Annotated in this window: 54 protein-coding genes (2 of these 54 only partly in view); 18 read left to right on the top strand and 36 right to left on the bottom strand. The window is 67.0% G+C overall.

Annotation, left to right across the window (positions count from 1 at the left end):
- Positions 1-1951, bottom strand: partial view of a 4Fe-4S binding protein gene (locus E5S69_RS27355; RefSeq protein WP_423766669.1) — the 5' portion only. Its footprint begins 659 nt before the window's first position; the window shows 1951 of its 2610 coding nt (coding positions 1-1951); its start codon is at positions 1949-1951; its stop codon lies beyond the left edge, outside the window.
- A gap of 48 nt (positions 1952-1999) precedes the next feature.
- Complete coding sequence (gene nosZ / locus E5S69_RS27350) at positions 2000-3943, bottom strand: TAT-dependent nitrous-oxide reductase (RefSeq protein WP_171517588.1); 1944 nt, start codon at positions 3941-3943, stop codon at positions 2000-2002.
- Between the two features lie 307 nt (positions 3944-4250).
- Between nosZ and E5S69_RS27345 the strand changes: the two genes are divergently transcribed.
- On the top strand, positions 4251-5255 hold the full coding sequence (locus E5S69_RS27345) for an FAD:protein FMN transferase (protein ID WP_171517626.1): 1005 nt from the start codon (positions 4251-4253) through the stop codon (positions 5253-5255).
- A gap of 80 nt (positions 5256-5335) precedes the next feature.
- Here E5S69_RS27345 and E5S69_RS27340 read toward each other — a convergent pair whose 3' ends face one another.
- Together E5S69_RS27340 and E5S69_RS27335 are read right to left on the bottom strand one after the other, a co-directional pair.
- Positions 5336-5734, bottom strand: coding sequence for a c-type cytochrome (locus E5S69_RS27340; protein WP_171517587.1), 399 nt, complete (start codon positions 5732-5734; stop codon positions 5336-5338).
- 10 nt (positions 5735-5744) lie between these two features.
- On the bottom strand, positions 5745-6092 hold the full coding sequence (locus tag E5S69_RS27335) for a c-type cytochrome (protein WP_171517586.1): 348 nt from the start codon (positions 6090-6092) through the stop codon (positions 5745-5747).
- 542 nt (positions 6093-6634) lie between these two features.
- Between E5S69_RS27335 and E5S69_RS27330 the strand changes: the two genes are divergently transcribed.
- Genes E5S69_RS27330 through E5S69_RS27320 form a run of 3 tightly spaced genes read left to right on the top strand, consistent with a single transcriptional unit; the run spans position 6635 to position 9334 of the window.
- The gene (locus tag E5S69_RS27330) at positions 6635-7522 is read left to right on the top strand and encodes an AAA family ATPase (RefSeq protein ID WP_171517585.1); all 888 of its coding nucleotides are present in this window, start codon (positions 6635-6637) and stop codon (positions 7520-7522) included.
- A 14-nt stretch (positions 7523-7536) separates the two neighbouring features.
- Positions 7537-8130: a GNAT family N-acetyltransferase gene (locus tag E5S69_RS27325; protein WP_171517584.1), complete on the top strand. Its 594-nt coding sequence runs from the start codon at positions 7537-7539 to the stop codon at positions 8128-8130.
- A gap of 28 nt (positions 8131-8158) precedes the next feature.
- Positions 8159-9334, top strand: a complete 1176-nt coding sequence (locus E5S69_RS27320; RefSeq protein WP_171517583.1) for a vWA domain-containing protein — start codon at positions 8159-8161, stop codon at positions 9332-9334.
- A gap of 106 nt (positions 9335-9440) precedes the next feature.
- On the opposite strand, the gene E5S69_RS27315 is transcribed toward E5S69_RS27320, so the two are convergent.
- The gene (locus E5S69_RS27315; protein ID WP_171517582.1) at positions 9441-10349 is read right to left on the bottom strand and encodes a LysR substrate-binding domain-containing protein; all 909 of its coding nucleotides are present in this window, start codon (positions 10347-10349) and stop codon (positions 9441-9443) included.
- Positions 10350-10471: 122 nt separating this feature from the next.
- Here E5S69_RS27315 and E5S69_RS27310 point away from each other — a divergent pair, with 122 nt between their 5' ends.
- The 3 genes from E5S69_RS27310 (at position 10472) to E5S69_RS27300 (ending at position 13395) form a co-directional block, all read left to right on the top strand.
- Positions 10472-11458 (top strand): Bug family tripartite tricarboxylate transporter substrate binding protein, encoded by a 987-nt coding sequence (locus E5S69_RS27310; protein ID WP_171517581.1) that lies wholly within the window; start codon positions 10472-10474, stop codon positions 11456-11458.
- A 14-nt stretch (positions 11459-11472) separates the two neighbouring features.
- Entirely contained in the window at positions 11473-12360 is an 888-nt protein-coding gene (locus tag E5S69_RS27305) for an N-formylglutamate amidohydrolase (protein ID WP_171517580.1), read from the top strand.
- A 237-nt stretch (positions 12361-12597) separates the two neighbouring features.
- A complete protein-coding gene (locus E5S69_RS27300) occupies positions 12598-13395 on the top strand; it encodes a BspC domain-containing protein (RefSeq protein ID WP_423766668.1) in 798 nt (265 codons plus the stop codon).
- Between the two features lie 84 nt (positions 13396-13479).
- Here E5S69_RS27300 and E5S69_RS27295 read toward each other — a convergent pair whose 3' ends face one another.
- Positions 13480-14613, bottom strand: coding sequence for a M14 family metallopeptidase (locus E5S69_RS27295; protein ID WP_171517579.1), 1134 nt, complete (start codon positions 14611-14613; stop codon positions 13480-13482).
- Between the two features lie 38 nt (positions 14614-14651).
- A complete protein-coding gene (yaaA, locus tag E5S69_RS27290) occupies positions 14652-15437 on the bottom strand; it encodes a peroxide stress protein YaaA (RefSeq protein ID WP_171517578.1) in 786 nt (261 codons plus the stop codon).
- Positions 15438-15486: 49 nt separating this feature from the next.
- On the opposite strand from yaaA, the gene E5S69_RS27285 reads away from it, so the two are divergent.
- Both E5S69_RS27285 and E5S69_RS27280 read left to right on the top strand, forming a co-directional pair.
- Positions 15487-16026: a PIN domain-containing protein gene (locus tag E5S69_RS27285; RefSeq protein ID WP_171517577.1), complete on the top strand. Its 540-nt coding sequence runs from the start codon at positions 15487-15489 to the stop codon at positions 16024-16026.
- Positions 16027-16097: 71 nt separating this feature from the next.
- Entirely contained in the window at positions 16098-17270 is a 1173-nt protein-coding gene (locus E5S69_RS27280; RefSeq protein ID WP_171517576.1) for a pyridoxal phosphate-dependent aminotransferase, read from the top strand.
- 73 nt (positions 17271-17343) lie between these two features.
- Here the strand turns inward: E5S69_RS27280 and E5S69_RS27275 are convergent, their stop codons facing one another.
- Positions 17344-17985 (bottom strand): glutathione S-transferase, encoded by a 642-nt coding sequence (locus E5S69_RS27275; RefSeq protein WP_171517575.1) that lies wholly within the window; start codon positions 17983-17985, stop codon positions 17344-17346.
- A 187-nt stretch (positions 17986-18172) separates the two neighbouring features.
- On the opposite strand from E5S69_RS27275, the gene E5S69_RS27270 reads away from it, so the two are divergent.
- The 5 genes from E5S69_RS27270 to E5S69_RS27250 all read left to right on the top strand — a co-directional run bounded on the left by E5S69_RS27270 (position 18173) and on the right by E5S69_RS27250 (position 23330).
- The gene (locus E5S69_RS27270) at positions 18173-19696 is read left to right on the top strand and encodes a 3-hydroxyacyl-CoA dehydrogenase (protein ID WP_171517574.1); all 1524 of its coding nucleotides are present in this window, start codon (positions 18173-18175) and stop codon (positions 19694-19696) included.
- A gap of 51 nt (positions 19697-19747) precedes the next feature.
- Positions 19748-20527 (top strand): oxepin-CoA hydrolase, alternative type, encoded by a 780-nt coding sequence (locus E5S69_RS27265; protein ID WP_171517573.1) that lies wholly within the window; start codon positions 19748-19750, stop codon positions 20525-20527.
- Between the two features lie 67 nt (positions 20528-20594).
- A complete protein-coding gene (locus E5S69_RS27260; protein WP_171517572.1) occupies positions 20595-21323 on the top strand; it encodes a histidine phosphatase family protein in 729 nt (242 codons plus the stop codon).
- A 54-nt stretch (positions 21324-21377) separates the two neighbouring features.
- Positions 21378-22454 (top strand): phosphotransferase, encoded by a 1077-nt coding sequence (locus tag E5S69_RS27255; RefSeq protein WP_171517571.1) that lies wholly within the window; start codon positions 21378-21380, stop codon positions 22452-22454.
- Positions 22455-22580: 126 nt separating this feature from the next.
- Positions 22581-23330, top strand: a complete 750-nt coding sequence (locus E5S69_RS27250) for a hypothetical protein (protein WP_171517570.1) — start codon at positions 22581-22583, stop codon at positions 23328-23330.
- An 83-nt stretch (positions 23331-23413) separates the two neighbouring features.
- Here E5S69_RS27250 and ggt read toward each other — a convergent pair whose 3' ends face one another.
- The 3 genes from ggt to E5S69_RS27235 form a co-directional block, all read right to left on the bottom strand.
- Positions 23414-25294, bottom strand: a complete 1881-nt coding sequence (gene ggt, locus E5S69_RS27245) for a gamma-glutamyltransferase (protein ID WP_171517569.1) — start codon at positions 25292-25294, stop codon at positions 23414-23416.
- Between the two features lie 255 nt (positions 25295-25549).
- Positions 25550-26707 (bottom strand): CAP domain-containing protein, encoded by a 1158-nt coding sequence (locus E5S69_RS27240; protein WP_171517568.1) that lies wholly within the window; start codon positions 26705-26707, stop codon positions 25550-25552.
- Positions 26708-26963: 256 nt separating this feature from the next.
- Positions 26964-27902 (bottom strand): LysR family transcriptional regulator, encoded by a 939-nt coding sequence (locus E5S69_RS27235; protein ID WP_171517567.1) that lies wholly within the window; start codon positions 27900-27902, stop codon positions 26964-26966.
- A gap of 178 nt (positions 27903-28080) precedes the next feature.
- On the opposite strand from E5S69_RS27235, the gene E5S69_RS27230 reads away from it, so the two are divergent.
- Both E5S69_RS27230 and E5S69_RS27225 read left to right on the top strand, forming a co-directional pair.
- Positions 28081-29343: an acyl-CoA dehydrogenase family protein gene (locus E5S69_RS27230; RefSeq protein ID WP_171517566.1), complete on the top strand. Its 1263-nt coding sequence runs from the start codon at positions 28081-28083 to the stop codon at positions 29341-29343.
- 155 nt (positions 29344-29498) lie between these two features.
- Positions 29499-30191: a glutathione binding-like protein gene (locus E5S69_RS27225; RefSeq protein ID WP_171517565.1), complete on the top strand. Its 693-nt coding sequence runs from the start codon at positions 29499-29501 to the stop codon at positions 30189-30191.
- A 61-nt stretch (positions 30192-30252) separates the two neighbouring features.
- Here E5S69_RS27225 and E5S69_RS27220 read toward each other — a convergent pair whose 3' ends face one another.
- The gene (locus E5S69_RS27220; protein WP_171517564.1) at positions 30253-31086 is read right to left on the bottom strand and encodes a hypothetical protein; all 834 of its coding nucleotides are present in this window, start codon (positions 31084-31086) and stop codon (positions 30253-30255) included.
- Positions 31087-31382: 296 nt separating this feature from the next.
- On the opposite strand from E5S69_RS27220, the gene E5S69_RS27215 reads away from it, so the two are divergent.
- Entirely contained in the window at positions 31383-31802 is a 420-nt protein-coding gene (locus tag E5S69_RS27215; protein WP_236901445.1) for a helix-turn-helix domain-containing protein, read from the top strand.
- On the opposite strand, the gene ureG is transcribed toward E5S69_RS27215, so the two are convergent.
- The 13 genes from ureG to urtA all read right to left on the bottom strand — a co-directional run bounded on the left by ureG (position 31799) and on the right by urtA (position 43591).
- Positions 31799-32428: an urease accessory protein UreG gene (gene ureG, locus E5S69_RS27210; protein ID WP_171517562.1), complete on the bottom strand. Its 630-nt coding sequence runs from the start codon at positions 32426-32428 to the stop codon at positions 31799-31801. The genes E5S69_RS27215 and ureG overlap by 4 nt on opposite strands.
- A gap of 13 nt (positions 32429-32441) precedes the next feature.
- Complete coding sequence (locus E5S69_RS27205) at positions 32442-33134, bottom strand: urease accessory protein UreF (protein ID WP_171517561.1); 693 nt, start codon at positions 33132-33134, stop codon at positions 32442-32444.
- Positions 33135-33264: 130 nt separating this feature from the next.
- On the bottom strand, positions 33265-33858 hold the full coding sequence (gene ureE / locus E5S69_RS27200) for an urease accessory protein UreE (RefSeq protein WP_171517560.1): 594 nt from the start codon (positions 33856-33858) through the stop codon (positions 33265-33267).
- Positions 33859-33887: 29 nt separating this feature from the next.
- On the bottom strand, positions 33888-35606 hold the full coding sequence (ureC, locus tag E5S69_RS27195) for an urease subunit alpha (protein WP_336510618.1): 1719 nt from the start codon (positions 35604-35606) through the stop codon (positions 33888-33890).
- The gene (locus E5S69_RS27190) at positions 35603-35908 is read right to left on the bottom strand and encodes an urease subunit beta (protein ID WP_171517558.1); all 306 of its coding nucleotides are present in this window, start codon (positions 35906-35908) and stop codon (positions 35603-35605) included. Before E5S69_RS27190 ends, ureC begins: the two co-directional genes overlap by 4 nt.
- 11 nt (positions 35909-35919) lie before the next feature.
- A complete protein-coding gene (locus E5S69_RS27185) occupies positions 35920-36531 on the bottom strand; it encodes a HupE/UreJ family protein (protein ID WP_171517557.1) in 612 nt (203 codons plus the stop codon).
- Between the two features lie 49 nt (positions 36532-36580).
- Positions 36581-36883, bottom strand: coding sequence for an urease subunit gamma (locus E5S69_RS27180; RefSeq protein ID WP_171517556.1), 303 nt, complete (start codon positions 36881-36883; stop codon positions 36581-36583).
- 39 nt (positions 36884-36922) lie between these two features.
- Positions 36923-37795, bottom strand: a complete 873-nt coding sequence (locus E5S69_RS27175) for an urease accessory protein UreD (RefSeq protein ID WP_171517555.1) — start codon at positions 37793-37795, stop codon at positions 36923-36925.
- Between the two features lie 25 nt (positions 37796-37820).
- On the bottom strand, positions 37821-38513 hold the full coding sequence (gene urtE / locus E5S69_RS27170) for an urea ABC transporter ATP-binding subunit UrtE (protein WP_171517554.1): 693 nt from the start codon (positions 38511-38513) through the stop codon (positions 37821-37823).
- Between the two features lie 2 nt (positions 38514-38515).
- The gene (gene urtD, locus E5S69_RS27165; protein ID WP_171517553.1) at positions 38516-39364 is read right to left on the bottom strand and encodes an urea ABC transporter ATP-binding protein UrtD; all 849 of its coding nucleotides are present in this window, start codon (positions 39362-39364) and stop codon (positions 38516-38518) included.
- Positions 39361-40566 (bottom strand): urea ABC transporter permease subunit UrtC, encoded by a 1206-nt coding sequence (gene urtC, locus E5S69_RS27160; protein ID WP_171517624.1) that lies wholly within the window; start codon positions 40564-40566, stop codon positions 39361-39363. The genes urtD and urtC overlap by 4 nt, the downstream gene beginning before the upstream one ends.
- A complete protein-coding gene (urtB, locus tag E5S69_RS27155) occupies positions 40566-42188 on the bottom strand; it encodes an urea ABC transporter permease subunit UrtB (protein ID WP_236901449.1) in 1623 nt (540 codons plus the stop codon). The genes urtC and urtB overlap by 1 nt, the downstream gene beginning before the upstream one ends.
- A gap of 146 nt (positions 42189-42334) precedes the next feature.
- Positions 42335-43591: an urea ABC transporter substrate-binding protein gene (gene urtA, locus E5S69_RS27150; protein ID WP_171517551.1), complete on the bottom strand. Its 1257-nt coding sequence runs from the start codon at positions 43589-43591 to the stop codon at positions 42335-42337.
- A 450-nt stretch (positions 43592-44041) separates the two neighbouring features.
- Here urtA and E5S69_RS27145 point away from each other — a divergent pair, with 450 nt between their 5' ends.
- A complete protein-coding gene (locus E5S69_RS27145) occupies positions 44042-46096 on the top strand; it encodes a gamma-glutamyltransferase family protein (RefSeq protein WP_171517550.1) in 2055 nt (684 codons plus the stop codon).
- 78 nt (positions 46097-46174) lie between these two features.
- Here the strand turns inward: E5S69_RS27145 and cyoD are convergent, their stop codons facing one another.
- The 11 genes from cyoD to E5S69_RS27090 form a co-directional block, all read right to left on the bottom strand.
- Positions 46175-46543: a cytochrome o ubiquinol oxidase subunit IV gene (gene cyoD, locus E5S69_RS27140; RefSeq protein ID WP_171517549.1), complete on the bottom strand. Its 369-nt coding sequence runs from the start codon at positions 46541-46543 to the stop codon at positions 46175-46177.
- Positions 46543-47187, bottom strand: a complete 645-nt coding sequence (cyoC, locus tag E5S69_RS27135) for a cytochrome o ubiquinol oxidase subunit III (protein WP_171517548.1) — start codon at positions 47185-47187, stop codon at positions 46543-46545. Before cyoC ends, cyoD begins: the two co-directional genes overlap by 1 nt.
- A 5-nt stretch (positions 47188-47192) precedes the next feature.
- Positions 47193-49166, bottom strand: a complete 1974-nt coding sequence (gene cyoB, locus E5S69_RS27130; RefSeq protein ID WP_171517623.1) for a cytochrome o ubiquinol oxidase subunit I — start codon at positions 49164-49166, stop codon at positions 47193-47195.
- Positions 49167-49180: 14 nt separating this feature from the next.
- The gene (gene cyoA / locus E5S69_RS27125) at positions 49181-50143 is read right to left on the bottom strand and encodes a ubiquinol oxidase subunit II (protein ID WP_171517547.1); all 963 of its coding nucleotides are present in this window, start codon (positions 50141-50143) and stop codon (positions 49181-49183) included.
- Positions 50144-50742: 599 nt separating this feature from the next.
- A complete protein-coding gene (locus E5S69_RS27120; RefSeq protein WP_171517546.1) occupies positions 50743-51219 on the bottom strand; it encodes a MaoC family dehydratase in 477 nt (158 codons plus the stop codon).
- Between the two features lie 32 nt (positions 51220-51251).
- A complete protein-coding gene (locus tag E5S69_RS27115; protein ID WP_171517545.1) occupies positions 51252-51695 on the bottom strand; it encodes a MaoC family dehydratase in 444 nt (147 codons plus the stop codon).
- Positions 51696-51851: 156 nt separating this feature from the next.
- Entirely contained in the window at positions 51852-52970 is a 1119-nt protein-coding gene (locus tag E5S69_RS27110; protein WP_171517544.1) for an acyl-CoA dehydrogenase family protein, read from the bottom strand.
- A gap of 13 nt (positions 52971-52983) precedes the next feature.
- A complete protein-coding gene (locus E5S69_RS27105; protein ID WP_171517543.1) occupies positions 52984-54186 on the bottom strand; it encodes an acyl-CoA dehydrogenase family protein in 1203 nt (400 codons plus the stop codon).
- A 93-nt stretch (positions 54187-54279) separates the two neighbouring features.
- Positions 54280-54726: a DUF1178 family protein gene (locus E5S69_RS27100; protein ID WP_171517542.1), complete on the bottom strand. Its 447-nt coding sequence runs from the start codon at positions 54724-54726 to the stop codon at positions 54280-54282.
- Between the two features lie 109 nt (positions 54727-54835).
- Positions 54836-55480: an NUDIX domain-containing protein gene (locus E5S69_RS27095; protein WP_171517541.1), complete on the bottom strand. Its 645-nt coding sequence runs from the start codon at positions 55478-55480 to the stop codon at positions 54836-54838.
- A gap of 44 nt (positions 55481-55524) precedes the next feature.
- Positions 55525-55828, bottom strand: partial view of a DUF2818 family protein gene (locus E5S69_RS27090; RefSeq protein ID WP_171517540.1) — the 3' portion only. It continues 5 nt past the right edge of the window; 304 of the gene's 309 nt are visible here — the last part of the coding sequence; the start codon falls outside the window, past its right edge; the stop codon is at positions 55525-55527.

Below are 55828 nucleotides of genomic sequence, written 5' to 3'. Positions count from 1 at the left end.
CCTTGCAACGGTTGCAGTCAGGCTTGCGCCGCAGGCCAAACCAGCGGAACGTGCTCGGCATTGCCAGGGCCGCGCCGAGCGGGCACAGGTACTTGCAGTAAGGCCGCTCGATGAACAGCGACAGCCCCAGCAGCGCGCACGCGAACAGCCCGTACGGCCACGCGCGGTTCGGGATGCCGACCAGGAAGGTGGTCTTGAACGGCTCGATCTCCGCCAGCCGCTCGGCCAGCCCCATCGAGAACACCGAGACCGCCAGCAGCGCGAAGAACACGCCGTACTTGACCCACTTGAGCCGGTCGTGCCAACGCCGCGGAAACTGCCGCTGCCATCGTTTCAGCCCCAGGAAACGGCCCAGCTTGAAGATCGCCTCGGACAGCGAGCCAAACGGGCACAGCCAGCCGCAGAACAGTCCGCGTCCGAACAGCAGCACCGTGGCAATAATGAAGATCCAGAAGCAGAAGATAAAAGGATCGCTCAGGAACAAGGCCCAGTCCCAGCGCAGCAGCAACGCATGGAACCAGGTCAGCACCTGCGTGACCGAAGGCTGCGCCATGGCGCCAAACCCCACGAATACGATGCTGATGGCCCAGGCTGTGTACTTGAACGCGTTCACCGGCCACTTCTGCTTGTGGGTGGCGCGCCGCGTCAGGCGGTCGCGCAGCGCGTAGACCAGCGTGACCGCCCCCAGCAGCGCCACGAACAGCGCGATGGTGCCGGCCTGGCGGCGCCAGACCTCGCGCCACGGCGCCTCGGGTACGTCGATGTGGGGGCGGCCGCCTTGCAGCAGCGCCCCTGGCAGCCAGTACGGCGCGTCGAAGCTGGCAAAGCTGCGCGTGCCGGTGGCGCGGTCGACCCGGTTGCCAAGGAACGACAACTGCCACGGATACGCCGCGGAAAAGGCCGGCGAGCGGATCACGAAGATCGCCGACTCGGTTGCTGCGGGCGCGCCCTGCGCGGCCACGCCATACAGGTTCAGGTAGTCGAGGTCGCGGAAGGTGAAGGCGTCGGCGCCCTGGCGCACCTGTACCCGGTCATAGATGCCGCCACGCACGAAGCCCGAGCCCTTGAACGACTCGGTGCCCGCGGTGCGGATCACGAAGATGGCGTGCTCACCCGGCCGCAGCTGCGCGCGCAGCCCCTGCCAGCCGGCATCGCCCAGCACGCTGCGCCCGATATCGGGATGGTCGAGGTTGCCGAACCACAACTCGATGAACGGTCCGTTGCCGCCCGGCAGGCCAACCTGCGCCGGCTGCACCAGCAGGCGCTGCACCGCGCCCATCGTCACCAGCTGGGGCCAGCCGTAGTGGGCGCCGCTTGCCACGAACTGTGCCGGCGCGCGCCGCGTCGGCGCCAGGATGCCGACCTGCCGCGCCACCGCCGCGCCAGACGCGGTCAGCACCTGGTTCTGCGCGATCACCGTCACCGTGGCCCCGGAAATGGCATCGACCCCGACCACGCCTTGGTCGGGGCGCGACTGCCCCACTTCAATCTTGTCGGCGACCGACTTGCCGACGTACTGCCGGTTGAAATCCAGCAGTGCCGATTCCGGGATGCCCAGCAACAGGATTGGCTCCGAATGCTTCAGCACCTTGACGCCGGCATAGCGGCCCTGCGTATCCATGCCGATCAGGGTCACCACCGGCTTGCCCGAATACGCCGGCGTATCGGTGATATCGGTGGACAGCATGACGTAGCCAAGCAGCTCGCGCGTGCCGCCCGGGCCCGTACGATAGCCCTCGACATAGGGCGGCTGGCCCATGCGCGCCGAAAAATGCGTGGCGCCGGGCAGCACCTGCGCGCACGGCACCAGCGCGCACAGATCGGCCGCGGTGGCCAGTTGCGGCGGCAGTTCGGCCTCGTAGGCGCCCGCATGCGCTGGCGAGACCGGGCCGAGCGGCAGCAGCCACGCGGCCAGGACTGCCACGAGTCCTTTGAAGATTGCGTGCATCATGGAAAATCAGCGGGCGGAGCGCCGCGCGCAACGCTCCGCAAACCCGTCTCAGGCCTCGACGATCATGCGGCTGCGCATCTCGAGGTGCAGCGCATGGCAGAAGTGGGTGCAGTAGCACCAGAACACGCCGGGCTTGTCGGCGATGAAGGTCACCGACGCGGTCTCCTGCGGATTGACGATGAAGTTGATGTTGTACTTCGGGATGGCGAAGCCATGCGTCAGGTCTTCGATCTTGTCCAGGTTGGTCAGGATCAGCGTGACCTCGTCGCCGCGCTTCAGCTTGATCTCGCGCAGGCTGAACACCGGCGCCTGCGAGGTCAGCTTCACCGTCACCTTGCGGCCGTTGCGGAACACGCCGGATTGCTGCGCATCCTTGACCGCCAGCGGAAAGTCGTCGAGCGCGTAGACCTGCTTCGGGCGCAGCAGCTCGCGCCGGAAGATGATGAAGTCGTGCGGTTCGCTGTGCACCGGATGGTCCGCCAGCAACACCATCTTGTCGCCGGAGATGTCGATTAGCTGCTCGTTCTCGGCGTGCAGCGGACCCACCGGCAGGAAGCGGTCCTTGGAGAACTTGCAGCCCACCGCCAGGAACTTGCCGTCGGCGGCCACGGTCTCGGATTGCGAGGCATTGAGGTGGCCGGGCTGGTATTGCACGTCAAGCCGGTCCACCACGTACTTGGCACTCTTGTCGCCACGGTGGAAGCGGATCGCGGCGTCGATGTTCCACTTGACCACCTGGCTGTCGAGGAACAGCGTGGTGTAGGCATTGCCGCGGCCGTCGAAGGCGGTATGCAGCGGCCCCAGGCCCAGCTCGACCTCGGCGGCGATGGCGTCGTCCAGCCTGGCGAGCTTGCCGTCGAACCAGTCGAGCACCCTGGCCAGTTCGATCACCGTGGCCGTGGGCGACAGCTTGCCGGCGCAGATGAAGTACTTCTGGTCCGGGCTGGCATTGACGCCGTGGGGGTTCTTGGGCACCGATACATACGCGGTCAGTGCCGTGCGGGGATCCTGGTTGGCGGCACGCGTGCCGTCGACCACTGGCACCTTCGAGTCGCCGATGGTCTTGAACTTGCCGGCCTTGACGGCCGCCTCGATGCGGGCGATGTTGAAGAACAGGCAGGCATCGCGCTCGGCCGACATCATGTCCTCGAAGCGCACGCCCATTTCAACGTTGTACTGGTTGGTCGCGGCCAGCTTGCCGTCAAACGAGCTCGCCACCAGGTCGCAGTTGCCGTCGATCAGCACCTGCCAGCGCACTGCCATCGATTCGGCGTCGACGCAGGTGAACAGCGAGCGGTACTTGCGGCCGTCCTCGGTCGGCGCATTGGGCAGCGGCACGCCGAACTCGGCACCGCAGAATACGCGCGTTGTGTAGTTGATGGTGGCGTCGACGGGGTCGCGCTTGTCCGGAAAGATGCCGTGGAAGCCCTGCACATTGGGCAGCTCGGTGATCTTGTCGCAGATGAAGTAGTCAAGCCGGATGCGCGCCAGCCGCGCATTGATCTTGTCGTTGATCCAGGCATAGCGGCCGTCGTAGTTCCCGTCCTTGTACGAGGCATGCACGTGGTGGGTATCGCCCACGGTGTATTGCAGGCTGCCGTCGGGGCGGGTGCCCATTACGCGTTTCGATTCATTGGTGATGCCCCACCCCGTCAGGGCGTCCGGCCCGAAGCACGGAATCCGGTGCAGTTCGCGCCCGGAGGGCAAGCCCAGCACGCGCATGTCGCCGGCATGGCCGCCGCTCCACAGGCCGTAATAGGTATCCAACTCGCCTGGCTTGAGGTGCACGGTGGGGGCGGCGGTGTTGCCCGCATGGGCGGTGTGGGCGCCGGCGCCGCTGGCCGGCGTGGCCGCCACCGGCGCGCCGCCCTTGTCGGTACAGGCCGCCACCCCGGCAAGGCCGGCCAGCGCCGCGGTATTGATAAAGCGCCGCCGTCCCGGCGCGGCTGGTGCATCGTGGGGTGGCAGTGGATGCTGCGAATGCCTGGTCATCTTCGATCCTCGAACCGTCATGCAAAGGGCGGAGTCCGCTCCGCCGGCTGGCTGCTTGCTTTGTCTTGTGTTGGCTTGCTGCTGCCGGCTACAGATGGTCGAAGCAGTTGACGCGATCGGGCTTGATGATCGTCATGGTTCTCTTAAATATTCATTACTGATGCATGTTTTTCTCCGGCGCCGCGAACAGAATGGCGGCACGGCGGCGCCCGTTGCCGCTATCGCGATCGATACCACCCTCGTCATGCGCTTCAAGACCCTGCTGCTCACACAGTCCTCCACCACTTCCATCGCCCGCCTCGACCACATGCGCCGCGCCATGGTTGGCGGCGCCGCGGGCTTGCCGCTGCTCGCCACCGGGATGTTCGTGCGGCCGGCGCTGGCCGATGCCACCGTCACGCATGCATCGCGCCGTTTGCTGGGTACGCGCGTGGACATCGTCGTGCAGCACGGCAGCCACGGCGCGGTTCAGGCGGCCATCGCCGCGGCCTTTGCCGAGATGGCGCGGCTGGAGCAATTGATGAGCCGCTATCGCCCCGACAGCCAGGTCAGCGCACTGCAGCGTGCGGCGGGCCGCCACCCGGTGCGCGTAGCCCCCGAACTGATGGCGGTGCTGCAGGCCGCCGCGGCAGTTTCCGCACGGTGCCGTGGCGCTTTCGATATCACGGTCGGGGCCTTCGCCGGCTGGCGCTTCGGCGCGGATGGCAGCCGCGTGCCCGACGCCGCCGAACTGGCGCGCGCACGCCCGCTGGTGGACTACCGGCAGGTCGTGCTCGACGCCCGGCGCGGCGAGGTCATGCTGGCCCGCCCGGGCATGCGCCTGGACCTGGGCGGCATTGCCAAGCTGCCGATCCTGGAAGCGGGCATGCAGGTGCTGCGGCGCCACGGCCTGGCCAACGCGATGGTCAACGGCGGCGGGGACGTGCTGGCTATGGGCCAGCTGCAAGGGCGCGACTGGCGCATTGGCGTGCGCGACCCGCTGGCGCCGGCACGGCTGCTTGGCGTGCTGCAGGTAGCCGATGCCGTGGTGGCATCATCAGGCGACTACGAGCGCTGCTTTGTCGCCGGGGGCCGGCGCTATCACCATGTGCTGGATCCCGCTACCGGCCTGCCGACGGCCGGCCCCCGCGGCGTGACGCTGGTGGCGCCGGGCGCGGCGGCGGTCAACGGGCTGGGCGCCGCGCTGATGGTGGCCGGCCAGCCCGGCTGGAAACGGCTGACAAGCGGGCTCGCTGGCGTCGACGGGCTGGTGGTTGGCGATGGCGGCCGCTGGATGTCACCTGGCATGGCACACAGGCTGCGGCAAGCCTGAATGCGCGCCGCGGGCGAAAAAAAACCGCTTCCAGCGAAGCGGCTTTCTTGCGTGCAGGCGGCCAGCGCCGGCCGTTGCGGTTATTTCTTCAGCACCAGGTCGCCCGGCAGCGACTCGATGTAGGCGGCCATGTCCTTCAGCTCCTTGCGCGTGAACGGACGCGGCTTGCCGGCCTTGTCGGTGACCGCCGGGTTGGCGTTGACCTGGCCGGCCATGATCGCGTTGGAGCGGCCCACCAGCGCATTGCCCGACACCTGGTAGGACATCAGCGCGTGATACAGGTAGTCGGCATGCTGGCCGGCCAGCTTGGGGTAGTCGGGCGAGATCGGCTTGTTCATGCCGGCGCCATGGCAGGCCACGCAGTTGCCCTTTTCCACCAGGGTCTTGCCGTGGGCAAGGTCGGCGGCCGAGGCCGGCATGGCGGCAGCACCCAGCACGAGTGCGCCGAGCGCGAACGAAAGCGTCTTGAGCGTCTTCATGTGGGTTCTCTTACTTGAGGGCATTGTTCTGCGTACCGGTCTTCTGCTGCGAGTAGTAGGCCGCCACGTTGGCGATGTCCTGCTCGGTCAGCGTCGCGGCGATGCTGCGCATGGTCGGGTGCTTGCGCTCGCCCTTCTGGTAGGCCTTCAGCGCATTCTCGATGTACTTGGCGCTCTGGCCGCCCAGCATCGGCACTTCATAGATCTCGGGGAAGGACGCACGGTAGCCCGGAATGCCGTGGCATCCGATGCACATTGCAACCTTGTCCTTGGCAGCGTCTCCATTGCCCTTGACTTCCTGTGCCTGCACGGCCGTTGCAGCCGCGCCCAGCACCACCATCGTGAGGAGCTTTTTCATTGTCTTTGCGGATTGGAAGTTAAACCGTGTGACCTGCCCTGCCGGGCGGAGACGGTTTCAGAATGCTTCTGCGGAGCCACCCGGGCAGCCAGTCGGTTGGCCGAGGTGCAACCCGCCAGAGATGTCGCATCCGGTTGGTTTGCCGGGGTGTGGAACACCATTCTGGAACCACCTCGCGCAATCGCCGCGACCCGGAAGGGCCGCTGGGACTTCTGAACGCGGACTGCCGGATGCTGGAGAACTGGACGTGGGGGCGCGTCAAACCGCCGCATTGTACCGCAGCCGGCACCTGCCAGTCCAGCCAGCGTCCGGGGACGGCGGAACGCCGTCTGCCCGCCCCAACACGAACCGCAAAGGTCTTTTATACTGGCCCATCCCGGGAAACTGCACGACCGTTCGCGGACGCTGCCGCGAGCCGCACGCGAGCGCCCTGCACCGGCCCCTGGTTCCATAACGAAAGCGCGCGTCACAGCGCGAAGAGACCGCGCCAAGCACGCCAACCCGGCCCTCGCCTGCGAGCGGCCGCCACCTCAGGTTGCCTCATGTCAAACACCGCCAACGCTTCCGCCCACGCCTCCTCCCAGCCGGTCCGCTTCGAAGGCAGCGACCAGTACGTTGCCACCGACGACCTCAAGCTGGCCGTCAATGCCGCGCGCACGCTGCAGCGCCCGCTGCTGATCAAGGGCGAGCCCGGCACCGGCAAGACCATGCTGGCCGAGGAAGTCGCCGCCGCGCTGGGCATGCCGCTGCAGCAATGGCATATCAAGTCGACCACCAAGGCGCAGCAGGGCCTGTACGAGTACGACGCGGTGTCGCGCCTGCGCGACTCGCAGCTGGGCGACGACCGCGTCCACGACATCCGCAACTACATCGTCAAGGGCGTGCTGTGGCAGGCTTTCGAGGCCGATGAACAGGTGGTGCTGCTGATCGACGAGATCGACAAGGCCGACATCGAATTCCCCAACGACCTGCTGCGCGAACTCGACCGCATGGAGTTCTATGTCTACGAGACCCGCGAACTGGTCAAGGCGAAGCATCGCCCGCTGGTGATCATCACCTCGAACAACGAGAAGGAACTGCCCGACGCCTTCCTGCGCCGCTGCTTTTTCCACTACATCAAGTTCCCCGATGCCGAGACGATGCAGCAGATCGTCGACGTGCACTATCCCGGCATCAAGCGCGAGCTGGTCGCCGCCGCGCTGGAATCGTTCTACGAGATGCGCAACCTGCCGGGCCTGAAGAAAAAGCCGTCCACGTCGGAGTTGATCGACTGGCTCAAGCTGCTGATGGCCGAGGACATCCCGCCCGAGGCGCTGAAGAGCCCGGACAAGAAGGCCGCGATCCCGCCGCTGCACGGCGCGCTGCTGAAGAACGAGCAGGACGTGCACCTGTTCGAGCGCCTGGTGTTCATGAACCGCGCCAACCGCTGACGGGCAGCACCGCCATGACCGCGTTCGTCAAACCCGTCACGCTGGTGGGCCGGCATGCCACGCTGGAACCGCTGCGCGCCGAGCACGCCGACGGCCTGCGCACTGCCTGCGCCGACGGCGAACTGTGGAAGCTCTGGTACACCAGCGTGCCGGCGCCCGAGCGCATGGAGGCCGAGATCGCGCGGCGCCTGGGCCTGCAGCAGCAGGGCGCGATGCTGCCGTTCGCGGTGCGTGATGCCGCGGGCGAGCTGGCCGGCATGACCACCTACATGAACATCGACGCGGCCAACCGGCGCGTGGAGATCGGCTCGACCTGGTATGCGCGGCGGGTCCAGCGCACGCCGCTGAACACCGAGTGCAAGCTGATGCTGCTGGGCCATGCCTTCGACCATCTCGACTGCATCGCCGTGGAATTCCGCACGCACTGGATGAACCAGCAGAGCCGCGCCGCGATCGCCCGCCTGGGCGCCAGGCAGGACGGCGTGCTGCGCAACCATATGCGCATGCCGGATGGCTCGCTGCGCGACACCGTGGTGTTTTCGATCATCGCCAGCGAATGGCCGGCGGTGCGGCAACACCTGCAATTCCAGCTCGAGCGGCCGCGCTGACGCGCCCGCCGACTGAAAGCGAGGCACCATGCTGATCGATTTCTTCTTCTCGCTGCGCCACGCCAAGCTGCCGGTCTCGGTCAAGGAATACCTGACCATGCTGGAAGCACTCAAGGCGCAGGTCATCACGCCCTCCATCGACGAGTTCTACTACCTGTCGCGGATGACGCTGGTGAAGGACGAGAAGCACTTCGACAAGTTCGACCAGACCTTCGCCGCCTACTTCAAGGGGGTCGAGAGCCTGGTCGACTGGAAGTCCGACATTCCGCTCGACTGGCTGCAGAAGACGCTGGAGCGCGAGCTGTCGCCCGAGGAAAAGGCCAAGATCGAGGCCATGGGCGGCCTCGACAAGCTGATGGAGCGCCTCAAGCAACTGCTCGAGGAACAGAAGGAAAAGCACGAAGGCGGCAACAAGTGGATTGGCACCGGCGGCACCTCACCGTTCGGCCACGGCGGCTACAACCCCGAGGGCATCCGCATCGGCGGCCCGTCCAAGGGCAACCGCACCGCGATCAAGGTGTGGGAGGCGCGCGCCTACAAGGACTATGACGACCAGGTCGAGCTGGGCACGCGCAATATCAAGGTCGCGCTGCGCCGGCTGCGCCGCTTCGCCCGCGAAGGCGCCGACACCGAGCTGGACCTGGACGACACCATCCATGCCACCGCGGCCAATGCCGGCCTGCTCGACATCAAGCTGCGGCCGGAGCGCCATAACAAGGTCAAGGTGCTGATGCTGATGGACGTGGGCGGCTCGATGGACGACCACATCAAGCGCGTCGAGGAACTGTTCTCGGCCACCAAGACCGAGTTCAAGCACCTGGAGTACTACTACTTCCACAACTGCCTGTACGACTATGTGTGGAAGAACAACCGCCGCCGCCACGCCGAGAAGCTGGCCACGTGGGACCTGCTGCACAAGTACACGCCCGACTACAAGATCATCTTCGTCGGCGACGCCACCATGAGCCCGTACGAGATCTTGCAGCCGGGCGGTTCGGTCGAGTACAACAACGCCGAGGCTGGCGCGGTCTGGCTGAACCGGATGACCGAGCAGTTTCCGCACTTCGTCTGGCTCAACCCCGAACCCGAAGGGCTGTGGCAGTACCGGCAGTCGATCACGGTGATCAACCAGCTGATGAAGGGCCGCATGTACCCGGTCACGCTGGCAGGGCTGGAGCAGGCGATGAAGGTGCTGTCGAAGTAAGGCCTGAAACGCGAAACGCGCGCCGCAGCCAACGTCGCGCGAACGACGCCCCCCTCGCCCGCTATCGGGAGAGGGGAGCAAACCGGCGAATGCTGGAACCTCCGCCTCACCCTGGCCGCGCCAGGTCGGCCCCCTCCATCACCCACGTCCGGAACGTCCTGAGCGCCGGCAGGTGCTGCTTCTGCTCCGGGTAGCACAGGTAATAGCCCTTCTTTGCCAGCACCTGCGCGGGATGCGCCACCACCAGCGCGCCGGTGGCCAGCTCTTCTTCGATCAGGCAGCGCGGAATCAGCGCAATGCCGAGCCCCGACAGCGCCGCCTGCGTCAGCAGTGAAAACTGGTCGAAGCGCGCGCCGCTCCAGGCGTCGCGCGTCGGCAGGCCCAGCGTGGCGAACCAGTCGGGCCAGGCCTCGGGCACGGTGGTGTGGTGCAGCAGCGGATAGCGCAGCAACGCCGCCGGCGTCGGCGCCACGCCGTCAGGCTCGGGCGCCAGCAGGCCCGGCCGGCATACCGGCAAGACCTCGCGGCCGGTCATGTAATCGGCCAGGCTGCCGGGCCAGACGCCATCGCCGAAGCGGATCGCGGCGTCCAGGTCTGGCTCGGAAAAATCGTAGCCCTGGGCGTGCGGCACAAACTCCAGCGTCACCTCCGGATGGCGCGCGAAGAACTGCGGCAGGCGCGGGATCAGCCACTTGGCGCCCAGCGTGGGCATGCTGGCGATATGCAGCACCCCGCCCCGCCCCTGCCCCGCCATCAGCTCCACCGTGGCGGCCTCCAACTCGTTCAGGCTGGGGGCGATGCGCTCCAGGTAGCGCTCGCCGGCGGTGGTCAGCACCAGGCGCTGACGCACCCGCTGGAACAGTTCGACCCCGAGATAGGCCTCCAGGCTGCGCACCTGCTTGCTGACCGCGCCTTGCGTGACATGCAGCTCGCGGGCAGCTACGGTAAAGCTGTTATGGCGCGCGGCGGCCTCGAAGGCGTGCAACTCGGTCAGCGACGGACATAGGCGCCGCATAAATCACCTCTAATTCACTACCAAATGGAATGAGGTAGGGATTTTATTTCGTTTGCGGCGCGCTTGCTCGGTCGCGCAGAATCGTGAAACCCGCTTTATTCTTCCCTTGCCCTGGATCCCTCATGCAACGTCGCCATCTCCTCCGAGTCCTGACCGCCGCAGCGGCTACCGTCGCCACCGGCATTTCCTTCGGCGCCGCCGCGCAGTCCGGCTACCCGACCAAGCCGATCACGCTGGTCGTGCCGTTCCCGGCAGGCGGCACCACCGACATCGTCGCGCGCATCGTCGCCGACAAGCTCGGCCAGCAGCTGGGCCAGGCCGTGGTGGTCGACAACCGCGGCGGCGCCGGCGGCAGCATCGGCACCACCTTCCTGTCCAAGGCCGCGCCCGACGGCTACACGCTGGGCATCGCCACGGCGTCGACCCATGGCATCAACCCGGCGGTCTACCCGCGCCTGTCCTACGATGCCACCAAGGACTTCACTCCCATCACCAACCTGGCCTCGGTGCCGAACGTGATGAGCATCAACCCGGCGGTCAAGGCCACCGACATGAAGTCCTTCATCGCGCTGGCGCAATCGCAGCCGAACAAGCTTGCCTATGGCTCGGCCGGCAACGGCAGCGTCTCGCACATGATGGGGGAACTGTTCAAGATGAGCAGCAAGACCGAACTGCTGCACGTGCCGTACAAGGGCGTGGGTCCGGCGCTGAACGACGCGCTGGCCGGCCAGGTGCAGGTGCTGTTCGACAACCTGCCGTCGTCGCTGCCGTTCATCGAAGGCGGCAAGCTGCGCGCGCTCGCGGTGGCGGCGCCCAAGCGGGTCGCCGCGCTGCCCAATGTGCCGACCTTTGCCGAACTCGGCCTGGGCGAAGTCAACGACGCCGCCTGGTTCGGCCTGATCGCCCCGGCCAACCTGCCGGCAGACCTCCAGAACAAGCTGCATGCCGCCGCGGTCAAGGTGCTGGCGCTGCCGGAAGTCAAGGCCAAGCTGGAAAAGCTGGGCGCCACACCGGTAGGCGACACCCCGGCGCACTTTGCCGCCCAGATCAAGAGCGAAGTGGCCAAGAACAAGCGCGTCGCCGCCGCCGCCAAGATCTCGCTCGACTGAACGCATCGCACACCATGACCGACACCGACCGAACCATCGCGGACCGTCCGTTCTGCCTGTACCAGCCCGAGGGCGAGCCCGCGGCGCTGTTCCTGGACTCGCCGCACAGCGCGACCACATACCCGACGGACTTCCGCCCCGATCCCGCGCTGCCGCTGCCACTGCTGCGCCAGGCCGAGGACACCTTCGTCGACGAGCTTTATGCCGGCGCCCCGGCACGCGGCATCCCGCTCCTGTGCGCGGGCTTTCCGCGCAGCTACCTGGATGCCAACCGCGCGCTCGAGGAAATCGACGAAGCCCTGCTTGACGCGCCGTGGCCCGGCGCGAAGCAGGAAACCTCCAAGACCCGGCTGGGCAAGGGCCTGGTCTGGCGCGTGCTGGACACCGGCGAAGCCATCTACGACCGCAAGCTGAGCGTGGCCGAGGTGCAGGCCCGCATCGAGCGCTGCTACCTGCCCTACTACGCGCAGCTGCAGAAGCTGGCCGACCGCGCCGTCGCCAGCCATGGCAGCGCCTGGCATATCAATTGCCATTCGATGCCCAGCCACGCCGCCCCGTTCGCGACCGAATTCCCCGGCCTGGAGCATCCGGACTTCGTCGTCGGCGACCGCGATGGCACCACCTGCGACAAGCGCTTCACCGACCGGGTCGAGGGCGTGCTCAAGGAGATGGGCTACCAGGTCTGGCGCAACCACCCGTACAAGGGCGTCGAGATCGTGCGCGTGGTAGGCCAGCCGCAAGCGGGCCGCCACAGCCTGCAGCTGGAGGTCAATCGCAAGCTCTACATGGACGAGGCCGGCCTGACGCATAGCGCCGGCTTTGCCAAGCTGCGGCACAACCTGAACAGCCTGCTCGACGAACTGCTGCGCTTTACGCGCGCGATGCCGTCGCGCGTGGCCTGACACCGCGCGGCCGCGCGCGTTGTCGCCGTCGGGACGCGGGTCGGACCATTCCCACCCGCGCCGGGATCACTTCGCGCGGACGGTAGTGGGTTGGCGAAGCGTTAGAAGAATGGGTAACAAGATTTAGGAACTTTGGCAGATGGGTTTCCTCTATCATGGCAATCCTTTGCGAACCCATCCTGGCTGCCGGCCCGTCGCGCCGGCGCAATCCCCAGGCAAGCACACACCGCTCACACCGTGATCCGACGAATCTCCGCAATGCTCGGCGGCCGGCTCCGCATGGTGGCCGCCGCAGTAGCCGGCGCGATCGCGCTGGCTGGCTGCGCCAACATGCCGGACGAGGCCACCGGCAGCACCGCGGCCAGCCCGGCGCCCGCATCCGCCGCACCTGCCGCGGCACCCGCCCGCCCCGCCGCCGTCCCCGCCCCGACCGTCTCCACCCCGCCTCCCGTCAAGACCATCAACCTGCCCGAGCGCGGCCGCGTCAGCCTGTCCGAGTACCGCGCGCGCATGCGCGAGCAGCTGATGAAGACCGAGAATGCCAGCAGCGACGTGGCCGACTGCGCCGCCCACGCCAGCTGGGTGGTGCCGCGCTCGGCCTCCTATGATGCCTTGAAGATCCCCACCGGCGCCCTCGCCACGGGACAGGCCACCACAGAATCGTGGAATGGCCGCTTCTCGCCGGGCAAGCAGGCCGTGCCGGTCAGCTCGGTGGTGACCTTCGCCGCCACCGCGCACAAGCGCAAGGGCAGCGACGACTGGCAGCCGGTCAAGGTGCGTTGCGGCTATGACGACGGCATGATGCTGGCGTATGAGCTGCTGGACAGCAGCGGCGCCACCATCAGCGAGCCGGCCGCCGCGCCGGCGGTGCCCACTGCCACGGGCACGTCGGCCATCAAGAGCCGCAAGGGCGCGAAGGGGAAAAGCACGGCGTCGAAGTCGGGCAAGGCTTCGGGCAAGTCGGTGAAGTCCACCTCGGCGAAGTCCACTTCCGCCTCGGGCAAGACGAGCGGCAAGAGCAAGAAGAAGCAATAGGCCTGGGGACGCCCATGCGGGCGTTGGTTGTCTTCCCTCTCCCGCTTGCGGAAGAGGGGAGACAACCGTCCGGATGCCGATGCCTCAGCCCAGATAATCCAGCATCGCCTGCAGCATCGCCGTCCCCAGCAGCGCGCTGCGCGCGCCGTTCCAGCCGACCGCCGGATCCGGCAGGTCGGCGTTGTCCTTGAACGGCATCTCCAACGTCAGCGCCAGGCAGCCAAAGGTATGGCCGATGTACTTGGACGCCAGCTTGAGCGCGTCGGCGTTGTACTTGCTGGCGGCATAGCCATGCACGTCCTGGAAGTCCGGCGAGGCCCGCTTGAAGGCCTCGATAAAGCGCTGCTGCTGGCGCCGGCGTGCCTCGGTGAAGCCCGGCAGCATCTCGCTGCCGGCGACGAAGTTGTAGGGCAGGCCCTCGTCGCCATGGATATCGAAGAACATGTCGCAGCCGCTGGCCTCGATGGCGCGGCGCACGTGGTAGACCTCGGGGCTGGTATCGGGGCTCGGCGCCATCCACTCGCGGTTCAGGTTGGCGCCGGCGGCGTTGGTGCGCAGGTTGCCGCGCACCGAGCCGTCCGGGTTCATGTTCGGCACGATATGGAACACCGCGCGCTCGAGCAGCTTGCGCGCGACCGGGTCGCCGGCCCAGATGCCGGTGCCGGTCAGCCGCTGCAGCACGCCCTCGACAAACCACTCGGCCATGCTCTCGCCCGGATGCTGGCGCGCGATCATCCAGATGGTCGACTTGCCCGGGCCAGGCTGGCCGATGGTGACGCGCGTCATGTCGCGCCCGTCGACGGTGCTGCCCAGGTGCGACAGCCGCGCCAGCGGCGAGCGCTGGCAGCTCGCCAGCAACGACAGGTGGCGCTCGTCCGGATACGGCTCGAAATACGCGAACCAGATGCTGTCGTGCTCGGGCGTGACCTCAACGGTCATCACCTGCCCGTCGAAACGCGTCGGCACGCGAAACCAGTTGGCGCGGTCGTAGGACGCAACCGCGCGGTAGTCACGCCAGCCGTCCGGATAGGTGCAATCGCCCGCATTCAGGAAATGCATGCGGCACGCCTGCCCGGCCGCGCCCTGCAAGCGGAAATGGAACCACTGGCGGAAGTCGGCGTGCGAATCGGCACGGATGCGCAGGCGGATGTCGTCGGCGCGGTCGAGCGCCTCGACTTCGATGGCACCGGAATCGAAATGCGAAGAGATATGCAGCATGGCTGGCGGGCTCGTGGCGATGGTTTCGGGACGCGTTCTCAGTCTTCCAGGCGGCGGCGGAACACCCAGCGGGTCGCGTCCGAGGCCGCCTTGTCGAAGGCGTAGCCGTCTTCGGCGAAGCGCTTGAGCTTGTCGGGCTCGGTCACGCGGTGCGTCACCGCGTAGCGCGCCATGGTGCCGCGCGCGCGCTTGGCATGGAACGAAATGATCTTGTAGCGGCCGCCCTTCCAGTCCTCGAACACCGGCGTGATGATGCGCGCCTGCAGCACCTTGGGCCGCACCACCTTGAAATACTCTTCCGAGGCCAGGTTGACCAGCACCGGTGCGCCCTCCTGCCTGAGCGCGGTCATGTCGGCGTTGAGCAGTTGCGTGACGTCGTCGCCCCAGAAGGCGTACAGGTCCTTGCCGGCGGCGTTGTCCAGGCGCGTGCCCATTTCCAGCCGGTATGGCTGCATCCAGTCCAGCGGCCGCAGCACGCCGTACAGGCCGGACAGGATGCGCAGGTGCTTCTGGGCAAAGCCCAGGTCTTCGGCCGACAGCGACTTCGCGTCCAGGCCGTCGTAGACATCGCCGTTGAAGGCCAGCGCCGCCTGCTTGCTGTTGGCGGCGGTGAACGTGGGCGACCAGTCGGCGTAGCGCGTCACGTTAAGCACCGCGAGCTTGTCGGAGATGTCCATCAGCGCGCCCACGTCCTGCGGCGCCAGCCGGCGCAGGCGCTCGATCAGCGCGGCGGAACGGTCGATGAAGCGCGGCAGCGTATGGGTCTTGATGCGGGCGGGAGTCTCGTAGTCCAGCGACTTGGCGGGAGACAAAACGATGAGCATGGCAAAATCGCGGCAGTAGCCAAGGACAAACAAGCCCAGATTGTAGCGAATGCGCCTCGACCCCACCGCAACCACCCCGCCCGCCGGCACGCCCGACCGCCCCGCCGGCATCACATCCGCGCCGCGCGTGGTGCTGGACTCTAACATCTGGGTCGATCTGCTCGTGTTCCGCGATCCGCACGTCGAGCCGATCCGCGCCGCGCTGGAAGCCGGCACCATCGCCCCGGTGATCCGCGCCGACTGCCGCGAGGAACTGCGCCGGGTGCTGGCCTATCCGCAATTTGCGCGCTTTGACGTCGATATCGGCGCGGCGCTGGCCACCGTCGACCGGCTCGCCAGCGTGCAAGCGGCGCCACCGCAGGCCGACTGCGACGCGATCCGCCTGCCGCGCTGCAAGGACACCGACGACCAGAAGTTCATCGAACTGGCCCATTTTGGCGGCGCCGCCTGCCTGGTATCGAAGGACAAGGCCGTGCTCAAGCTGCGCACCCGGCTGCGCCGCAGCAGCGGCGTGGAAGTGATGACGCCGCCGGCATTCGGCGCCTGGCTGGCCACGCTGGGTCCGGCCGCCGCCGCCGATCCGCTTTAGAATGGCGGCTCGCGGCGCCGCCATGCCGCACGCCTGACCGCTACCGTTCCCATCGCTTCGACTCGCGCCCTATGTCCGCAGACACCACGCTCGCCCCCCTGACGCCGCCGCCATCGCGCCTGCCCGGCGTCGGCACCACCATCTTCACCGTGATGTCGGCGCTCGCCGCCGAGAAGAACGCGGTCAACCTGGGCCAGGGATTCCCGGACTTCGACTGCGATCCGCGCATCATCGATGCCGTGACCGGCGCCATGCGTGCGGGCCACAACCAGTACCCGCCGATGGCGGGCGTGCCGCGCCTGCGCCAGGCCATAGCCACCAAGATCGCCAGCCTGTATGGCCACCAGTACAGCTGGGACAGCGAAATCACCGTCACCGCGGGCGCCACCCAGGGCATCCTGACCGCGATCCTGTGCGCCGTGCATCCCGGCGACGAGGTGATCGTGCTGGAGCCGTGCTACGACAGCTACCTGCCCGCAATCGAACTGGCCGGCGCCACCGCCGTGCCGGTCACGCTGGAAGCGCCGGCGTTCCGCGTGCCCTTCGACAAGCTCGCCGCCGCGATCACGCCGCGCACGCGCATGATCCTCGTCAACACGCCGCACAACCCCACCGGCACGATCTGGCGCGCGGCCGACATGGAGCGGCTGGCGCAGATTTTGGCCGGCACCGACATCCTGCTGCTGTCGGACGAGGTCTACGAGCACATGGTCTACGACGGCCAGCCGCATGCCTCGGTGTCGCGCCATCCGGAGCTGGCGCGCCGCAGCTTTGTGATCTCGAGCTTCGGCAAGACCTACCACGTCACTGGCTGGAAGGTCGGCTACGTCGCCGCGCCGGCCGCGCTGATGGCCGAGTTCCGCAAGGTGCACCAGTTCAACGTGTTCACGGTGAACATGCCGGTGCAGCACGGGCTGGCCGAATACCTGGCCGATCCCGCGCCCTACCTCCAGCTGCCGGCGTTCTACCAGGCCAAGCGCGACCTGTTCCGCGCCGGTCTGGCCAACAGCCGCTTCAAGCTGCTGCCGTCGGACGGCACCTATTTCCAGTGCGTCGATTATTCCGCCATCTCGGACCTGAGCGAGGCCGACTTCGCCATGTGGCTGACGCGCGAGATCGGCGTGGCCGCGATCCCGGTCTCGGCCTTCTACACGCAGCCGCGCGAATCGGGCGTGGTGCGTTTCTGCTTTGCCAAGAAGGATGAAACGCTGGCCTTGGCGCTCGAGCGGCTGGGCAAGCTGTAGGCGCCCGCCCGCGCCGCAAATGAAAACGCCCGCGATGCCATCGCGGGCGTTTTGCCTTGGTGGCCGACGTGCCTTACTTGTTGCGGTTCATCATCAGCTCGAGATTGGCCTTGCGGTCGGCGTTGACCTTCTGCACCGATTCGCGCGCCGACAGCGTCTTCAGGTAGTCCTTGACCGGCAGGTCCGCCAGCATGTCGGTGCCGTAGATGATCTTGGTGCACGACGACACCAGCTGCAAGTGCGCCGCGGCGGCGCAATCGGCCAGCGTGAAGCTGTCGCCGGCGATATACGGCGAGAACTTCGCCAGCCTGGCGAAGGCGGGGATATAGCGGCTCAGCAGCTTGTGCTGGCGCTCCTTGACGCCGTCGCTGACCTTGCCGCCGAAGAAGGCCTCCGGGTACAGTTCGCGCGCGGTCAGCTCCAGGTACAGCTCCATGAAGACGATGAGCTCGCGCACCTTGGCGGCCTGGAACGGGTCGGCCGGCAGCAGCGGCTTCTGCGGATACGCCGCCTCGACATATTCGGCGATCGCCTCGGACTCGCATAGCGGGCCGGATTCGGTGATGATGTAGGGCACCTTGCCCGCGGGCGTGGCCGCGGGGTCGGTCTCGCCGAGCCAGGCCAGCACTTCTTCGAACGGCACGTCCTTTTCCAGCAGCGCCAGCTTCACTTTGTTGTAGTAGTTGCTGGCGGCGAAACCGCAGAGCTTCAGCATGTCGTCTGTCTCCGTTATAGGAAAGGTCCACGCATCGCACGGCGTGGATCGGGTGATTGTGGACCATCCGGGGCCTGCAGTGTACCGGCTGGCCGATCAGCGCACGCGGCCTGCCCTGTCCATCTGTCGCGGAAGGTGCAAAAAACGTACGATCGTGCTAATTTAACCACAACTTTTGGGACGAATGATGAGCACTTTCACCATCGATACGCTGGGTATCGTCGGCACCGGCGCCATGGGCCGGGGCATCGCACAGATCGCCGCGCAGGCCGGCCTGACCGTCAACCTGTACGACGCCAACCCGCAGGCGGTGGAAGCCGCGCGCAAGTACCTGCAAGACACGCTGGCCAAGTTGGCCGACAAGGGCAAGATCAGCGCCGCCGACGCCGAGGCCACGCTGGCCCGCGTCAAACCCTGCGGCGCGCTCGAAGACCTGTCCGGCTGCGACATGGTGCTCGAAGCCATCGTCGAGAAGCTGGAGGTCAAGCGCGACCTGATCGCGAAGCTGGAAGCGGTCCTGCGCACGGACGCGATCATCGCCTCGAACACCTCGTCGCTGTCGATCACCGCGATTGCCGTCGGGGCGAAGCACCCGGGCCGCATTGCCGGCTACCACTTCTTCAACCCGGTACCGCTGATGAAGGTGGTTGAAGTCATCGACGGCCTGTCCGGCAACCCCGCCGTGGGTGACGCGCTGATGGCGCTGTCGCGCCGCATGGGCCATACGCCGGTGCGCTGCAAGGACATGCCGGGCTTTATCGTCAACCATGCCGGCCGCGGCATGAATATCGAAGGCCTGAAGGCCGCGCAGGAAGGCGTGGCCGAGTTTGCCGACATCGACAACATCATGCGCGAGCAGGCCGGCTTCCGCATGGGGCCGTTCGAACTGATGGACCTGACCGGGCTGGACGTGTCGCATCCGGTGATGGAATCGATCTACAACCAGTTCTACCAGGAACCGCGCTACCGGCCGTCGCCGATCACCGCGATCCGCGCGGTCGGCGGCCTGATCGGCCGCAAGGCTGGCGCCGGCTTCTATGCCTACGCCGATGGCCAGAAACAAGTGCCGGCCGCCGCCGCCGTGCCGGCCGCGCGCCCGTCGAGCGTCTGGGTCAGCCACGCCAGCGAGCGTGGCCATGCCATGGTGACGAAGCTGCTGGGCGCGCTGGGCGTGACCCCGGAAGGCGGCAACCAGCCCTCGGCCGACGCGTTGATCATCGTCACGCCGCTGGGCCTGGACGCCACCACCAGCGCGCTGCAGCAGGGCCTGGACCCGGCCCGCACCGTCGCCATCGACACGCTGCTGCCGTTCGAGGCGACCAAGCGCCGCACGCTGATGACCACGCCGGCCACCAGCGCCGCCGCGCGCGACGCCGCGCACGGCCTGTTTGCCAGCGACGGCGTGCCGGTCACGGTGATCCGCGACTCGGCCGGCTTTGTCGCCCAGCGCGTGCTCTGCTGCATCATCAACATCGCCAGCGATATCGCGCAGCAGCGCATCGCCACGCCGGCGGACATCGACCTCGCCGTGAACCTCGGCTTGGGCTACCCCAAGGGCCCGCTGGCGCTCGGCGACGCGGTCGGCCCGCAACTGGTGCTCGAGACGCTGCGCAACATGGAAGCGCTGACCGGCGACATGCGCTACCGCCCGAGCCCGTGGCTGTGGCGCCGTGCCGGCCTGGGCCTGTCGCTGCTGGCCGAAGAGCAGTAAGCCGTCCGCCGTCGCGGCCGCCCCCACAGCACGCCCCACCGAGCCACACCCATGCCCGCACAGCTGCTTTCCAGCCGCGTCGATTCGACGCTGGTACTGACCATCTCGAACCCCGAGGCACGCAACGCGCTGCACCCGGATATCTACGCGGCCTCGCAGCAGGCGCTGGAACAGGCGGCGGCGGATGACTCGCTGCGCGCGGTGATCATCACCGGCGCGGACGGCATCTTCTGCGCCGGCGGCAACCTCAACCGGCTGCTGGGCAACCGCAGCCAGCCGCCCGAGGTGCAGGCCGCCAGCATTGCGCTGCTGAACGGCTGGATCGAGTCCCTGCACGCGTTTCCCAAGCCGATCATCGCGGCGGTGGAAGGCGCGGCGGCGGGCGCGGGCTTCTCGGTGGTGCTGGCCTGCGACTTCGTGGTGGCGGCCAGCGATGCGAAGTTCGTGATGGCCTACGTCTCGGTGGGCCTGACGCCCGACGGCGGCGGCTCGTACGAGATCGCGCGTGCGCTGCCGCGGCCGCTGGCCAGCGAGCTGATGATGGAAGGCAAGCCGGTCGACGCCGGCCGGCTGGCGCAGTTCGGGCTGGTCAACCGCGTCACCGAGCCGGGCCAGGCCCTGGACGAGGCGCTGCGCCTGGCGGCGGGTCTGGCGCGGCAGTCGCCGCATGCGGTGGGCCGCATCAAGGCGCTGATCAACCATGCCGCCACCGCTTCGCGCGCCGAGCATTTGCTGGCCGAGCGCGACAGCTTCGTCGCCGCGTTGCATCACCCCGACGGCGGCGAAGGCATCAGCGCCTTCCTGGAGAAGCGCAAGCCGCAGTACCGCTGATCCGCCCGGATCATCACGACGGCCAGTCCGCGCCAGACGGGCATGCCGACACAGCAAGGAGACACGCATGGAATTGCCGCCGTCCTCGCGTCGCCGCATCTACCTGACGCGGCATGGTGCCGTTTCCTACTTCGACGAGGCCGGGCGCCGCACCAGCCTGCCCGAGATGGTGCCCCTGAACGAGACCGGCCGCATGCAGGCCACCGCCGCCGGCCGCGCCTTTGCCGCCGAGCAGGTCCGCTTCGACCGTGTCATTGTCAGCGGCCTGCCGCGCACGGTGGAAACCGCCGAGCGCGTGCTGGCGGAGCTGCCGCAGATGGACGGCATCGTTCCCGAGGTCTGGCCCGCGCTGCAGGAAATTCGCGGTGGCGACTTGTCCGCGATTGCCAGCGAAGACTTGCGCGACGCCTTCGTCGGCGCCTTCGAAGGCGAAGTGCCCGAGCACAAGCGCTTTCTCAACGGCGAGACCATCGGCGCCTTCCTGGACCGCGTGCTGCCCGCGCTGGCGCGACTGCGCGACGACCCCGACTGGGATACCGTGCTGATGGTGCTGCATGGCGGCACCAACCGCGCCATCCTGTCGCAGGCCATCAGCTGCGGGCGGCGCGTGTTCTTCGGCTCGCTGCTGCAGACCGCCGGCTGCATCAACGTGCTCGACATGGGCGACGGCCCGCTCGACTGGGTGGTGCGCATGACCAACTACTCGCCGCCCACGCCGGTGCATAGCGGCTCGCGCCACACCACCATGGAAGTGCTGCTGCACCAGTATTTGCGCGGACGGCAGCCGACCGGCTGACGTTCACGGCCCTTGATTCCTCATCGAACCCGACAGAAAACCAACGGAGACAGCATGACGAGCAACGTATCGCACTTCGAGGGCACGCGCCCGGTGTCCGACCAGCAGCGCTTCGACACCGCCGCGCTGGAAGCCTGGATGCGCCAGCACGTGGACGGCTTCGCCGGCCCGCTGACCGTGGAGCAGTTCAAGGGCGGCCAGTCCAACCCGACCTTCAAGCTGGTCACACCGGGCCAGACTTACGTGATGCGCGCCAAGCCGGGCCCCAAGAGCAAGCTGCTGCCGTCGGCGCATGCGATCGAGCGCGAATACCGCGTGATGGCGGCGCTGGCCGGCAGCGATGTGCCGGTGGCGCGCATGTATGCGCTATGCGAGGACGAATCCGTGATCGGGCGCGCCTTCTACATCATGGAATTCGTCGCCGGCCGTGTGCTGTGGGACCAGTCGCTGCCCGGCATGAGCCCGGCCGAGCGCAGCGCCATCTATGACGAGATGAACCGCGTCATCGCCGCGCTGCACTCGGTGGACTACAACGCCATCGGCCTGGGCGACTACGGCAAGCCCGGCAACTACTTCCAGCGCCAGATCGAGCGCTGGACCAAGCAGTACAAGCTGTCCGAGACCGAATCGATCCCGGCGATGGACGCGCTGATGGACTGGCTGCCGCAGCACATCCCGCAGCAAGACGCCGACCTGACCTCGATCGTGCATGGCGACTACCGGCTCGACAACCTGATGTTCCATCCGACCGAGCCGCGCGTGCTGGCGGTGCTGGACTGGGAGCTGTCAACGCTGGGCCATCCGATGGCCGACTTCAGCTACCACTGCATGAGCTGGCATATCGCGCCGGGCCAGTTCCGCGGCATCGCCGGCCTGGATTTCGCCGCCCTTGGCATCCCCGACGAAGCCAGCTACCGCCGCCTGTACGAGCAGCGCACCGGGCGCCCCATCACCGGCGACTGGAACTTCTACCTGGCCTTCAGCATGTTCCGCATCGCCGGCATCCTGCAGGGCATCATGAAGCGCGTGGTCGACGGCACCGCGTCGTCGGCGCAGGCCACCGACGCGGGCAAGCGCGCGCGGCCGATGGCCGAGATGGGATGGGAGTATGCGAAGAAGGCGAAGGGCTGAAGTCTGAGGCCGGAGCGATCCATCGCTACGCCCCTGCAAGCCTGCAGGCTTGCAGGGGCGTTTTCTTTTCGGCGCGGCAAAGCCCGGCATAATCGCCAGAATCCACAGAAGCAATGAAATCGCAGGATGTTCTGGCTTTACTACTTGCTCCCTGCCGCCATCGCAGCGTCGATGGTCTGGTCAGACTATGGCGCCCTCGCCGGCCTGGCCACCCTGATCGTGGTGCCGGCCCTGCAGTCAGCCTTGCTGTTCTGGGTTTCGGATCGCGTCACTGGCATGCTCGCTACTGCCCCCGCTGAAGAGACACCCCACCAACGACCTGAAGTGCCACTCCAGCTCGGAGAGCGGGCGCGCTTCAAACGGCTGCTGCTGACGGACGAGGCGGAAGGCCGGCGCGAAGCCACCCGCCGCTTCTATGAAGACCTGATGGCGACGATCGACAAATATCTTGAAGTCGAGACCGGCAGCGATGGTTCCGATGCCGCAATGGTTTCCGGCATGGAACTGGCGGATCAGCACGATGCGACGACGCATGCGCACGATGCGCTCGTGGTGTTCCGCTCGCGGGACCTTGCCTGGTCCGGATTCCGGCTCGGCAACGAAAGTTTCCGCTTCCGCTACTGGGTGATCTGCGCAGTGCATTTCACCGACGTCCTTCCGGCCAAGGGCAGTGGCTACTACGAGGTGGAGATCGAGTTCAAGGTTGCCGCCCGGGACCGGCCGCCGGGTACGAACGCCGAACTCTATCGGTCGAGCCGATTCGAACTGTTGCTCAGCCGTTCAGACTCGCGCTCCCAGGCCATCGCTGCCGCGCTGACAGAGATTGCCCGAGTTCTCGGCGCGCGGTACGAATACCAGAGCTATATGGACGCATAGCCGGGAATAGCTCGATCCGGACGGTGACGACCGACCGACGCCATTCCAGGCTTTCGTCCTGGTGACCTCGCGCGCCAGCGCACTCAATCCCCCAGCGCCACCCCCTCACGCCGCGGATCCGCGCCGCCGGCCCACACCGTCTTCCCGTCCGGTCCCTGGCGGCGCACGATAGCCTGCGTGCCGCTAGTCATCTCGATCGCCGCCACCTGGTGGCCACGCTGCTGCAGCGCCTGCACCAGGCCGGGCGACACCAGGCCCTGCTCCACTTCGGTGGGGCCGTTGCGGCTGCCGAAGTTGCCCATGCCGATCGCCGCCTGCGGATCCAGGTTCCAGTCAAGCATGCCGACCAGCGTCTTGGATACGTACTCGATGATCTGCGAGCCGCCCGGCGAGCCGACCGTCGCCACCAGCTGGCCGCTCTCGCGGTCGAACACCAGCGTCGGCGCCATCGACGAACGCGGGCGCTTGCCCGGCTGCACGCGGTTGGCCACCGGCTTGCCGTTTTCGCTGGGCACGAACGAGAAATCGGTCAGCTGGTTGTTCAGCATGAAGCCGCGCACCATCAGATGCGAGCCGAAGTACGACTCGATCGTGGTGGTCATCGAGATGGCGCCGCCGCGATCGTCGACAGCGACGATCTGCGAGGTGGAAATGCGCGGCGGCGAGCGGTCCGGCGCGTAGGCCACCGTGGCGCCTGGCGGGGTACCCGGCTGGGCCTTGCCCATGCTTTGCTCGCCGATCAGTTCGGCGCGCGCGGCGAGGTAAGACGGGTTGACCATGCCGCTGACGTCGACCGGCACGAAGTCCGCATCGGCGACGTACAGGCCGCGGTCGGCATAAGCCAGGCGATCGGCCTCAGCAATCGCATGGACGGCGTCAGGATGGGCCTCCAGCACCGCCGGAGTGTTCACGGCCTGCGGCTTGAGCGCGGCGAGCGCGTATTTGGGGTTCCTGGTTTCCAGCGCCTGCAGCGTGCCGAGGATCTGCGCGATGGCGATGCCGCCCGACGACGGCGGCGGCATGCCGCAGATCTTCCAGCGCTTGTAGTCGGTGCACACCGGCACGCGCTGCTTGGCGCGGTAGCTGCCCAGGTCGGCCAGCGACAGCGAGCCGGCATTGCTGCCGCTGTTCACCTTTGCCACGATATCGCGCGCGATCGGGCCGCCGTAGAGCACGCCGGCGCCGCGGCGCGCAAGGTCGCGCAGCGTCTGTGCCAGCTTCGGGTTCTTCAGCACCGTGCCGGCCGGCTTGGGTTTGCCCTGGGCATCGAGGAAGTAGGCGGCCATCTCCGGCGAACCGGCCAGGAACTTGTCGGCCGCGACCTGCGTGTAGAGCCGCTGCGAGATCGGGAAGCCTTTCTCCGCCAGGTCGATGGCGGGCTGGAACAGCCTGGCCCAGGGCAGGCGGCCGTGCTTGCGGTGGACCATCTCCAGCGCGCGCATCACGCCCGGCGTGCCGACCGAGCGCCCGCCGATCTGGGCCTCGCTGAACGCCATCGGCTTGCCGTCCGGGCGCATGAACAGGTTTTCGGTGGCGCCTGCGGGAGCGGTCTCGCGGCCGTCGAAGGCCTGCACGTTCTTGCCGTCCCAGTACATGATGAACGCGCCGCCGCCAATGCCGGTGGCCTGCGGCTCGACCAGCGTCAGCACCGCCTGCATGGCGATGGCGGCATCGATCGCCGAGCCGCCCTGGCGCAGCATGGCGCGCCCGGCCTCGGTGGCGAGCGGGTTGGCCGCGGCTGCCATATGGCGCTGCGCGTAGACGGTGGCAATGCCGGGGCGGTAGCCCGAGGCCACTTCCGGCGCAGGCGGCATCGCCGCGGGCGGGGTCGCAGCCGCGGGCGCAGCGGCAGCGGCCGGCGTGGCCGTGCCTGCGCCCGGGGTACCACAGGCACCGAGCAGCGCAGACAGGGCCAGCGCCAGCGCGCCGCGCCATGCCATCGAAGTGAGGTCAGGGTGAGCCATGCGGTATCTCCGGGAAAAGGATCAAACGATTGTAGTGGCGATCCGGGCATCCCGGGAGGCGAAAGTCTGGCATTCGCCCTATCCGGCCTGGCACCGGGCGGCGAGAAAAGTATATTTCGCCCGCCTCAACCGCGCCGGCTGGGGGTGGCCGGTTTCATCGACAGGCCGTCGTGCCGGCCACCTGCCCGCGGCCACTTCACTTAGGAGAACAGCATGCAACCCCGCGCAGCGGCGCCGCAGGCGCTGGCGCAAGGGTCAGCGCGTGGTGAACGACCAGCTCAGGTCCACCGGCTGCGCCCCAAGCCGGCCCGTCACCCGCACGGTATAGCGCTGCTGGCTCGCCAGTGGCGCTACCGGCGTGCACAACGCCAGGCCGTGCGCCGCGCTGCTCAGGCCCGAGGAGCGGCTGTCGACCTTGATGCAGTCGACGTTGTTGCCTTGCGCATCAGTAATGACGAAGTTGTCGGCATCGAACTGCAGCGAGGTATTGATCGCCTGTAGCGATACCGGGTAGCCCATGGTGTGGCTTTCATAGCCCGGTGCCGGATTGGGGCTTTCCGTGTTGACCCAGTTGACCGGCACGTCGTTCTGGCCGTCGAACGGATAGGCCACCATCTGGTTGTCGCTGCCACCCTTGATCGGGTCGGCGAGGTCGACGGTCTGGTAGTAGCTGGCTGAAGTGCCGCTGCCGTTGGCGCCGACGCGCTCGGCAAAGCCGCTGCCGGCCGAGCCATAGCTGCCCAGCAGCGCGGCGCGGTGGAACGGCGCATCCACCAGGTCCGACACCAGTGCATCCTTGGGCGACATCGACAGCTGCGCATTGGCCAGCGAGGTCCAGCGGTTGGCGCCGGCCACCACTTCGGCGGTGGCGTCGGTAGGATAGGCGGCCTGGATGCGCTCATCGGCGGTGGCGCCGGTGTAGCCCGGATTGGCGCTGCTCTCATCGTGCGTCAACGTGGCGTTGGCCAGCATATAGTCCGTGTGGGCCTGTGCGGCAGCGTTGAGCGGGTCGCGCGGGGCCAGCGGCGGCAGGCCCGCCTGCTCGCGACGATAGTTGGCATAGCACAGGCCCGCGGTGCGCGGCTCGTCCAGCACGCGATAGTCGCTGACCGCGCTGCCGCGCGCCGGCAGCAGCGAGACGCCGCTGCCCGATGCGGCGGCAGGCACCGGACCGCTGACGGTATAGCAGGCCCCCGCCGTGGTGAGCGTAGAACCGGTGGGGGATGTCGGGGACGCAGACGTGGCTCCGCTCTGGCCGCCAGCGGGCGCGCCACCGTCGCCGCCATCGCCGCCGCCGCAGGCGGCCAGGGCCAGCACCGCGGCGGTACAGAGCGTGGTCAGGGCCAGCGTGGTGTGCCGCGCGCGGCGCGACGGCATGGCATGGCAATCGGCTGGCAAGCGTTTCCCAATCATCGGTCTGAAGCGTCGTGGTGGAGTTCGGCGAACTGGTCTGCCACGGGGTTTCGCGGCAGCGGACAACCGGCGCGGCAAAACCTCGCGGGCGCCGTGCAGAGGACGGGCTCGCTGTGGCTGCACCGGGGCAGAAAGGCCGCAAGATGGTATGGGGCGGGACCGCGACGGTCTAGCCCGCGAACAATTGCTTACGTGTGACCCGCGCGCGCCGCACCCGCGGCGACTTGGCCTTGCGCCAAGGTACGGCGGGGCCTCGTCAGCCCGCCGCCGCCACGTCGGCCATGCCGCTGCCGAGCGAGGCCATCACCGCCATCAGCTGCTCGCGCAGCCAGCGGTTGGCGCCGTCATTCTCGCCGCCCGCGTGCCAGTACAGGTGCAGCTCGAGCGACGGCACCTTGAACGGCAGCGACAGCAGCCGGTTGGCATACGGTTCATTGGCGATGCGCGCATAGCGCAGCGGCAGCGTGGCGAGCAGGTCCGTGCAGCTGACCACGCGGCACGCCGCGGCGTAATGCTGGCAGCGCAGCCGCACCCGGCGCGTCAGGCCCATGCGGTGCAGCGCCTGGTCTTCCAGTCCGGCCCCGCGCCGGCGCGACGACACATGCACGTGCTCGGCCGCCAGGTAGCGCTCCAGCGTCAGCTCCTTCTTCACCAGCGGATGATCACGCCGCGCCAGCACCACCATCGGGTCGGCCATGAACGGCGCGTGATGGATCGCGGGCGACACCGGCAGCAGGATGTCGAGCGCGGCGTCGAGCGTGCCAGCCAGCAGCTCCGATTCCATCTCGCGCCGGTCGAAGCGGATTGCGGCGATCTCCACCTGCGGCGCCATCGCCGTGACGCGGCTCATCAGCGGCGGCAACAGCGTCGACTCGAGCGCGTCGCGCATGCCGATGGTAAAGCGGCGCACGGTGTTGGTGGGGTCGAAGTGCGGCGTATCCTGCAGCGTGCGCGCGAACGACTGCAGCGCGCTGCGCACCTCGGCCGCCAGCGAACGGGCCAGCGGCGTGGGCGCCATGCCCTGCCCACGGCGCTCGAACAGCGGATCGTCGAACAGCGTGCGCAGTCGGCCCAGCGCGTGGCTGACCGCCGGCTGCGTCAGGTTGAGCTGGCGCGCGGCCGCGGTGATACTGCCTTCGCTGTAGATGGCGTCGAACACGACGAAGAGGTTGAGGTCGATGCGGGCGAGCTGCATGCCGGTGATTCTGGCACGGAATGCAGGGAATTGATACTGTCAAATCCAGAAAATTCATTTTTCTAATTAACGTCTTTAAGATAGAGTGCATTGCATCGGCCCAGTCCCAATTCTGCGATGAAGCCTTTCGGCGCCGATGCAATGCCGGCGCCCACTGATCCCGTAGCGAGGAGACCACATGGATTTCGAGTACAGCCCGAAGGTCAAGGAAATGCAGGCCAAGCTGCTGGCCTTCTTCGACCAGCACATCTATCCGAACGAAAAGCGCTTCGCCGAAGAGATCGACGCGAACCGCCGCGCCGGCAACGCGTGGATCCCGACCAAGGTGATCGAGGAACTGAAGCCGCTGGCCCGCGCTGCCGGCCTGTGGAACCTGTTCCTGCCGCGCTCGCCGCGCGCCCCGCAGGGTCTGTCGAACCTGGAATACGCCACGCTGTGCGAGATCATGGGCCGGGTGCCCTGGTCGGCCGAGGTGTTCAACTGCGCGGCCCCCGACACCGGCAACATGGAGACGCTGGAGCGCTACGCCTCCGAGGAACTAAAGGACAAGTGGCTTGAGCCGCTGCTGGCCGGCGAGATCCGCTCGGCCTTCCTGATGACCGAGCCCGCGGTGGCCTCGTCGGACGCGACCAATATCGAATGCCGCATCGAGCGCGATGGCGACCACTACGTGATCAACGGCACCAAGTGGTGGTCGTCGGGTGCCGGCGACCCGCGCTGCAAGGTCTACATCGTGATGGGCAAGACCAATCCCGACGCCGGCCGCCATGAGCAGCAGTCGATGGTCGTGGTGCCGGCCGATACCGCGGGCATCACCATCAAGCGTTTCCTGCCGGTGTTCGGTTACGACGACGCGCCGCACGGCCATATGGAAATCGAGCTGAAGAACGTGCGCGTGCCGGTCACCAACATCCTGCTGGGCGAAGGCCGCGGCTTCGAGATTGCGCAGGGCCGCCTCGGGCCGGGCCGCATCCACCACTGCATGCGCAGCATCGGCGTGGCCGAGCGCGCGCTGGAACTGCTGTGCAAGCGCGCGCTGTCGCGCGTGGCGTTCGGCAAGCCGGTGTCGAGCCAGGGCGTGACGCAGGAGCGCATCGCCGAAGCCCGCTGCGAGATCGAGATGGCGCGCCTGCTGACGCTCAAGGCTGCGTACATGATGGATACGGTTGGCAACAAGGTGGCCAAGGCCGAGATCGCGATGATCAAGGTGGTGGCCCCCAACGTGGCACTCAAGGTGATCGACTGGGCCATCCAGGTCCATGGCGCCGCCGGCGTGTCCAGCGATTTCCCGCTGGCCAACTGGTGGGCGCATCAGCGCACCCTGCGCCTTGCCGACGGCCCGGACGAGGTGCACCGCAACGCCATTGCCAAGCTGGAGCTGGCCAAGCACATGAACGTCAACCCGGACACCATCCGGATGCCGGTGGCACGCGGCTTCTGACCGCCCGGACGCGCCGGCGGGCCCGCCCCTGCCGGCAGTGTGGAAAACGCGCAGCCTGGCTGCGCGTTTTTTTCTTCTGTGCTTAAATCGCGCGGTTCGCCACGTCAGTGGTTGATGTGGCCGCTCCCACGAATGAAGCCAGGAGATCTTTTGCAATGATCGACGTCTACAGCTGGGCTACGCCCAATGGCCACAAAGTCCACATCATGCTTGAGGAGTGCGGACTGGAGTACCAGGTCCACCCGATCAATATCGGCGCCGGCGACCAGTTCGGCGAGGACTTCCTGAAGATCAGCCCCAACAACAAGATTCCCGCCATCGTCGACCCGGACGGTCCCGACGGCAAGCCGATCGCGCTGTTCGAATCGGGCGCGATCCTGCTCTACCTGGCCGGCAAGACCGGCAAGTTCCTGCCCGAGGACGTGCGCGGCAAGTACGAGGCACTGCAGTGGCTGATGTTCCAGATGGGCGGCGTGGGCCCGATGCTGGGCCAGGCGCATCACTTCCGCATTTATGCGCCCGAAAAGATCGAGTACGCGGTCAACCGCTACACCAATGAAGCCAGGCGCCTGTACGGCGTGATCGACACGCAGTTGTCGAAGCATGAATGGCTGGCCGGCGACCAGTACACCATCGCCGACATCGCCACCTTCCCCTGGCTACGCAGCTGGCAGAACCAGGGCGTCGAGCTGGACGACTACCCCCACCTGAAACGCTGGTTCAACGGGATCGCCGAGCGCCCCGCGGTCAAGCGCGGCGTGGAGGTGCTGGCCAGCGCGCGCAAGGCGCTGCAGGACGACAAGGCGCGCGAAGTGCTGTTCGGCGCCACCCAGTACAAGCGTCACTGAACGCGGCGCGCCAGCCGGCGGCTGCGCTGCATGCGCATGGCGCCCGCTGGCAGCCCGGCCATCAGGCCAGTGCCAGCGCAGTGCACCCCATGGCGTGTCCATCCGCGCGCCGGCCGCCGCCGCAGGCCACGCCGTCGTGCGGGGCATCGCCGGGCCCGAAGCAGCACAGCAGGCCGGTGCCCGGCACCAGCACGTCAAGCCGGCACGACTCATGCGCGTCCAGCGCGTAGAGCGTGCCAGGCTGCAGGAAAGCCATGTCGCCCCCGGCCCGCACCAGCGCGCCCTGCCAATGCAGGGCGATGGCGCCCCGGTAACACAGCGCCCAGCGCAGCCCGCGCGCCTGCAGGCGCCGGCCCCAGTCATCCGCCGGCCCATCCAGCTGGACAAACTCCGGGCGCATAGCCTGCTGCGCTGGCCGGTCATCCGCATCCGGCACATCCGTCAACGCCTGCGTTGGCGCCCCGCCCTCGGCGCCGGCGGGAGCAAGCGCGCCCAGCGCGCAGTGCCACGCGCCCGCGGGCATGGCCACGGGGCGCGCGGCGTCGGCCAGGCCTTGCGGCACCGCGCGCACCAGGATGGTGTCGGCCACCGCCTGCACCTGCATCGGCACGCCCGGCGCGGGTGCGAACAGTTCACCGCCGCCCACCAGCAAGCTGCCGCGGCCGGGCGAAGACAACCGCAGGCCGCCGCGCAGGCAAGCCCACCATTCATGGCAATCCGCTGAAAATTCCGGCTGGCGCTCGCCGGCGCAGAGGAAGACGTAGTCGCAGGTGCAGCCGAGGCCGGCAGCGGCGGCAAGCAAGCGTGGCTGGAATCCGGGAATGAAATCCGACGGCGCGCGGCGGTCGGCATCGCTGGCGCGCATGCGCGCCTCGAACAGCGTGAAGATCTGCATGGCAATCCCCCTGCAGGGCGACAGGCGCCATGCGCCTGTCCGCGCAGCCGGCGCACGCGTGGCGGCGTGACGCTCGGTCTGGCGCAATAACCCGTCTGGCGCGGCGCTGCGATGCAGGCCGCCCGGTTGATGCCATCGTGCCGCGCCAATGCCTGGCGCGCCCCTCAATTTGCGGATCGGACACCGATAGTGAGGAAGAGGATAAGTTGTCGTTGCCTCAAGGTCAAACCCTTAGCCTCAGACCACTCCGAACTTTTCATGATCCCATGCCTACTCGAAATCTCAGACTTTTCGGATTGCATCTCGCCTGGCTACGCAAGCAAAGAGGCTGGTCCCAAGAGACCCTCTCGCTCGAAAGCGGGCTGTCGCGCTCGTACCTGAGCGGCATTGAAAGCGGCAAGCGCAACCTGGCGCTGGCCAACATCTGCAGGCTGGCCGAGACCCTTGCCGTACCCACCGCCGAAATGCTCGACTTCAGCCGCCACGACGCCAGCCAGCTCCAGGTCGAGCAATCCCGTGCGCCGTTCGGCAACCGCCAGCGCGCGGCGATCGAGGCCACGGTGCACCACATGGCCGAGCTGAGCGAGCCCGAGCTGAACCTGGTGGCCGCGGTGGCGCGGGCGCTGGCGGGCAAGGGCAGCTTCCGCCCGGCGCTGGGACACACCAGTGCCGGCGCGCGCTCCGCACCCGATGCCGAGGCCAGCCCCGAAGCCTAGACCCCCAGCATGCCCTGCCGTTCGATAAAGCGGATCACCTCGTCCAGGCCCTGCCCGGACTTGACGCTGCCCATCACGAACGGCCGGGTGCCACGCATCTTGCGCGCATCGCTTTCCATCACCGGCAGCGATGCGCCCACATACGGCGCAAGGTCGGTCTTGTTGATCACCAGCAGGTCCGACTTGGTGATGCCCGGCCCTCCCTTCCTAGGAATCTTCTCGCCCCCGGCGACGTCGATGACGTAGATCGTCAAATCAGAAAGTTCTGGGCTGAAGGTCGCGGCCAGGTTGTCGCCGCCGGACTCGATGAAGACCACGTCGGCATCCGGGAAGCGCAACAGCATCCGATCCACCGCTTCAAGGTTGATCGATGCGTCCTCGCGGATCGCGGTGTGCGGGCAGCCGCCAGTTTCCACCCCCAGGATGCGCTCCGCCGGCAGCGCGCCGGAGATCGTCAACAGGCGCTGGTCTTCCTTGGTGTAGATGTCGTTGGTGATCGCGACCAGGTCATAGCGGTCGCGCATCGCCTTGCACAGCATTTCCAGCAACGTGGTCTTGCCGGAGCCGACGGGGCCGCCGACACCGACGCGCAGCGGAGGGTTGTTCTTGGTACGGGCGTTGGTCATGGTGGGTATCGGTTCAGGATCGGAACAAGCGGGAGTACTGCGTTTCGTGCCGTGCGCACAGCAGGCCCAGCATCGGGGAAAACGTCGACAGTTGCGGCGGCGTGGCGTCGGCGCGGCGCGCGGCTTCTGCAACGGTATCGAGCACCGCGCCGTGGAGGCGCCGCAGCATGTGCTGGCCAGCCACCTGGCCCAGCGGCACCGCCTTGATCGCCGCGGCCACCTGGTTCTCGGCCCAGTTGAAGCAGTAGGCGGCCAGCCCGTCGCGCGCCGCGATCTCCAGCGCCACGCAGGCGGCCGCAAAAGCCGTCGGCAGGCATGCCGGCGACAGCATCGCGAGGGTCTCGCGCAGCACCGGCGTGCCCCACTCCATCTGCGCAATCAGCCTGGCCAGCGACCAGCCCATCTGCGCCGTCTCCAGCCGCAACTCGGAGGTCTCGCGGGTGGCGTGGAACCAGTCATTCCATGCCTGTACCTGTGCGGTGTCGCCCGCCTGCCAGTATCGATGCAGCAGCAGCCACAGCGGCGCCTCGCATTGCGCCTGCACCTGCAGCAGGTTGTCGCGGATCCAGCGCTCGGCGCTCGGCGCATCCTGCACGCTGCCACATTCGATGGCGGCCTCGAGGCCTTGCGAATAACTGAAGCCGCCGATCGGCAATGCAGGCGAGGCAAGGTGAAGCAGCGAGATGAGTTGAGGGAGAGAGGTCATTACACGATCCTGCGCTTTGCGACGATTCGCTCCCCTCTCCCACCTGCGGGAGAGGGGAGCGCGGTGTCGGTGTGGGCGAGGTAATCAGGCTGGTTCACAACGTACCTTCATGTGTCAGCGCTAGCGGCAATTAATGCTTATGCACGCAGGAAGCGTCGTCAACATGACCCGCGTCGCCATGATCGTAGTCATGCCCATGCGAATGCCCATGATGCTCATGAAACACCGCCTGCGCCGCCGCATAGTCCTCCGCGAACGTCGCGTCATGCCCATGCTTGTGACCGCCGCCATAGGCGCCCGCCTCCGGCTCGAACGGCAGTTCGGCGCGTTCGGCGCGCACCCCCAGCCGCTGCAGCATGTCGGCCAGCACCGCGTCATATTCGAGCCGCAGGTAGTCGCGCCCGATCTCCACCGGCGTGTGCCGGTTGCCAAGGTGGTAGGCCGCGCGCATCAGCGCATGCGGGTCTTGCGTGCGCACTTCCAGCACGGATTCGGTGGCGGCTTGCACCTCGACGAAACTGCCGTCTTCCGCCACCAGCAGGTCGCCGCCGCGCAGCACCGTGCCGCGCGGCAGGAACAGCGCGGCGTCGGCGCCGTTGTCGAGCACCGCGCGCAGGCGGCTCTTGCTGCGGTCGGCGAAGGGCAGTACCAGCTTGGGTGCGCGGCGCACCAGCACCGGCGCAATGCCGTGCGGCGCGGTCAGGAGTTTGTCGATCTTCAGCATGGGTATTCCAAGGCAACTGCCCCGGCCGGTCAGAACAGGAAGTAGCGCTGCGCCATGGGCAGCTCGGTGGCGGGCTCGCACATCAGCAACTGGCCGTCGGCGACGACCTGGTAGGTCTCGGGATCGACCGTGACGTGCGGTTGCCAGTCATTGTGGACCATGTCTCGCTTGCTGACCGTGCGGGTGCCGCGCACGGCCGACAGCGTCTTGGCCAGGCCGTAGCGCTCGCCGATGCCGGCCGCCAGCGCCGCCTGCGACACAAAGGTCAGCGAAGAACGATGCAGGGCGCCGCCGGCCGCGGCAAACATCGGCCGGTAGTGCACCGGCTGCGGCGTCGGGATCGAGGCGTTGGGGTCGCCCATTGCCGCGGCGGCGATCATGCCGCCCTTGAGGATCAGGCTCGGCTTGACGCCAAAGAATGCCGGGCGCCACAGCACCAGGTCGGCCCACTTGCCGACCTCGACCGATCCCACCTCATGCGCGATGCCATGGGTCAACGCGGGATTGATCGTGTACTTGGCGACATAGCGCCTGACGCGGAAGTTGTCGTGCCCGCCGCGCGCATCGTGCGGATCGCCGGGCAGCTTGCCACGCTGCGCCGCCATCTTGTGCGCGGTCTGCCAGGTGCGGATGATGACCTCGCCGACGCGCCCCATCGCCTGCGAATCGCTCGAGATCATCGAGAACGCGCCGAGGTCGTGCAGGATGTCCTCGGCGGCGATGGTTTCGCGGCGGATGCGGCTTTCGGCGAAAGCGATGTCCTCGGCGATCGACGGGTCCAGGTGGTGGCACACCATCAGCATGTCGAGATGCTCGTCCAGCGTGTTGACCGTGTAGGGGCGCGTCGGGTTGGTCGAGGACGGCAGCACGTTGGCCTCGCCGCAGACCTTGATGATGTCCGGCGCATGGCCGCCGCCCGCGCCCTCGGTGTGGTACGTATGGATGGTGCGGCCCTTGAACGCGGCAATGGTGGTCTCGACAAAACCGGCCTCGTTGAGCGTATCGGTATGGATCGCGACCTGGGTGTCGGTCGCGTCCGCCACCGACAGGCAAGTGTCGATCGCCGCCGGCGTGGTGCCCCAGTCTTCGTGCAGCTTCAGGCCGATGGCGCCGGCTTCCACCTGCTCCAGGATCGGGCCTTGCTGGCTGGCGTTGCCCTTGCCCAGCAGGCCGATATTCATCGGATAGGCATCGGCCGCCTGCAGCATGCGCTCCATGTACCACGGCCCCGGCGTCACGGTGGTGGCGAAGGTTCCGGTGGCCGGGCCGGTGCCGCCGCCGATCATGGTGGTGACGCCGCTCATCAGCGCCTCTTCGATCTGCTGCGGGCAGATGAAGTGGATATGGCTGTCGATGCCGCCGGCCGTGACGATCATGCCTTCGGCCGCGATCACCTCGGTCCCCGGGCCCACCACGATGGTGACGCCCGGCTGGATATCGGGATTGCCGGCCTTGCCGATCGCTGCGATGCGTCCGTGCTTCAGGCCGATATCGGCCTTGACGATGCCCCAGTGGTCGATGATCAGCGCGTTGGTAATCACGGTGTCGACGCAGTCCTTCGCCATGCGCTGGCTCTGGCCCATGCCGTCGCGGATGACCTTGCCGCCGCCGAACTTCACTTCCTCGCCATAAATGGTGAAGTCCTTCTCGACTTCGACGATGAGACCCGTGTCGGCCAGCCGCAAACGGTCGCCGGTGGTCGGGCCGAACATCTCGGCATAGGCCTGCCTGGAAATCTTCGCCATCACAGCGCTCCCATGATCTTGCCGTTGAAGCCGTACACGATGCGGTCGCCGTCCAGCGCCACCAGCTCGACGGTGCGCGTCTGGCCGGGCTCGAAGCGCACCGCAGTGCCCGCGGCGATGTTCAGGCGGAAACCGCGCGCGGCCTCGCGCTCGAACGCAAGCGCGGCGTTGGTCTCGTAGAAGTGGAAGTGCGAGCCGACCTGGATCGGCCGGTCGCCGGTATTGGCCACGGTCACGCTGACCGTGGCGCGGCCGGCATTGAGTTCGATCTCGCCGTCGGCGGGCATCAGTTCACCGGGAATCATCGCGCTGCTCCTCAGGACACCAGCAGGCCCGCGCCGTACAGCGCGACGCCGGCGCCGGCGGCGCGCGCCAGCCAGCCGGCATGGCGGCGCAGCAGCGTGCCGGCGCCGATGCCCAGCAGGTGCAGCGCCATGGTGGCCGCGGCAAACCCGCCCACGTAGGCCAGCACCGCTGGCAGCGCGCCCGCGCTGGCGGGCAGTTCCGCGCCATGCGCATAGCCGTGGAACATGGCAAAGCCGCCAACCAGCAGCGTGCCGGCCCATGCCGGCAGCCTGGCGCGCAATGCCAGCAACAGGCCGATCACCAGCAGCGAAGCCGCAATCATCGGTTCGACCGCTGGCAGCGCCAGGCCGGCCAGCCCCAGCTCGGCACCCACCAGCATCAGCGCGACAAAGGCCAGCGGCAGTCGCAGCGTAGCGCCGGCGGAGCCCGCCACCAGCGCGCTCCATACGCCCACCGCGGCCATCGCCAGCAGGTGGTCGGCGCCGGTGAACGGGTGCGCCAGGCCGGCCCACAGGCTGGCGCCGACGGTGGCGGCATCGTGGCCGGGATGCGCCAGCGCGGCGCCGGCGGCAACGGTCAAGAATGCGCCCAGGGCAAGGCGGCGGCAAGCGGTACGGGTCATGGCGTTCCTCGGTTTGGCCGGGTGGTCGGCTGCGGTGATCAATGCGTTTTCAGACAATGGGATGGTGCACCGTGACCAGCTTGGTGCCGTCCGGGAAGGTGGCCTCGACCTGGATCTCGGGGATCATCTCGGCCACGCCGTCCATCACGTCCTCGCGCTGCAGCACGGTGGTGCCGGCGTGCATCAGCTCGGCCACGGTGCTGCCGTCGCGCGCGCCTTCCATGATGGCGGCGGTGATCAGCGCCACCGCTTCCGGGTAGTTCAGCTTGAGCCCGCGGGCCTTGCGCCGCTCGGCCAGCAGCGCGGCGGTGAAGATCAGCAACTTGTCTTTCTCTCGCGGCGTCAGTTCCATGCCTGGTTCCTTGTACTTGCTCGATTGTCGTTTGGCGGGCTACGTGGCCCACAGCCGCAGCGGCCGCGCCGCGACGCCATGGATCGGCATGCGCAGCACCTGCCAGCTGTCGGTCATGACGTGGCGCACCGCTTCCATGTGCCGGCCCAGCACGCGCAGCAGCAGCATCGACTGGCCGTGGGCGGCCAGGCACGTCACGCCGGCGCGCAACGCCGGCGTATAGGGCAGCCGCTCGGCCAGCGCTTCCGCAAGTTCCTGCGTGGCGCCGGCGCCGACGGCCCACAGCGTGCCCAGCACGTTCAGCCCGTCCAGCGCCGCCACGGCGGTGCGCAGCGGCGAGGCCGCTTCCAGCTGCGATTGTTCGATCCACAGCGCGCGTGCGCCGGCGCCGATGCGGGTGTCCAGCCACAGCGCGCCGCGCGTCCACTGCTCGCCCGACGCCTGCCGGCCGAGCACCACGGCATCCCAGCCGATCGCGCTGCCGCCCGGCGCCACGTCGAGCACGGTCGAAATCCGCACCCGCGCGTCGTCAAAGACGATGTTCTCCTGCGGCAGCCAGTCCAGCCGCGCGCCCTCGCCCACCGCCATCCGCACTTGCTGTGACGCATCGCGGCCGAGCGACTTGTACCACTTGGTGGCGCCGGGCGTCGCCAGCACGGCGTGCGCGCCGGCCTCCACCGCCACGTCGATCTCCAGGCTGTCGCCACCCGCGACCCCCGCCGGCGGGTGCAGGATCACCGCGTGGCAGATGGCGCCTTCCGGGTACAACGGCTTCTGCACCAGCAGCGGGCCCCGATGGCGGCGCTCAGTCAGCGCGGTGCGCTCACCGCGCCGCGCAAAGCGCAAGTGCAGCGTGGCCTGCCATGCTGCCGGCAGCATGGCGACGGACGAAGGGAAATCGGGATGGCGCATGGCTGGCGAAGGGCTTGTGCGCGCTTTATACGGCGATCAGCTCGCGCACGCCGTCCTGCTCCATGCTGGCGCCGGCGCCGCGCGCCACCACTTCGCCGCGGCTCATCACCACATAGTGGTCGGCAATCTGCCGCGCGAATTCGTAGTACTGCTCGACCAGCAGCACCGTCATGCCGAACTCGTCGACCAACAGCCGCAAGGCGCGGCCGATGTCCTGGATGATTGAGGGCTGGATGCCTTCGGTCGGTTCGTCCAGGATCAGCAGGCCCGGCTCGCTCATCAGCGCGCGCCCGATTGCCAGTTGCTGCTGCTGCCCGCCGGACAGGTCGCCGCCGCGGCGCAGGCGCATGGTGCGCAGCACCGGGAACAGCTGGTAGATGCGCTCCGGCACGCCCGCGGGCCGCGCGCGGCTGGCGGCGCCGATCAGCAGGTTCTCCTCGACCGTCAGCCGCGGGAAGATCTCGCGCCCCTGCGGCACATAGGCCAGCCCCGCGGACACCCGCTCATAAGGCGCCTTCTTTTCCAGGGCCTTGCCGTCCCAATGGATGCTGCCGCTGCGCGTCGGCACCACGCCCATCAGGCATTTCAGCAGCGTGCTCTTGCCTACGCCGTTGCGGCCGAGCAGCGTGGTCAGCCGGCCCGCCGGCACTTCGAAGCTGACGTTGCGCAGGATATGGCTGCCGCCGTAGAACTGGTTCAGTGCATTGACCTGCAGCATGCCTATCTCCCCAGGTAGGATTCAATCACGCGCTCGTCGCGCTTGACGCTGTCGAGCGTGCCTTCGGCCAGCACACTGCCCTCGGCCAGCACCGTGACCTTGCCGGCATCTCCGGCCAGCGCGGCGACAAACTCCATGTCGTGTTCCACCACCATCATCGAGCAGCTGCCGCGCAGGCCGTTGAGCAGGCCGGCAAGCTGCATGGTCTCTTCATCGGTCATGCCGGCCACCGGCTCGTCGAGCAGCAACAGCTGCGGCTGCTGCATCAGCAGCATGCCGATCTCCAGCCGCTGCTTCTGTCCGTGCGACAGCATCCCCGCGGGCCGGTAGGCCTCGGCCTCCAGGCCGGTCAGCGCCAGGGTCTCTTCGATGCGGCGATGCCCCGCCGGGGTCAGGCGCGCGCGCAGCGACGACCACCAGCGCTTGTCGGCCTGCATCGCCAGTTCCAGGTTCTCCCACACCGCATGCTGCTCGAACACGGTGGGCTTCTGGAACTTGCGGCCGATGCCCACCTGTGCGATGCGCGGCTCGGTCATGCGCATCAGGTCGATGGTCTGGCCGAGGAACACGCGTCCGCTGACACTGGCGTTGCGCGGCCCGGTCTTGCCGGTGATGACATCCATCATGGTGGTCTTGCCGGCGCCGTTGGGGCCGATCACGCAGCGCAGCTCGCCATGGTCGATCGACAGGTTCAGTTGGTTGAGCGCGCGGAAACCGTCGAACTGCACGGTGAGGTCTTCCAGGTAGAGGATCGGGCCGTGCGACACATCGATGGTGCCCGGCTCGAGCACGCGGCCCAGGCCGGTGGCATCGCCGCTTTCGGCCTGGCCATGCTGAAGCGCGGCGTTCATGCTTCACCTCCGGTGCGGCCCGCGACGACGGGCGCGGAAACGGGTTCCGGCGCAAGCGGTGCCGGCGCGGCGCGACGCTGGCGCAGGCGTGTCCACAGCCCCGTTACGCCATCTGGCAGGTACAGCGTCACCAGCACGAACATCGCGCCCAGCAGGAACAGCCAGTATTCGGCAAAGTGGGCGGTGAACAGGGTCTTGGCGCCATTGACCAGGAACGCGCCGATCACCGGCCCGATCAGCGTGCCGCGCCCGCCAACGGCGACCCACACTGCCATCTCGATCGAGTTGCCGGGCGACATCTCGCCCGGGTTGATGATGCCGACCTGCGGCACGTAGAGCGCACCGGCGATGCCGCACAGCACCGCCGAGAAGGTCCACACGAACAGCTTGTAGCCGAGCGGGCTGTAGCCGGAGAACATCACGCGCATCTCGGCATCGCGCACCGCCGCGACCACGCGGCCGAGCTTCGAGGTGACGATGTAGCGGCAGGCGATGAAGCCGGCCAGCAGCGCCAGGAAGGTCAGCACGAACAGCGCCGTGCGCGTCTGCGGCGCGGCGATGGCGAACCCGGCGATGCGCTTGAAGTCGGTAAAGCCGTTGTTGCCGCCGAAGCCGGTCTCGTTGCGGAAGAACAGCAGCATCGCCGCATACGTCATGGCCTGCGTGATGATCGACAGGTACACGCCCTTGATGCGCGAACGGAAGGCAAAGAAGCCGAACAGCCACGCCAGTACGCCCGGCACCAGCACTACCAGCAGCAGCACATAGCCGAGGTGGTCGGTGCCGTGCCAGAACCACGGCAGTTCCTTCCAGTCGAGGAACACCATGAAGTCCGGCAATTCGCTTTGATATACGCCCTCGCGGCCGATCGAACGCATCAGGTACATGCCCATAGCATAGCCGCCCAGCGCGAAGAACAGGCCATGGCCGAGGCTGAGGATGCCGCAGTAGCCCCACACCAGGTCGAGCGCGATTGCCGCCAGCGCGAAGCACATGATCTTGCCGACCAGCGTCAGCGCGTACGCCGACAGGTGCAGCGGGTGGCCTTCCGGCACCAGCAGCGCACCCACCGGCACGCCGATGCCGACGATCACCGCCAGTGCGAGCAGCGCGATCCAGCCGCGCGGCGAGAACAGCGGCTGGCGTTCGGGCACGGCAAGCCGGAACGGTGCCGCGGAAGAATCAGTCTGGAATCGCTGCATCATGCCTCCGCGCTGCGCCCCTTGAGCGCGAACAGTCCCTGCGGCCGCTTCTGGATAAACAGCACGATCAGCACCAGGACGAAGATCTTGGCCAGCACCGCGCCGTAGAACGGCTCGATGAACTTGTTGAGGATGCCCAGCCCGAATGCACCGACGATGGTCCCCGCCAGCTGCCCGACGCCACCCAGCACCACCACCATGAATGAGTCGATGATGTAGGCCTGGCCGAGGTCAGGCCCGACATTGCCGATCTGCGACAGTGCGCAGCCGCCCAGCCCAGCAATGCCGGCGCCGAAGGCAAAGGCGTAGCTGTCGACCCGCCACGTGCGCACGCCGACGCACGCCGCCATGGTGCGGTTCTGCGTGGTCGCGCGCACGAACAGCCCCAGCCGGGTGCGGTTGAGCACCGCCCACGCCACCATCACCACCGCCAGGGCGAACAGGATGATGACCACGCGGTTGTAGGGGATCACCAGTCCCGACATCGATGCGAAGCCGCCGCTCATCCACCCGGGATTGGCGACCTCGACGTTCTGTGCGCCGAACAGCGTGCGCACCGCCTGCATCAGCAGCAGGCTCACGCCGAAAGTGGCCAGCAGGGTTTCCAGCGGGCGCCCGTACAAGTGGCGCAGCACCAGACGCTCAAGCACGAAGCCCACCATGGCGGCAGCGAGGAACGACGCCGGCAATGCCGCCGGCAGATACCAGTCGAACGCACCGGGCGCGTAGGCGCGGAACAGCGACTGCACCACGTAGGTGGCATAGGCGCCGATCATCAGGAACTCGCCGTGCGCCATGTTGATCACGCCGATCAGGCCATAGGTGATGGCGAGCCCGAGTGCGGCCAGCAGCAGCACGCTGCCCAGGCTCAGTCCGGCGAACAGGTTGCCGATCACTTCGGCGCGGCGCTGGTCGCCCTGCAGCGTGTCCAGCGCCTGCTGCGCGGCCACGCGCACGCTGCCATCAGGCTCGCGGTAGCGGCCGGCACTGTCGCGCTCCACCAGCGGCGCCAGCTTCTGGCGGCTCTGCGGGTTGCTGTCGCTGCCGAGGATGCGGATGGCTTCAAGCCGCGCGTCATGCGCTGCGGGGTCAGCCGGCTCGGCCAGCACCAGGTTGGCCCAGATCACGTCCAGGCTGGTGCGCAGGCCGGCATCGGCCTCATTCTTGCGCGCGGCTTCGACCGCGGCGCGCGAGGCGCTTTCCGGCTGGGCGCGCAGCGTGGCGACCGCCTGCGCACGCACCGCGATGTCGGGTGACTGCAGCAGCAGGCTGCTGGCGGCGCTGTCGACCAGCGCACGCAGGCTGTTGTTCAGTGTCAGGGACTCCAGTTCGTCGGCTTTCACCGCGACTGGCTTGCCGGTAATGGCATCGACGGTCTTATCGCCGTCCTGGCGCACCATGCCGACCGACGCTGCGTATTGCAGCGCGTCGTCCTGCAGGGCCTTCAGGATCGGGCCGGCCTGCTCGGGCGGGGCCTTCGCGAGCGCGGTCAGTGCCGCGGTCTTGGCATCGAAATCGTCTTCGGCCAGCGGCTTCAGGTCGGCCTGCGTCAGCGCCGCGGCCCACGGCGCAGCCGCCAGCAGCAACGCCGACAGCAGGGCGCGCAGCCATGGCATGGCCATTGTCGGAAGTAGTTTGGGCATAGTGGCTGGCGCAGTGGCGGCGCTTCAGCGCCTTGTTGTTCTGGTGTGCGAAAGGGGGCGATGCGCTCCCTCCCCCGCCTTGCGGGAGAGGGAAGCCATCGTCACGGAGCCAGACTGGCGTCCGCTTACATCACCTTGTCCGGCTTGCCTTCGTTACCCGCGATGAACGGGCTCCACGGCTGCGCACGCACCGCCTTCGGCGTCTTCCACACCACCGAGAACTGGCCGTCGCCCTTGACTTCGCCGATCATCACCGGCTTGTACAGGTGGTGGTTCTCACCCATCGTCAGCGTGAAGCCGTCCGGTGCCTTGAAGGTCTGGCCGTACATGGCGGCGCGCACCTTGTTGGTATCGGTGCTGCCGGCCTTCTTCACGGCCTGCGCCCACATGTGGATGCCGACGTAGGTGGCTTCCATCGGATCGTTGGTCACGCGCTTGTCGCCGCCGGGCAGGTTGTTGGCCTTGACCCAGGCCGCCCACTGCTTGCGGAAGGCGTCGTTCTCGGGATTCTTGACCGACATGAAGTAGTTCCACGCGGCCAGGTGGCCCACCAGCGGCTTGGTGTCGATACCGCGCAGCTCTTCTTCACCGACCGAGAACGCCACCACCGGCACGTCCTTGGCCTTGAGCCCGGCGTTCCCCAGTTCCTTGTAGAACGGCACGTTGGAATCGCCGTTGATGGTCGAGACCACCGCGGTCTTGCCGCCCTGCGAGAACTTCTTGATATTGGCGACGATGGTCTGGTAGTCGCTGTGGCCGAATGGGGTATAGACCTCTTCGATGTCCTTGTCGGCAACCCCCTTGCTCTTCAGGAAGGCGCGCAGGATCTTGTTGGTGGTGCGCGGGTAGACGTAGTCGGTGCCGAGCAGGAAGAACCGTTTGGCGCCACCGCCCTCCTTGCTCATCAGGTATTCCACCGCCGGGATGGCCTGCTGGTTGGGCGCGGCGCCGGTGTAGAAGACGTTCTTCGACATTTCCTCGCCTTCGTACTGCACCGGGTAGAACAGCAGCGCGTTCAGCTCTTCGTAGACCGGCAGCACGGACTTGCGCGACACCGATGTCCAGCAGCCGAAGGTCACCGCCACCTTGTCCTTGCTGACCAGCTGGCGCGCCTTCTCGGCGAACAGCGGCCAGTTCGACGCCGGGTCCACCACCACTGGCTCCAGCTTGCGCCCCAGCACGCCGCCGCTCTTGTTGATTTCGTCGATGGTCATCAGGGCCACGTCCTTCAGCGACGTTTCCGAAATGGCCATGGTGCCGGACAGCGAATGCAGGATGCCGACCTTGATCGGCTCCTTGGACTGCGCCAGCGCCAGCGGGCTGGTACCGATCATCGCCGCGGCGGCTATCGCCGACAGCTTCAGCATGTCACGTCGTTGCATTTGCAGCTCCCGTTTATGGTGTTGGTCAGGGACTACGCTCCCCGGGTGATGCATCTGCAACTAGCGTGCCAACCGACAACCCGCGCCTGGCGCGGCCCCAGGCGGCGCGCGCGGCCGAATGCCGGCCACAGTGCTCGCGCGCACCATCACCGTGCAGCGCAATCACGCACTGCGACAGTGCGTGCCAGCCATGGCGGGCGATCACGGTGCATGACGCACACAGGCGGACCGGGCTTGCGCCACCGTGGCGCCATGGGCAAGCGCCGGCCTACCCGCACCATGGCCGGTTTCAATTAAGCCGCCGCTTAAACCCGGATTCGAATGCATGTAAATCAGTACATTCAATGATTAAGACCGGAGCGCCGCCCGACTACGGTGAAAGCTGGCCGCGGTCTTTCCCGTGCGACGGCGGCCCAGGCATTTCCCGGACCACACAAGGAAGGAGAAATCATGCCGTACGCTGCCGACCCCAACGCATCCTCCGATGAGCCGCAGTTGCCGCTGCGCGCCACCCCTCCCTGGCGCCAGCGCCGCGGCAAGCTGGCCCTGGCGGCGCTTGCGCTGACGCTGGGCGCTTGCGGCGGCGGTGGCGGCGAATCACCGCCACCGTCGCCACCGCCGCTCACGCCCACCGCCGGCTGCGAGCTGGATGGCAGCACCGGCGGCCAGGCCGTGGTCCTGCCAGGCGACCCCAACGCGCCGGAGCAGGCCACCGGCTACGCGCCCAAGGTCACCGTCTATAGCAAGACCTATATGGCCGTGACCAACAACCCGGTCTCGACCAAGGCAGCGTGCGACGTGCTGAAGGCCGGCGGCACCGCGATCGACGCCGCCGTGGCGGCGCAGATGGTGCTGAACCTGGTCGAGCCGCAATCGTCGGGCATCGGCGGCGGCACCTTTATCCTGCATTACGACGCCGCGACCCGCCAGGTCACCGCCTACGACGGCCGCGAGACCGCGCCCGCCGCCGCCGATGAAAACTACCTGCGCTGGAAGTCGGCGACCGACCAGACCGCGCCGCTGCCCACCGCGATCCGCAGCGGCCGCTCCATCGGCACCCCCGGCACGCTGCGCGTGCTCGAGCTGGCCCACCGCGACTACGGCAAGACCGCGTGGAAGGAGTTGTTCGCGCCGGCGATCAAGCTGGCCGTCGACGGCTTTGCGATTCCGCCGCGCATGGCCGCCGCGATCTCGGACAGCGCCACCGTGGCCAACATCAAGCGCGATCCCGAGATGGCTGCCTACTTCCTGAACCCCGACGGCACGCCGCGCGCGGTCAACACCATGCTGCGCAATCCCGCGCTGGCGGCGGTGTTTACCGCCATCGCCGTGGGCGGCGCCGACGTGTTCTACAAGAACGGCCCGATCGCCCAGGCTATCGTCAACAAGATCCAGACCACCTACGACGGCACCACCACGCCCGGTGTGACCACGCTGGACGACCTGGCCAACTACCAGGCCAAGAAGCGCACGCCGGTGTGCACCACCTACCGGCAGTACGAGGTGTGCGGCATGCCGCCGCCGTCGTCGGGCGGCATCGCGGTGGCGCAGATCCTGGGTATCGTCGAGAACTTCGACATGGCGGCGCAGAAGCCCACGCTGGTTGACCAGAATGGCGGCCGGCCCAGCGTGCTGGGCGTCCACCTGATGGGCGAAGCCGGACACCTGGCCTACGCCGACCGCAACAAGTACGTGGCCGACACCGACTTCATCCCGTTGCCCGGCGGCACCTGGGACACCATGCTGAACAAGCCCTACCTGAGCCAGCGTGCCAGCCTGATCAGCACCACCAGTTCGATGGTGACGCCGGTGGCGGCGGGCAACCTCGGCGACGTGCCGCTGGCGCCGTCGATGGTGGAGGAACGGGGTACCACGCACCTGTCGCTGCACGACAAGTACGGCAACGTGGTGGCGATGACCACCACCATCGAGTCGGGCCTGGGCTCGTATCACATGACCAACGGCTTCCTGCTCAACAACGAGCTGACCGACTTCAATGCCGATCCGGCGCCCGGCGGTGTGCTGGTGGCCAACCGGCTGCAGCCGGGCAAGCGCCCGCGCAGTTCGATGGCACCGACGCTGGTGTTCCGGCGCAATGGCGACGGCTCGCGTGGCGACTTCTACATGACCACCGGCTCGCCCGGCGGCGCCACCATCATCCAGTACGTGGCCAAGACCCTGGTGGCATCGCTGGACTGGGGCATGGATGCGCAGCAGGCGGTGTCGATGATCGACTTCGGCGGCTCCAACGGCGCTGGCTCGGCCATGATCGTCGGCGGCGAGCATCCCAATGTCGACACCAGCACGCCGGCCGGCGGCCTGCCAGGCGACAACGACCCGCTGGTGCGGGGCTTGCGCAACCTCGGCCATACGGTGAATGTCGCGGCGCAGTCTAGCGGCCTGAGCGCGATTATCCGCTCCACCATCGGCGGCACCGCGGTGCTGGTGGGCGGCGCGGACCCGCGCCGCGAGGGCGTGGTGCTGGGCGATACCTTCAAGCCCTGACGAGGTCGCGGCAAAGCAAAACGGGGCCCCTCGCGGGGCCCCGTTTGTCGATGCCAGGATGCCAGGACAGCGCAGCCCTTACATCACCATCATGTTGGCGTTCAGGTTGTGCATGATCCACAGCGAACCCGCCACCACGATCACCAGGATCAGCGCCGTAAACAGCAGCGCGATCACGTTGCTGCGCTGTTCGGACGACGAGTCCAGGTGCAGGAAGTACTTCAGGTGCACGATCATCTGGACCACGGCCATGCCCAGGATGATCCACAGCATGGTGCCCTTGTCCATGGTGCCGTCCATCACGATCTTGAACGGGATCACCGTCAGGATCACGGCCAGGATAAAGCCGATCGCGTAGGACTTGAAGCTGGCGTGGCCGCCAGCATGGCTGTCGTGCGCGTGCGAGTCGTGGGCGCCGTGCGCCGCCGGTGCGTTGTGTTGTGCCATCACAGATGTCCCATCAGGTAGACCACGGTAAACACGCCGATCCAGACCACGTCCAGGAAGTGCCAGAACAGCGACAGGCACATCAGGCGCTTGCTGAGCGTCGGGGTGATGCCCTTCTTGCCCAGCTGCCACATCAGCACGATCATCCACAGCATGCCGCTGGCGACGTGCAGGCCGTGGGTGCCGACCAGCGTGAAGAACGACGACAGGAACGCGCTGCGGCCCGGGCCGGCGCCTTCGGCAATCAGGTGGTGGAACTCGTTGATTTCCATCGCCATGAACGCGAGGCCCAGCAGGAACGTGATGCCGAGCCAGGTCTGCACGTGCTTCAGGCTGCGGTTCTGCAGCGAGATCATCGCCATGCCGTACGTGATCGAGGAGAACAGCAGGATGAAGGTCTCCACCAGCACGTAGTTGAGCTCGAACAGCTCCTTCGCCGACGGGCCGCCTGCCAGTTCGCCGCGCAGCACGGCGAAGGCCGCGAACAGCCCGGCGAAGATGATGCAGTCGCTCATCAGGTAGATCCAGAAGCCATACACCGTATTGGCACTGGTATCGTGGTGCGCATGGTCATGGCCGTGCGCACCGGCCTGAGCCGGGGCGCCTGCCTGCGCGGGGATGCGGTCTAGGACTTGAGTCGACATGGTTCTCAGGCTTGCGAAGCAATGCGCTGCAGATGGCGCGTTTCGATCTGCTCGACCTCGGTGGCCGGCACGTAGTAGTCGATGTGGTCGTCGTTGCTGCGGTGGATGAACGCCCAGATCATGCCGACCAGGCCAACCACCACCAGCCACCAGATGTGCCAGGTCAGGGCAAAGCCGAACACCAGACTGAAGGCGCCGATGTAGAAGCCCGCGCCCGTGTTCCTGGGCATGTGGATCTTCTCGTAGCCTTCGGTCGGCAGGGTTTCGCCACGGGCCTTCATGTCGGCGAACGCGTCCAGGTCACGCACCACCGGGGTGTGCGCGAAGTTGTAGAACGGCGGCGGCGACGAAGTAGCCCACTCCAGGGTGCGACCGCCCCACGGGTCGCCAGTGACGTCGGCCAGCTGCTTGCGGTCGCGGATCGACACCACGATTTGCAGCACCTGGAAGAAGATGCCCAGCGCGACGAACACCACGCCCACCACGGCCAGGTACAGCCACGGCGTCCAGGCCGGGTTGTCGGTGTGGTTCAGGCGGCGGGTCATGCCCATCAGGCCCAGCACGTACAGCGGCATGAAGGCGAAGTAGAAGCCCACCAGCCAGCACCAGAAGGCGCACTTGCCCAGGCGCTCGTTCAGCTTGAAGCCGAACGCCTTCGGCCACCAGTAGGTGATGCCGGCCAGGTAGCCGAACAGCACGCCGCCGATGATCACGTTATGGAAGTGGGCGATCAGGAACAGGCTGTTGTGCAGCACGAAGTCGGCGGCCGGCACGGCCATCAGCACGCCGGTCATGCCGCCGATCACGAAGGTGATCATGAAGCCCAGCGTCCACAGCACCGGCGTGGTCATCTGCACGCGGCCGCGGTACATCGTGAACAGCCAGTTGAAGATCTTCACCCCGGTCGGGATGGAGATGATCATGGTGGTGATGCCGAAGAACGCGTTGACGTTGGCGCCCGAGCCCATCGTGAAGAAGTGGTGCAGCCACACGATGAACGACAGCACCATGATCGCGGCGGTCGCGTACACCATGCCCTTGTAGCCGAACAGCTTCTTGCCCGAGAACGTGGCGATCACTTCAGAGAAGATACCGAACGCCGGCAGGATCAGGATGTACACCTCGGGGTGGCCCCAGATCCAGATCAGGTTCACGTACATCATGGCGTTGCCGCCACCATCGTTCGTGAAGAAGTGCATGCCGAGGTAGCGGTCCAGGCCCAGCAGCGCCAGGGTCACGGTCAGCACCGGGAAAGCGGCGACGATCAGCACGTTGGTGCACAGCGCGGTCCAGGTGAACACCGGCATGCGCATCAGCGTCATGCCCGGGGCGCGCATGCGCAGGATCGTCACCAGGAAGTTCACGCCGGTCAGCAGCGTGCCCAAGCCTGAGATCTGCAAGCTCCAGAGGTAGTAATCCACCCCTACGCCGGGGCTGAAGTCCAGGCCCGACAGCGGCGGGTAGGCCAGCCAGCCGGTCTTGGCGAACTCACCGACGCCCAGCGAGACATTGACCAGCATGGCGCCCGCCACGAACAGCCAGAACGACAGCGTGTTCAGGAACGGGAAGGCCACGTCGCGCGCGCCGATCTGCAGCGGCACGACCAGGTTCATCAGGCCGGTCATCAGCGGCATGGCCACGAAGAAGATCATGATCACGCCGTGGGCGGTGAAGATCTGGTCGTAGTGCTCGGGCGGCAGCACGCCGGTGGCGCCGTTGGTGGCCAGGGCCAACTGGGTGCGCATCATGACCGCGTCGGCAAAGCCGCGCAGCAGCATGACCAGCGCCACCAGGCAGTACATCACGCCGATCTTCTTGTGGTCGACCGAGGTGAACCACTCGTTCCAGAGGTAGCTCCACTTCTTGAAATAGGTGATCGCGCCAAACAGCGCGGCACCGCCCAGGGCGACGCCGGCCAGCACGACCATGATGATCGGCTCATGAAACGGAATCGCCGACAAACTCAACTTGCCAAACATCATTGCTCCCAGGATTACGCGCCCGCCGGCAGCGCGGCCGGCGTGGTCAAGGACAGCTGCTCTTCACCGAGGGTGTTGCGCGACGTGCAGATCGGGCCGCCCTTGAACCCGTCGGCGGCCAGTGCGGCGCCGCCGTGGCCCATGTACTTGTGCAGGATGTTGTGGAAGAGCTGGTCTTCCACCTTGCCGTAGTACGTGACCGGCTCCTTCTCGCTGGGTTGTGCCAGCGTCTGGTAGCCTTCGACGCCCAGTTCGGTCGACGAGGCGCGCACCTTGGCCACCCACTGGTCGAACTCGTAGTTCGACATGGCGATGGCCTTGAACTTCATGCCCGAGAAGCCGCCGCCGCTGTAGTTGGCGGACACGCCGTCATAGCTGCCGGCTTGGTTGGCGATCAGGTGAAGCTTGGTTTCCATCCCGGCCATGGCGTACACCTGGCTGCCCAGTTGCGGGATGAAGAACGAATTCATGATCGAATCCGAGGTGATCTTGAAGTTCACCGGGGTGTCGACCGGGAAGGCGATCTGGTTGACGGTGGCGATCTTCAGTTCCGGATAGATGAACAGCCACTTCCAGTTCAGCGCCACCACCTCGACCGTGACCGGCTTCTTGCTGGATTCCAGCGGCTTGTACGGGTCCAGGTCGTGCGAAGACTTCCAGGTGATGATGCCCAGCGCGATGATGATCAGGCAGGGGATCAGCCACACCACCACTTCGATCGCGGTCGAGTGCGACCAGTCGGGTTCATAGCGTGCCGAGGTATTGCTGGCGCGGTACTTCCAGGCAAACACCAGCGTCAGCACGATCACCGGCACCACCACCAGCAGCATCAGCCAGGTGGCGATCAGGATGATGCCTTTGATGTCGACGCCGACCTGCCCCTTGGGATCGAGCAGCGTCATGTTGCAGCCGGCGAGCAGGAGCAGGCCAAGGCAAGGCAGGAACCGCGTCCACCGCGGCAGTATGGGTTTCTTCATGTCACGACTGGTTTGGTTACACCGCGCCTCGGGCAAAAGCGCGGCTAAACCGCCTGATGCTTGCGCAAGAGGCGTGGGGCTGAGGGAAAACCGGAAGGACGTGTCCTTAGCTGGCGTTGCGGTCTGGGGGCGGATCGTGCGCCGGGAGACCATGCGGCCTTGCAACGCCATGAACACGGAAGGACTGACTGCGCGCGCTGCAGGCCCTGTAGGACCTTGCCGGCGCTGCGGCACCTGGCCGAAACCGCGAACGGTCCCGGCTCACAACAGCGGCCGGGTAGCGTTGGAATACGAGGCTTTTGCGCTTCCCGACAGACCTGCCGTCAGGGCAGGCGCGGTTTTCGGCCGGGGAGCGCAACACGTAAAACATCGTGGGCGCGACTGTACCGCAACGCAACATTAGGGGTAAACCCAACGCCACGGAACACACTGTTCATTTAAACGGACAATCTGCCGCTTGCTGCACTGCGCCGCCTTTGATCCACGTCAACATCACAAAAACGCGGGCAAATATGCAGAAAGCCGCGCTTGGCGCGGCTTTCCGGGGTGCGACACTGCGCTGTGGCATATTGTCGCAGTGCGGCAAGCGACGCCGCGACTCAGCCGTAGCGGCGGGTAATCGACTCGGCGATGCACACCGGCCGCTCGCTGCCCTCGCGCTCCACCGTGACCTCCCAGGTGGACTGCGCGCCCACCAGTTCCGGCGACTTGGGCAGCGGGTCGAGGCGTTCGACCTTCAACAGCTTGATGCGCGCACGCAGCCTGCTGCCGACCGGAACCGGTGCCGTGAAGCGCACGCGGTTCAACCCGTAGTTGACGCCGATCTTGGACGGCATGCTCAGCGCGTTGTGCATGAACTTGGGCAGCAGCGACAACGTCAGGAAGCCATGCGCGATCGGGCCGCCATAGGGCGACTCCTTCTTCGCGCGCTCCACGTCGATATGGATCCACTGATGGTCGCCGGTGGCTTCGGCAAACTGGTTGACCTGTTGCTGGGTCACCTCGATCCAGTCGCTGACCGCGACTTCCTGGCCCTGCAGCCCTTCCAGTTCTTCCAGCGTTGCGATGGTACGCATGTCGATCGTCTCCTCGTGACGGTTAAGTGGGGTTACGCCGGCCGGCGGCCGTACATGCCCATGCCCTTGACGGTGCACACCAGTTCGCCGCGCTGGTTGGTGGCTTCCCACTGGGTATGCACGATGCCGCGGTCGGGCTTGGACTGCGACGCACGGGTGTCCAGCACGTTGAGCACAACCGTCAGCGTGTCGCCGGCATAGACCGGCTTGAGCCAGCGGATCTCGTCGACGCCGGGCGAACCCATGCTGGCCGACTTGCCGGTGGTGCTCAGCACCAGCAGGCGCATCATGATCGAGCAGGTCATCCAGCCGCTCGAGATCAGCCCGCCGTAGATGCTGTTGGCGGCGGCTTCCTTGTCGATATGGAATGGTTGCGGATCGTACTGGCGTGCGAAGGCCAGGATCTCTTCCTCGGTGACGAGGTAGGAGCCCAGCTCGCGGCGGCTGCCGACTTCAAAATCCTCGAAATACAGCATGGGGGTGTCTCCGTAGTGAATGCGGTTGACTTGTCCGCACGATGATCGCATGGCGGGCGGGCACGCGCGTCCGTATTTGCCGAACCCGCCCCTAACAGCCCGCAAAGAAAAAAACCGCGCCTGGACTACAGCGCGGTTTTGACTGGACTGGCAGGTTCAGGCAGCTTCCTGGAACCCCGGCTGGGCAGCAAACCTGCCCAGGTGATGATCGACATCGCCAAAGGTGGTGTTGATCATCGTCAGCCGCTTGAACATATGCGCGGCCGGCAGTTCGTTGGTCACGCCCATGCCGCCGTGGATCTGCACCGCCTCCTGGCCGACCGTGCGCGCGGCCTGCCCCACGCGCGCCTTGGCGGCGGACACATAGCGGCGGCGCTGTTCCGGCGTCGCCTCCTCGAAGCGCGCCGCGGCCAGCAGCGTGATCGAGCGCGATTGCTCGGCGTGGATGAACATCTCCACCATGCGGTGCTGCAGCGCCTGGAAGCGCGCGATCGGCACGCCGAACTGCTGGCGCGTCTTCGCGTATTCCAGCGTCGCGGCGTTGAGCGTGTCCATCACGCCCACCGCCTCGGCGCACAGCAGCACCGCGGCATAGTCGGCCACCTGCTCGACCAGCGCGAAGGCCTTGCCAGCCTCGCCCAGCAATTGCGCGGGCGCATCCTGGAAGGTGATATCGGCGGCGCGCAGGTTGTCGATGGTGCGGTAGTCCTTGATGCTGACGCCGGCGCCCTTCGCGTCCACCAGGAACAGCGAGATGCCATTTTGGTCGGCATCGCCGCCGCTGCTGCGTGCCGACACGATCAGCTGGTCAGCCTGGCCACCGTGCACCACCACGACCTTGCGGCCATTGAGCTTGCCGTCGCGGGCGGTGACGCGCACGTTGTTCAGCTCATAGCGCGCCTGCGGCTCATTGAAGGCCACCGCCAGCTTCAGCTCGCCGCCGGCGACCTGCTCCAGCAGTGCCTCCTGGCCACCGGCGAGGGCCAGGGCGTAGGCGCCCGCCACCGTGGCCAGGTACGGCTCCACGATCAGGCCGCGGCCCAGTTCCTGCTGCACCACCATCATGTCCAGGGCCTTGCCGGCAAAGCCGCCCTGCGCTTCCGGCACCGGCAGCGCGGTCAGGCCGAGCTCGGCCAGCGCGCCCCACGCGGACTCGCCGTAGCCTGTCGCGCTCTCGTAGTGCTTCTTGCGCTCTTCGAAGCCATAGTCCTTGTCGATGAAACGGCGGACGGCGTCGGCCAGCTGCTTCTGTTCGTCGCTGAGATTGAAGTTCATGATGCGTGTCTCCTCACAGCCCCAGAATCATCTGGCTGATGATGTTCTTCTGAATTTCGTTGGACCCGCCGTAGATGGAGGTCTTGCGATAGTTGAAGTAGTACGCGGCCAGCGGCGCGGCGTCGTCGTACTCGGTCACGGCGTGCTCGGTCTCGCACTCCAGGTAGGCAGTGTCGAACGGCTGCGCGTACGGGCCGACCGCCTCGACCATCAGCTCGGTCAGCAGTTGCTGGATCTCGGTGCCCTTGATCTTCAGCATCGAGGCCTCGGGGCCGGGGCCCTTGCCCGCCGCTTCGCTCGACACCACGCGCAGCACGGTGATCTCCAGCGCCATCAACTCGATTTCCAGCGCGGCCACCTTGGCGCCGAACACCGGATCCTCCAGCAGCGGCTTGCCGTTCTTCTGCTGCTGGCGCGCCACGCGCTTGAGGAAGCCCAGCTCGCGCTTGGAGTTGCCGACGCGGGCAATGCCGGTGCGCTCGTGGCCAAGCAGGTACTTGGCGTAGGTCCAGCCCTTGTTCTCTTCGCCGACGCGGTTCTCGACCGGCACCTTGACGTTGTCGAAGAAGACTTCGTTCACTTCATGCTCTTCGTCGAGCATGATGATCGGGCGCACGGTGATGCCCGGCGTCTTCATATCGATCAGCAGGAACGAAATGCCTTCCTGCTTCTTGGCCTCGGGATCGGTGCGCACCAGGCAGAAGATCATGTCGGCGTGCTGGCCGAGCGTGGTCCAGGTCTTCTGGCCGTTGACGATGTAGTGCTTGCCGTCGGACGTCAGTTCGGCGCGGGTCTTCAGCGAGGCCAGGTCCGAACCCGAGCCCGGCTCCGAATAGCCCTGGCACCACCAGTCGGTGCAGTCCAGGATGCGCGGCAGGTAGTACGACTTCTGCTGCTCGTTGCCGTATTTCATGATCACCGGCGCGACCATGGCCACGCCGAACGGCAGCACGCCGGGCGCACCGACGCGGGCATTCTCTTCGTCCCAGATATGGCGCTGGGTGGCGTTCCAGCCGGTGCCGCCGTACTGGACCGGCCAGTGCGGCGCCGACCAGCCCTTGCCAGCGAGCAGCTTGTGCCAGCGCACCAGGTCGTCGCGGTTCGGACGGCGGTGGTTGAGAATCTTGCCGCGGATGTCCGCCGGCAAGTTGGCTTCGAGCCAGCTACGCACTTCCTCGCGGAAGGCATCGTCGGACGCCGAGTAGTTGAGATCCATGCCCGTCTCCAGTGGTGCCGGCATGGCGCGGGCCGCCGGCGGTTTGTTCTGCCTGGGCGTCATGCGCCGACAGCAACGGGCACAGGACGCAATTCAGTGAGCCGTCTGCTTCAGCGCAGCCGGCACCACGAGCGGAAAAGTCTCGATGCCCTCCTCGGCCAGCGCCTGCACCTCCTCCGGCGAGGCCGAACCGCGGATGCCGCGTTCCGGCGCCTCGTCATAGTGCATGCGCCTTGCCTCCTCGGCAAAGCGGTCGCCAACGTCCTCGGTCTGCGCCAGCACCTGCTTCACTGCCTTCATATAGAGCGCTTGCAGTGTCACCGGTGCGGCGGCCGGCTGCGCCGGCCCGGCGCTGCCTTCGCGCGCGGTTGCGCCTGACAGGTTCAGGCGCGGCGCGCTGGGCAGCCGCGTGACGGCGTGGTCGCCACAGACCGGGCATTGGACGAGGTCACGCGAGATTTGCGACTGCGCTTCTTCCTCCGAGGCAAACCAGCCCTCGAAACGATGGTCATGCGCGCAGCGCAGGTCGAGCACCTTCATGATCTTTCCAGCCCGTCAAAAGCTATATTATCCGCGAATCCAAATTTTGTGAACGGTCGTGCTAAATTTTTTAGAACGACCGTTCGGAACATGGCTTGGGCCGCACAGGTTAGGCCTTCACTTGCGCCACGCCGTAACTGGGCATGGGCTGCTCCCCGGGCTGCCATGCGCCCGACATCACTTTTTCCAGCCAGAAGGCGCCGATGATGGTCTTCACATCGGTGATGCGCCCGCTGCGGACCCAATCGATTACCTGCCCCACCGGCGTGATAAAGGTTTCGAGGAATTCACCGTCGTCGAGTTGCGCCTCGCCATGCGTCAGGTCGCGCGCGAGCAGGATATCGATGAATTCGGTTGAATACGAAATGACGGGATGGATGCGCGTCAGGTAATCCCAGCGCGCGGCGCGGTAGCCCGTTTCTTCGAGCAACTCGCGTTCGCCGCAGCGCTGCGCGCCCTCTTCGGGATCGAGCTTGCCCGCCGGGAATTCGATCATCACCTCGCCCACCGGGTAGCGGAACTGGCGCTCCATCAGCACGGTGCCGTCGTCGAACAGCGGGATCATCATCACCGCACCGGGATGGACCACGTACTCGCGCCCGGTCTGCTTGCCGTCCGGCAGCCTGACGATATCTTGCTTCAGGGTAAGGAACTTGCCGCGATGGACCGTGGCCGAGGCGACGCAAACTTCTTTCAGCGCGTCGTCGTGCTCTGACAGGTCGGATGGGCTACCGCGTTGGATCTTGTCGGTCATGGACGCTCCGGATCAGGCAGGGCCCGGCGCCGACAAGACCGGCTTCAGGCCGTGCGGTGTTTGACGAGGTATTGCCAGGTGAAGCCGGGGAAGGCAAACACCAGCATCATGCAGGCAGTGATGGCATAGAACTGCCAGCCCTGCGTAAAGGTGCCACCCAGGTTGGCTTCCGCCGCAAAGCCGGCGGCGCCCGCCACCGCGAACCAGACCACCAGTTCCAGCAGGCGCAGCCACAGCGGCTTGCGCGCCCGCCGCAGCGGGATCACCACGAACAGGCGCTGGTTGACGAACGGCAGGTTCGCACAGACCAGTGCCAGCAGGATGACAAACCAGCCGCTTGCGGAGGCG

The organism is Cupriavidus necator, from assembly GCF_013141915.1.
GTDB lineage: Bacteria > Pseudomonadota > Gammaproteobacteria > Burkholderiales > Burkholderiaceae > Cupriavidus > Cupriavidus necator_B.
This window is presented reverse-complemented; position numbering and strand designations above follow the sequence as displayed.

Excerpts from the sequence above, each read along its gene's own strand:
- E5S69_RS27340 (WP_171517587.1), bottom strand. The coding sequence starts at position 5,734 with ATGAAGACGCTCAAGACGCTTTCGTTCGCGCTCGGCGCACTCGTGCTG.
- E5S69_RS27205 (WP_171517561.1), bottom strand. The coding sequence starts at position 33,134 with ATGACCTCTCTCCCTCAACTCATCTCGCTGCTTCACCTTGCCTCGCCT.
- urtB (WP_236901449.1), bottom strand. The coding sequence starts at position 42,188 with ATGGCCATGCCATGGCTGCGCGCCCTGCTGTCGGCGTTGCTGCTGGCG.
- E5S69_RS27185 (WP_171517557.1), bottom strand. The coding sequence starts at position 36,531 with ATGACCCGTACCGCTTGCCGCCGCCTTGCCCTGGGCGCATTCTTGACC.
- ggt (WP_171517569.1), bottom strand. The coding sequence starts at position 25,294 with ATGGCTCACCCTGACCTCACTTCGATGGCATGGCGCGGCGCGCTGGCG.
- E5S69_RS27250 (WP_171517570.1), top strand. The coding sequence starts at position 22,581 with ATGTTCTGGCTTTACTACTTGCTCCCTGCCGCCATCGCAGCGTCGATG.
- E5S69_RS27115 (WP_171517545.1), bottom strand. The coding sequence starts at position 51,695 with ATGCTGTATTTCGAGGATTTTGAAGTCGGCAGCCGCCGCGAGCTGGGC.
- E5S69_RS27285 (WP_171517577.1), top strand. The coding sequence starts at position 15,487 with ATGCGCCTCGACCCCACCGCAACCACCCCGCCCGCCGGCACGCCCGAC.
- E5S69_RS27095 (WP_171517541.1), bottom strand. The coding sequence starts at position 55,480 with ATGACCGACAAGATCCAACGCGGTAGCCCATCCGACCTGTCAGAGCAC.
- urtD (WP_171517553.1), bottom strand. The coding sequence starts at position 39,364 with ATGAACGCCGCGCTTCAGCATGGCCAGGCCGAAAGCGGCGATGCCACC.
- ureG (WP_171517562.1), bottom strand. The coding sequence starts at position 32,428 with ATGACCAACGCCCGTACCAAGAACAACCCTCCGCTGCGCGTCGGTGTC.
- yaaA (WP_171517578.1), bottom strand. The coding sequence starts at position 15,437 with ATGCTCATCGTTTTGTCTCCCGCCAAGTCGCTGGACTACGAGACTCCC.
- E5S69_RS27295 (WP_171517579.1), bottom strand. The coding sequence starts at position 14,613 with ATGCTGCATATCTCTTCGCATTTCGATTCCGGTGCCATCGAAGTCGAG.
- E5S69_RS27100 (WP_171517542.1), bottom strand. The coding sequence starts at position 54,726 with ATGAAGGTGCTCGACCTGCGCTGCGCGCATGACCATCGTTTCGAGGGC.
- E5S69_RS27225 (WP_171517565.1), top strand. The coding sequence starts at position 29,499 with ATGATCGACGTCTACAGCTGGGCTACGCCCAATGGCCACAAAGTCCAC.
- E5S69_RS27235 (WP_171517567.1), bottom strand. The coding sequence starts at position 27,902 with ATGCAGCTCGCCCGCATCGACCTCAACCTCTTCGTCGTGTTCGACGCC.
- E5S69_RS27345 (WP_171517626.1), top strand. The coding sequence starts at position 4,251 with ATGCGCCGCGCCATGGTTGGCGGCGCCGCGGGCTTGCCGCTGCTCGCC.
- E5S69_RS27105 (WP_171517543.1), bottom strand. The coding sequence starts at position 54,186 with ATGGATCTCAACTACTCGGCGTCCGACGATGCCTTCCGCGAGGAAGTG.
- urtE (WP_171517554.1), bottom strand. The coding sequence starts at position 38,513 with ATGCTGCAGGTCAATGCACTGAACCAGTTCTACGGCGGCAGCCATATC.
- E5S69_RS27190 (WP_171517558.1), bottom strand. The coding sequence starts at position 35,908 with ATGATTCCCGGTGAACTGATGCCCGCCGACGGCGAGATCGAACTCAAT.
- E5S69_RS27275 (WP_171517575.1), bottom strand. The coding sequence starts at position 17,985 with ATGCTGAAGCTCTGCGGTTTCGCCGCCAGCAACTACTACAACAAAGTG.
- E5S69_RS27325 (WP_171517584.1), top strand. The coding sequence starts at position 7,537 with ATGACCGCGTTCGTCAAACCCGTCACGCTGGTGGGCCGGCATGCCACG.
- E5S69_RS27175 (WP_171517555.1), bottom strand. The coding sequence starts at position 37,795 with ATGCGCCATCCCGATTTCCCTTCGTCCGTCGCCATGCTGCCGGCAGCA.
- E5S69_RS27220 (WP_171517564.1), bottom strand. The coding sequence starts at position 31,086 with ATGCAGATCTTCACGCTGTTCGAGGCGCGCATGCGCGCCAGCGATGCC.
- E5S69_RS27320 (WP_171517583.1), top strand. The coding sequence starts at position 8,159 with ATGCTGATCGATTTCTTCTTCTCGCTGCGCCACGCCAAGCTGCCGGTC.
- E5S69_RS27260 (WP_171517572.1), top strand. The coding sequence starts at position 20,595 with ATGGAATTGCCGCCGTCCTCGCGTCGCCGCATCTACCTGACGCGGCAT.
- cyoD (WP_171517549.1), bottom strand. The coding sequence starts at position 46,543 with ATGGCACAACACAACGCACCGGCGGCGCACGGCGCCCACGACTCGCAC.
- E5S69_RS27335 (WP_171517586.1), bottom strand. The coding sequence starts at position 6,092 with ATGAAAAAGCTCCTCACGATGGTGGTGCTGGGCGCGGCTGCAACGGCC.
- E5S69_RS27230 (WP_171517566.1), top strand. The coding sequence starts at position 28,081 with ATGGATTTCGAGTACAGCCCGAAGGTCAAGGAAATGCAGGCCAAGCTG.
- E5S69_RS27255 (WP_171517571.1), top strand. The coding sequence starts at position 21,378 with ATGACGAGCAACGTATCGCACTTCGAGGGCACGCGCCCGGTGTCCGAC.
- E5S69_RS27330 (WP_171517585.1), top strand. The coding sequence starts at position 6,635 with ATGTCAAACACCGCCAACGCTTCCGCCCACGCCTCCTCCCAGCCGGTC.
- cyoA (WP_171517547.1), bottom strand. The coding sequence starts at position 50,143 with ATGAAGAAACCCATACTGCCGCGGTGGACGCGGTTCCTGCCTTGCCTT.
- E5S69_RS27145 (WP_171517550.1), top strand. The coding sequence starts at position 44,042 with ATGCCGTACGCTGCCGACCCCAACGCATCCTCCGATGAGCCGCAGTTG.
- E5S69_RS27270 (WP_171517574.1), top strand. The coding sequence starts at position 18,173 with ATGAGCACTTTCACCATCGATACGCTGGGTATCGTCGGCACCGGCGCC.
- cyoB (WP_171517623.1), bottom strand. The coding sequence starts at position 49,166 with ATGTTTGGCAAGTTGAGTTTGTCGGCGATTCCGTTTCATGAGCCGATC.
- E5S69_RS27180 (WP_171517556.1), bottom strand. The coding sequence starts at position 36,883 with ATGGAACTGACGCCGCGAGAGAAAGACAAGTTGCTGATCTTCACCGCC.
- E5S69_RS27315 (WP_171517582.1), bottom strand. The coding sequence starts at position 10,349 with ATGCGGCGCCTATGTCCGTCGCTGACCGAGTTGCACGCCTTCGAGGCC.
- E5S69_RS27240 (WP_171517568.1), bottom strand. The coding sequence starts at position 26,707 with ATGATTGGGAAACGCTTGCCAGCCGATTGCCATGCCATGCCGTCGCGC.
- urtA (WP_171517551.1), bottom strand. The coding sequence starts at position 43,591 with ATGCAACGACGTGACATGCTGAAGCTGTCGGCGATAGCCGCCGCGGCG.
- E5S69_RS27110 (WP_171517544.1), bottom strand. The coding sequence starts at position 52,970 with ATGAACTTCAATCTCAGCGACGAACAGAAGCAGCTGGCCGACGCCGTC.
- nosZ (WP_171517588.1), bottom strand. The coding sequence starts at position 3,943 with ATGACCAGGCATTCGCAGCATCCACTGCCACCCCACGATGCACCAGCC.
- ureE (WP_171517560.1), bottom strand. The coding sequence starts at position 33,858 with ATGCTGAAGATCGACAAACTCCTGACCGCGCCGCACGGCATTGCGCCG.
- urtC (WP_171517624.1), bottom strand. The coding sequence starts at position 40,566 with ATGCAGCGATTCCAGACTGATTCTTCCGCGGCACCGTTCCGGCTTGCC.
- E5S69_RS27265 (WP_171517573.1), top strand. The coding sequence starts at position 19,748 with ATGCCCGCACAGCTGCTTTCCAGCCGCGTCGATTCGACGCTGGTACTG.
- cyoC (WP_171517548.1), bottom strand. The coding sequence starts at position 47,187 with ATGTCGACTCAAGTCCTAGACCGCATCCCCGCGCAGGCAGGCGCCCCG.
- E5S69_RS27280 (WP_171517576.1), top strand. The coding sequence starts at position 16,098 with ATGTCCGCAGACACCACGCTCGCCCCCCTGACGCCGCCGCCATCGCGC.
- E5S69_RS27305 (WP_171517580.1), top strand. The coding sequence starts at position 11,473 with ATGACCGACACCGACCGAACCATCGCGGACCGTCCGTTCTGCCTGTAC.
- E5S69_RS27120 (WP_171517546.1), bottom strand. The coding sequence starts at position 51,219 with ATGCGTACCATCGCAACGCTGGAAGAACTGGAAGGGCTGCAGGGCCAG.
- E5S69_RS27310 (WP_171517581.1), top strand. The coding sequence starts at position 10,472 with ATGCAACGTCGCCATCTCCTCCGAGTCCTGACCGCCGCAGCGGCTACC.